General features: G+C 68.3%; 50 protein-coding genes, 3 pseudogenes and 1 riboswitch (2 of these 54 running past the window's edge). Of the genes and pseudogenes, 29 read left to right on the forward strand and 24 right to left on the reverse strand.

The genetic code is table 11. From position 1 onward, the window contains the following. The 4 genes from AC07NN_RS17390 to AC07NN_RS17405 form a co-directional block, all read left to right on the forward strand. Window positions 1–192, forward strand: partial view of a potassium transporter Kup gene (locus AC07NN_RS17390; RefSeq protein ID WP_494643578.1) — the end only. The gene continues 1794 nt to the left of window position 1, outside the view; 192 of the gene's 1986 nt are visible here — the last part of the coding sequence; its start codon lies beyond the left edge, outside the window; it ends in the stop codon at window positions 190–192. A gap of 3 nt (window positions 193–195) precedes the next feature. Further along, the gene (locus AC07NN_RS17395) at window positions 196–558 is read left to right on the forward strand and encodes a hypothetical protein (protein WP_494643583.1); all 363 of its coding nucleotides are present in this window, start codon (window positions 196–198) and stop codon (window positions 556–558) included. Window positions 559–639: 81 nt separating this feature from the next. After that, window positions 640–1866 carry an argininosuccinate synthase gene (locus tag AC07NN_RS17400; RefSeq protein ID WP_494643588.1) on the forward strand — a complete coding sequence of 409 codons (1227 nt, stop codon included), beginning with the start codon at window positions 640–642 and terminating at the stop codon, window positions 1864–1866. A 5-nt stretch (window positions 1867–1871) separates the two neighbouring features. After that, complete coding sequence (locus AC07NN_RS17405) at window positions 1872–2603, forward strand: hypothetical protein (RefSeq protein ID WP_494643593.1); 732 nt, start codon at window positions 1872–1874, stop codon at window positions 2601–2603. A gap of 47 nt (window positions 2604–2650) precedes the next feature. On the opposite strand, the gene AC07NN_RS17410 is transcribed toward AC07NN_RS17405, so the two are convergent. Together AC07NN_RS17410 and AC07NN_RS17415 are read right to left on the reverse strand one after the other, a co-directional pair. Further along, complete coding sequence (locus AC07NN_RS17410; RefSeq protein ID WP_494643598.1) at window positions 2651–3178, reverse strand: hypothetical protein; 528 nt, start codon at window positions 3176–3178, stop codon at window positions 2651–2653. Between the two features lie 74 nt (window positions 3179–3252). Next, the gene (locus tag AC07NN_RS17415; protein WP_494643601.1) at window positions 3253–3453 is read right to left on the reverse strand and encodes a KTSC domain-containing protein; all 201 of its coding nucleotides are present in this window, start codon (window positions 3451–3453) and stop codon (window positions 3253–3255) included. A 221-nt stretch (window positions 3454–3674) separates the two neighbouring features. Between AC07NN_RS17415 and AC07NN_RS17420 the strand changes: the two genes are divergently transcribed. The 3 genes from AC07NN_RS17420 (at window position 3675) to AC07NN_RS17430 (ending at window position 5506) form a co-directional block, all read left to right on the forward strand. After that, on the forward strand, window positions 3675–4082 hold the full coding sequence (locus tag AC07NN_RS17420) for an MAPEG family protein (RefSeq protein ID WP_494643603.1): 408 nt from the start codon (window positions 3675–3677) through the stop codon (window positions 4080–4082). 42 nt (window positions 4083–4124) lie between these two features. Beyond that, window positions 4125–4757, forward strand: a complete 633-nt coding sequence (locus AC07NN_RS17425; protein WP_494643607.1) for a LysE family translocator — start codon at window positions 4125–4127, stop codon at window positions 4755–4757. 158 nt (window positions 4758–4915) lie between these two features. Next, the gene (locus AC07NN_RS17430; RefSeq protein WP_494643613.1) at window positions 4916–5506 is read left to right on the forward strand and encodes a CC0125/CC1285 family lipoprotein; all 591 of its coding nucleotides are present in this window, start codon (window positions 4916–4918) and stop codon (window positions 5504–5506) included. 142 nt (window positions 5507–5648) lie between these two features. Here the strand turns inward: AC07NN_RS17430 and AC07NN_RS17435 are convergent, their stop codons facing one another. After that, a complete protein-coding gene (locus AC07NN_RS17435; RefSeq protein WP_494643616.1) occupies window positions 5649–6431 on the reverse strand; it encodes an SDR family NAD(P)-dependent oxidoreductase in 783 nt (260 codons plus the stop codon). A gap of 65 nt (window positions 6432–6496) precedes the next feature. On the opposite strand from AC07NN_RS17435, the gene AC07NN_RS17440 reads away from it, so the two are divergent. Together AC07NN_RS17440 and AC07NN_RS17445 are read left to right on the forward strand one after the other, a co-directional pair. After that, on the forward strand, window positions 6497–6907 hold the full coding sequence (locus AC07NN_RS17440; RefSeq protein WP_494643618.1) for a YkvA family protein: 411 nt from the start codon (window positions 6497–6499) through the stop codon (window positions 6905–6907). Window positions 6908–6921: 14 nt separating this feature from the next. Beyond that, window positions 6922–7380, forward strand: coding sequence for a nuclear transport factor 2 family protein (locus AC07NN_RS17445; protein WP_494643622.1), 459 nt, complete (start codon window positions 6922–6924; stop codon window positions 7378–7380). 131 nt (window positions 7381–7511) lie between these two features. On the opposite strand, the gene AC07NN_RS17450 is transcribed toward AC07NN_RS17445, so the two are convergent. Next, the gene (locus AC07NN_RS17450; RefSeq protein ID WP_494644033.1) at window positions 7512–8018 is read right to left on the reverse strand and encodes a GNAT family N-acetyltransferase; all 507 of its coding nucleotides are present in this window, start codon (window positions 8016–8018) and stop codon (window positions 7512–7514) included. A 23-nt stretch (window positions 8019–8041) separates the two neighbouring features. After that, window positions 8042–8503, reverse strand: a complete 462-nt coding sequence (locus AC07NN_RS17455) for an SAM-dependent methyltransferase (protein WP_494643626.1) — start codon at window positions 8501–8503, stop codon at window positions 8042–8044. Between the two features lie 59 nt (window positions 8504–8562). On the opposite strand from AC07NN_RS17455, the gene AC07NN_RS17460 reads away from it, so the two are divergent. Beyond that, a complete protein-coding gene (locus AC07NN_RS17460) occupies window positions 8563–9744 on the forward strand; it encodes a class I SAM-dependent methyltransferase (RefSeq protein WP_494643630.1) in 1182 nt (393 codons plus the stop codon). 275 nt (window positions 9745–10019) lie between these two features. Beyond that, complete coding sequence (locus AC07NN_RS17465; protein WP_494643632.1) at window positions 10020–11420, forward strand: amino acid permease; 1401 nt, start codon at window positions 10020–10022, stop codon at window positions 11418–11420. Here AC07NN_RS17465 and AC07NN_RS17470 read toward each other — a convergent pair. Both AC07NN_RS17470 and glmS read right to left on the reverse strand, forming a co-directional pair. After that, window positions 11395–12033 carry a class I SAM-dependent methyltransferase gene (locus AC07NN_RS17470; RefSeq protein ID WP_494643636.1) on the reverse strand — a complete coding sequence of 213 codons (639 nt, stop codon included), beginning with the start codon at window positions 12031–12033 and terminating at the stop codon, window positions 11395–11397. The genes AC07NN_RS17465 and AC07NN_RS17470 overlap by 26 nt on opposite strands. Before the next feature lie 6 nt (window positions 12034–12039). Then, a complete protein-coding gene (glmS, locus tag AC07NN_RS17475; RefSeq protein ID WP_494643640.1) occupies window positions 12040–13860 on the reverse strand; it encodes a glutamine--fructose-6-phosphate transaminase (isomerizing) in 1821 nt (606 codons plus the stop codon). 160 nt (window positions 13861–14020) lie between these two features. On the opposite strand from glmS, the gene glmM reads away from it, so the two are divergent. Then, window positions 14021–15367: a phosphoglucosamine mutase gene (gene glmM, locus AC07NN_RS17480; RefSeq protein WP_494643645.1), complete on the forward strand. Its 1347-nt coding sequence runs from the start codon at window positions 14021–14023 to the stop codon at window positions 15365–15367. On the opposite strand, the gene AC07NN_RS17485 is transcribed toward glmM, so the two are convergent. The 3 genes and pseudogenes from AC07NN_RS17485 to AC07NN_RS17495 form a co-directional block, all read right to left on the reverse strand. Further along, window positions 15364–16686 carry a hypothetical protein gene (locus AC07NN_RS17485; RefSeq protein ID WP_494643649.1) on the reverse strand — a complete coding sequence of 441 codons (1323 nt, stop codon included), beginning with the start codon at window positions 16684–16686 and terminating at the stop codon, window positions 15364–15366. The genes glmM and AC07NN_RS17485 overlap by 4 nt on opposite strands. A gap of 94 nt (window positions 16687–16780) precedes the next feature. Beyond that, window positions 16781–20110 carry an amidohydrolase family protein gene (locus tag AC07NN_RS17490; RefSeq protein WP_494643651.1) on the reverse strand — a complete coding sequence of 1110 codons (3330 nt, stop codon included), beginning with the start codon at window positions 20108–20110 and terminating at the stop codon, window positions 16781–16783. Window positions 20111–20244: 134 nt separating this feature from the next. Continuing rightward, window positions 20245–20401 (reverse strand): annotated as a pseudogene (locus AC07NN_RS17495) (hypothetical protein); the annotation flags it as partial. An 86-nt stretch (window positions 20402–20487) separates the two neighbouring features. On the opposite strand from AC07NN_RS17495, the gene AC07NN_RS17500 reads away from it, so the two are divergent. The 3 genes and pseudogenes from AC07NN_RS17500 to AC07NN_RS17510 all read left to right on the forward strand — a co-directional run. Further along, the gene (locus AC07NN_RS17500) at window positions 20488–22209 is read left to right on the forward strand and encodes a glycoside hydrolase family 43 protein (RefSeq protein ID WP_494643653.1); all 1722 of its coding nucleotides are present in this window, start codon (window positions 20488–20490) and stop codon (window positions 22207–22209) included. A gap of 16 nt (window positions 22210–22225) precedes the next feature. Beyond that, entirely contained in the window at window positions 22226–23284 is a 1059-nt protein-coding gene (gene rhaT, locus AC07NN_RS17505) for an L-rhamnose/proton symporter RhaT (RefSeq protein ID WP_494643656.1), read from the forward strand. Between the two features lie 2 nt (window positions 23285–23286). Beyond that, a pseudogene (locus AC07NN_RS17510) lies at window positions 23287–23381 on the forward strand (hypothetical protein); the annotation flags it as partial. 8 nt (window positions 23382–23389) lie between these two features. On the opposite strand, the gene AC07NN_RS17515 reads toward AC07NN_RS17510, so the two are convergent. The 3 genes from AC07NN_RS17515 to AC07NN_RS17525 all read right to left on the reverse strand — a co-directional run bounded on the left by AC07NN_RS17515 (window position 23390) and on the right by AC07NN_RS17525 (window position 25220). Then, window positions 23390–23689: a winged helix-turn-helix domain-containing protein gene (locus tag AC07NN_RS17515; protein WP_494643658.1), complete on the reverse strand. Its 300-nt coding sequence runs from the start codon at window positions 23687–23689 to the stop codon at window positions 23390–23392. Continuing rightward, the gene (locus tag AC07NN_RS17520) at window positions 23689–24252 is read right to left on the reverse strand and encodes a hypothetical protein (RefSeq protein WP_494643661.1); all 564 of its coding nucleotides are present in this window, start codon (window positions 24250–24252) and stop codon (window positions 23689–23691) included. Before AC07NN_RS17520 ends, AC07NN_RS17515 begins: the two co-directional genes overlap by 1 nt. Window positions 24253–24473: 221 nt before the next feature. Continuing rightward, the gene (locus AC07NN_RS17525) at window positions 24474–25220 is read right to left on the reverse strand and encodes a DUF6065 family protein (RefSeq protein WP_494643663.1); all 747 of its coding nucleotides are present in this window, start codon (window positions 25218–25220) and stop codon (window positions 24474–24476) included. An 82-nt stretch (window positions 25221–25302) separates the two neighbouring features. On the opposite strand from AC07NN_RS17525, the gene AC07NN_RS17530 reads away from it, so the two are divergent. The 5 genes and pseudogenes from AC07NN_RS17530 to AC07NN_RS17550 all read left to right on the forward strand — a co-directional run bounded on the left by AC07NN_RS17530 (window position 25303) and on the right by AC07NN_RS17550 (window position 27827). Continuing rightward, window positions 25303–25809: a prolyl-tRNA synthetase associated domain-containing protein gene (locus tag AC07NN_RS17530; protein WP_494643665.1), complete on the forward strand. Its 507-nt coding sequence runs from the start codon at window positions 25303–25305 to the stop codon at window positions 25807–25809. Then, window positions 25781–25903, forward strand: a pseudogene (locus AC07NN_RS17535) (hypothetical protein); the annotation flags it as partial. The gene AC07NN_RS17530 and the pseudogene AC07NN_RS17535, both read left to right, overlap by 29 nt. 105 nt (window positions 25904–26008) lie before the next feature. After that, window positions 26009–26923, forward strand: a complete 915-nt coding sequence (gene trxA, locus AC07NN_RS17540; RefSeq protein ID WP_494643670.1) for a thioredoxin — start codon at window positions 26009–26011, stop codon at window positions 26921–26923. 22 nt (window positions 26924–26945) lie between these two features. Next, window positions 26946–27620 carry an LON peptidase substrate-binding domain-containing protein gene (locus tag AC07NN_RS17545; RefSeq protein ID WP_494643676.1) on the forward strand — a complete coding sequence of 225 codons (675 nt, stop codon included), beginning with the start codon at window positions 26946–26948 and terminating at the stop codon, window positions 27618–27620. Between the two features lie 9 nt (window positions 27621–27629). Continuing rightward, complete coding sequence (locus AC07NN_RS17550; protein WP_494643680.1) at window positions 27630–27827, forward strand: Trm112 family protein; 198 nt, start codon at window positions 27630–27632, stop codon at window positions 27825–27827. 113 nt (window positions 27828–27940) lie between these two features. Here the strand turns inward: AC07NN_RS17550 and AC07NN_RS17555 are convergent, their stop codons facing one another. Next, window positions 27941–29197 (reverse strand): UbiH/UbiF/VisC/COQ6 family ubiquinone biosynthesis hydroxylase, encoded by a 1257-nt coding sequence (locus AC07NN_RS17555; protein ID WP_494643684.1) that lies wholly within the window; start codon window positions 29195–29197, stop codon window positions 27941–27943. Between the two features lie 46 nt (window positions 29198–29243). Beyond that, window positions 29244–29939: a MarC family protein gene (locus tag AC07NN_RS17560; protein WP_494643686.1), complete on the reverse strand. Its 696-nt coding sequence runs from the start codon at window positions 29937–29939 to the stop codon at window positions 29244–29246. Between the two features lie 87 nt (window positions 29940–30026). Here AC07NN_RS17560 and pyrF point away from each other — a divergent pair, with 87 nt between their 5' ends. Beyond that, on the forward strand, window positions 30027–30728 hold the full coding sequence (pyrF, locus tag AC07NN_RS17565) for an orotidine-5'-phosphate decarboxylase (RefSeq protein WP_494643688.1): 702 nt from the start codon (window positions 30027–30029) through the stop codon (window positions 30726–30728). A 4-nt stretch (window positions 30729–30732) separates the two neighbouring features. Continuing rightward, window positions 30733–31056: a low molecular weight protein tyrosine phosphatase family protein gene (locus AC07NN_RS17570; RefSeq protein WP_494643691.1), complete on the forward strand. Its 324-nt coding sequence runs from the start codon at window positions 30733–30735 to the stop codon at window positions 31054–31056. A gap of 132 nt (window positions 31057–31188) precedes the next feature. Here AC07NN_RS17570 and ggt read toward each other — a convergent pair whose 3' ends face one another. The 7 genes from ggt to AC07NN_RS17605 all read right to left on the reverse strand — a co-directional run bounded on the left by ggt (window position 31189) and on the right by AC07NN_RS17605 (window position 46421). Next, window positions 31189–32886 carry a gamma-glutamyltransferase gene (ggt, locus tag AC07NN_RS17575; RefSeq protein WP_494643693.1) on the reverse strand — a complete coding sequence of 566 codons (1698 nt, stop codon included), beginning with the start codon at window positions 32884–32886 and terminating at the stop codon, window positions 31189–31191. Window positions 32887–33001: 115 nt separating this feature from the next. Beyond that, window positions 33002–34711 (reverse strand): M56 family metallopeptidase, encoded by a 1710-nt coding sequence (locus tag AC07NN_RS17580; RefSeq protein ID WP_494643695.1) that lies wholly within the window; start codon window positions 34709–34711, stop codon window positions 33002–33004. Continuing rightward, window positions 34708–35082: a BlaI/MecI/CopY family transcriptional regulator gene (locus AC07NN_RS17585; protein ID WP_494643700.1), complete on the reverse strand. Its 375-nt coding sequence runs from the start codon at window positions 35080–35082 to the stop codon at window positions 34708–34710. Before AC07NN_RS17585 ends, AC07NN_RS17580 begins: the two co-directional genes overlap by 4 nt. Before the next feature lie 167 nt (window positions 35083–35249). Next, window positions 35250–40595, reverse strand: coding sequence for a beta strand repeat-containing protein (locus tag AC07NN_RS17590; protein ID WP_494643702.1), 5346 nt, complete (start codon window positions 40593–40595; stop codon window positions 35250–35252). 585 nt (window positions 40596–41180) lie between these two features. Further along, window positions 41181–45617, reverse strand: coding sequence for an Ig-like domain repeat protein (locus AC07NN_RS17595; protein WP_494643704.1), 4437 nt, complete (start codon window positions 45615–45617; stop codon window positions 41181–41183). Between the two features lie 92 nt (window positions 45618–45709). Further along, window positions 45710–46165, reverse strand: coding sequence for an ester cyclase (locus AC07NN_RS17600; RefSeq protein ID WP_494643706.1), 456 nt, complete (start codon window positions 46163–46165; stop codon window positions 45710–45712). Between the two features lie 49 nt (window positions 46166–46214). Beyond that, window positions 46215–46421: a DUF1674 domain-containing protein gene (locus AC07NN_RS17605; protein ID WP_494643708.1), complete on the reverse strand. Its 207-nt coding sequence runs from the start codon at window positions 46419–46421 to the stop codon at window positions 46215–46217. A 129-nt stretch (window positions 46422–46550) separates the two neighbouring features. On the opposite strand from AC07NN_RS17605, the gene AC07NN_RS17610 reads away from it, so the two are divergent. The 7 genes from AC07NN_RS17610 (at window position 46551) to AC07NN_RS17640 (ending at window position 54436) form a co-directional block, all read left to right on the forward strand. Further along, window positions 46551–46958, forward strand: a complete 408-nt coding sequence (locus AC07NN_RS17610; protein WP_494643713.1) for a hypothetical protein — start codon at window positions 46551–46553, stop codon at window positions 46956–46958. A gap of 68 nt (window positions 46959–47026) precedes the next feature. Next, window positions 47027–48313 (forward strand): RsmB/NOP family class I SAM-dependent RNA methyltransferase, encoded by a 1287-nt coding sequence (locus AC07NN_RS17615; RefSeq protein WP_494643717.1) that lies wholly within the window; start codon window positions 47027–47029, stop codon window positions 48311–48313. A 75-nt stretch (window positions 48314–48388) separates the two neighbouring features. Beyond that, a complete protein-coding gene (gene rpe / locus AC07NN_RS17620) occupies window positions 48389–49048 on the forward strand; it encodes a ribulose-phosphate 3-epimerase (protein ID WP_494643721.1) in 660 nt (219 codons plus the stop codon). 9 nt (window positions 49049–49057) lie between these two features. Further along, window positions 49058–50791 (forward strand): heparinase II/III family protein, encoded by a 1734-nt coding sequence (locus AC07NN_RS17625; RefSeq protein ID WP_494643723.1) that lies wholly within the window; start codon window positions 49058–49060, stop codon window positions 50789–50791. Between the two features lie 52 nt (window positions 50792–50843). Then, complete coding sequence (locus tag AC07NN_RS17630; protein WP_494643728.1) at window positions 50844–51080, forward strand: hypothetical protein; 237 nt, start codon at window positions 50844–50846, stop codon at window positions 51078–51080. Window positions 51081–51956: 876 nt separating this feature from the next. Further along, window positions 51957–52037: riboswitch (ZMP/ZTP riboswitch) on the forward strand. A 26-nt stretch (window positions 52038–52063) separates the two neighbouring features. After that, window positions 52064–53653, forward strand: a complete 1590-nt coding sequence (gene purH, locus AC07NN_RS17635) for a bifunctional phosphoribosylaminoimidazolecarboxamide formyltransferase/IMP cyclohydrolase (RefSeq protein WP_494643730.1) — start codon at window positions 52064–52066, stop codon at window positions 53651–53653. Window positions 53654–53671: 18 nt separating this feature from the next. Further along, window positions 53672–54436: a dienelactone hydrolase family protein gene (locus tag AC07NN_RS17640; RefSeq protein WP_494643732.1), complete on the forward strand. Its 765-nt coding sequence runs from the start codon at window positions 53672–53674 to the stop codon at window positions 54434–54436. Here AC07NN_RS17640 and AC07NN_RS17645 read toward each other — a convergent pair. After that, a complete protein-coding gene (locus AC07NN_RS17645; RefSeq protein ID WP_494643734.1) occupies window positions 54433–55641 on the reverse strand; it encodes a DUF418 domain-containing protein in 1209 nt (402 codons plus the stop codon). The two genes, AC07NN_RS17640 and AC07NN_RS17645, sit on opposite strands and share 4 nt — an antisense overlap. A 36-nt stretch (window positions 55642–55677) precedes the next feature. Next, window positions 55678–56542 carry the 3' portion of an MFS transporter gene (locus AC07NN_RS17650; RefSeq protein ID WP_494643736.1) on the reverse strand. It continues 455 nt past the right edge of the window, so only the last 865 of its 1320 coding nucleotides appear in the window; its start codon lies off the right edge, out of view; its stop codon occupies window positions 55678–55680.

A 56542-nucleotide genomic window follows, 5' to 3' on the forward strand; every position in this document is an offset into this window, starting at 1 on the left:
CTGAAGTTCGACATCATGGCCACAAGCTTCTTCCTCGGCCGCCGCTCGATCGTGCCGTCGGCCAACAGCGGCATGCCGCTGTGGCAGGACCGCCTGTTCATCTACCTGATGAAGAACGCCGCCAATCCGACGGACTTCTTCAAGATCCCGCCCGGCCGCGTGGTCGAGCTGGGCGCGCAGGTGACGGTCTAAGCCATGGAAACAACCCTGCGCGTGCTGGGCGACGGCCTCTCGATCGCCGTCCTCGCCATCATCGCCGCCACCGCCCAGGGCGCGTGGAAGCGGATCGGCAAGGACGTGAAAATCCCGATGCAATGGGGTCGCGACGGCAAGCCGACCTGGCGCGCGGGCAAGCCGCTGGGCCTGCTGTTCATCCCCGTCGCCTCGACCGTCATGCTGCTGGCGTTCACCGGCACGCAGTTGACGTTCCGGGTCACCGGCGTGGACGCGATCATCGTCTTCCTGGTCCGCGCCACGCTCGGCGCCAGCCTGGCCCTGAGCCAGCTCTTCCACCTGCGGTTCGTCATGAAGACGTTGCAGGACGAAGGTCAGCTGTAAGCGCGCCTATTAACGCTTGACCCGCGCGTTCTTTCGCCGTTGAAGGCGCGCGACTTTGTGTTTCTTCCGAAAGGATCCCTCATGGCCGACAAGTCCGTGAAGAAGGTCGTGCTCGCCTATTCGGGCGGCCTCGACACCTCGATCATCCTGAAGTGGCTGCAGACCGAATACGGCGCTGAAGTCATCACCTTCACGGCCGACCTGGGCCAGGGCGAAGAGATCGAACCGGCGCGCGCCAAGGCGCTGGCCGCCGGCGTGAAGCCCGAGAACATCTTCATCGAAGACGTTCGCGAAGAGTTCGTGCGCGACTTCGTGTTCCCGATGTTCCGCGCCAACACGGTGTACGAAGGCCAGTACCTGCTCGGCACCTCGATCGCGCGTCCGCTGATCGCCAAGAAGCAGATCGAGATCGCCCGCAAGATGGGCGCCGACGCCGTCAGCCACGGCGCGACCGGCAAGGGCAACGACCAGGTCCGCTTCGAGCTGGGCTACTATGGCCTCGAGCCCGACATCACCGTGATCGCCCCCTGGCGCGAGTGGGACTTCAAGTCCCGCGAGGCCCTGCTGGACTTCGCCGAGAAGCACCAGATCCAGATCACCAAGGACAAGCGCGGCGAAGCCCCGTTCAGCGTCGACGCCAACCTGCTGCACAGCAGCTCGGAAGGTAAGGTCCTGGAAGACCCGGCGGTCGAGGCCCCCGAGTTCGTCCACATGCGCACCATCGCGCCGGAAGACGCGCCGGACGCCCCGACCATCATCACCATCGACTTCGAGAAGGGCGACCCCGTCGCCATCGACGGCGTGGCGATGAGCCCGGCCACCCTGCTGACCAAGCTGAACGAGCTGGGCCGCGACAACGGCATCGGTCGCCTGGACCTGGTCGAGAACCGCTTCGTCGGCATGAAGTCGCGCGGCGTCTACGAGACCCCGGGCGGCACCATCCTGCTGGCCGCTCACCGTGGCATCGAGAGCATCACGCTGGATCGCGGCGCGATGCACCTGAAGGACGAGCTGATGCCGAAGTACGCCACGCTGGTGTACAATGGCTTCTGGTTCACGCCGGAGCGCGAGATGCTGCAGGCGGCCATCGACTACAGCCAGCAGAAGGTCACCGGCCAGGTCCGCGTGAAGCTCTACAAGGGCAATGTCACGGTCATCGGCCGCAGCAGCCCCTACTCGCTGTATGACCAGGACCTGGTCACCTTCGAGGAAGGCAAGGTCGCCTACGACCACCGCGACGCCGGCGGCTTCATCAAGCTGAACGCCCTGCGCCTGCGGGTGCTGGCCAAGCGCGACAAGCGCGGCTAGCGACCATGACGGCGACCCGCTTCGCCGTCTCGATACCGGCGGCCGCGATAGGGACTATCGCGGTCTGCCTGTCGATCGCCGGACACGAGGCGATCGGCCATGGCGGCGCCTGCCTGGCGGCGGGCGGCCATGTCGCCCTGCTGAACATCGTCGACTTCCATTGCAGTCTCGCCCGGCCGGGGATCGACCTGGCCGGCTCGGTCGGCAACCTGGTGCTTCTGCTCGCGGGCCTGATCCTGGCGCGGCCTGCGTCGCCCTCCGGTGCGCGCCTGCTCGGCCTGGCGCTGTTCGCCTTCAACGCCTTCTGGATCGCCGGTTACCTGATCTATTCCGGCGTGCTGAACGTCGGCGACTGGGTCTATCCCGCCGAGGTCTTCGCGCCCGGTCTGCCCTGGCGGCCTATCGCGATCATCGCTGGCGCCGGCCTATACGCCCTGACCATGAACCGCATCGCCGTCCTGACCCCGCCGGTGGCCTCGCGGCCACTCAGGACCGCCTACCTCGCCGCGACCCTGGCCATCGTGCTGGCCGGCGCTCTGTACGCCCCGGCGCGCGGCCATGTCGTCCAGGCAGCGGCGATCGAGATCGGTCTGGCGTCCCTGGGCCTGTGGTTCGCCGTCCGCCGAGCGCGAGGATTGGGCGACTGGACGCCGCCGACCTCGCCGGTCTGGACGATCCTTGCAGCTGTTCTGTGGGTCGCCATCGCGGCTGTCCTCGGCCCGGGCCTGCCGCGCTAGGCTTACCCCTGCCTTGAATGGACTCCGCCCCGAGGATTCGCCGAGACCTATTCGTCGCGCGCAGCGCGCTGGGACAGCTCGGAGCAGTACCGCCCGAAGTGCTCCGCCAGCGCCTTGCCGGGACCGGGGAATGCCCGCGCCTGGCCGGCATACTCCACCGTCACGGTCGGCGTGGTCGCCAGCGACGCCAGATAGCCGCCCGGCAGGTCGCCATGTCCCTCGACGAAGCGATGCTCGCCAAACGCCTCGATCCCACGATAGACGCGAAACACCGTATCGGCCGTGCGCACGCGCAGTTGAGCCGCATTAGGCTTGGGCTCGTAGAAGCGCGCCTGCACCCCGCCGGAGCGGAGGCCCGAGCAGCTCAACACCAAGCTCAGGTCATAGCCATCCGCCGCCTTGAGGCCATCTACCGACAAGCTGCCCGTCACGCCGTGGGCCACGCGCCAGTGATACGACACGCCGTCCTGGACGAAGTCCTTGGGCGGCGGCGCGCGATCCAGTTCAAAGGCTGTCGCACCCAGCAGCGCACCGGCGCCGCAAAGCCCCACGGCGCCCGTAAATACGCTCAGCATAAGGACTTTCAGGCGCATGGCGGCGACTCCCCGGTTCGCGGGACGCTATCGCACATCAACCTCAGGACGCAATCCTACACCCGATTGTACGGATACCGATCCCGGATCATTCGCTGGAAGAAGCGACCCTTGGACCGCGAGCGGTGGAAGGCCGCGCTGATCCGCTCGGGGACGCCGACATAGACGTACTCGTCGCCGTCGCGGAACGTGACGAACAGCTTGCCGTGTTCGGGCTTGTAGTCGATCTCGGCGATCGCCGTGGATTCCACATGCATGGCTTATCGAGCCTTTCGCGAATGGGATCGTTCAGCACTAGGAGCGAATGACGCGCGCGGCCGGTTCCAAAAGCTAAGCTCGCGCAGGGCGTTAACGCGGACTAACGATTGTTTAACGCGCAACAGCCGCGGATGCAAATTGGCGGGATGCCAAGGCCGCGCGAACCTGTTTAGCTCCGCTTCGGGCGGCCCGGAGAGGTCGTCGGGAGGAACCAACCAAAATGCATCAGTCCCACGCGCTCGTGGCCATCGTCACGCTCGTCTCGCTGCTGGTCTATGTCTGGATGATCACGCGGATCGGCGGGTCGCGCCGGAAGACCGGCATCGACGCCCCGGCCATGACCGGCCACCCCGAGCTGGAGCGCCACCTGCGCGTCCAGGCCAACACCGTCGAGTGGCTGGTCATCTATCTGCCGTCGCTGTGGCTGTTCGCCATCTACTGGTTCGACATGGCCGCCGCCGCTCTGGGTGTGGTGTGGATCTTCGGCCGGATCATCTACGCCCTGGGCTATGCCGCCGATCCGAAGAAGCGCGAGGTCGGCTTCATCATCCAGGCCCTGGCCACGGCCATCCTGCTGTTCGGCGCCCTGGGCCGGGCGATCTACGTCTACATGGTCGTCGGCGCCTAAGCTGGACTTTGAGCCCATGGCGCGGAGGCCTATATCCGCGCCATGGACCACCTGCCCGTCGATCCCGCCCGCTACGGCGCCTTCCTGGTCGCCATGTTCGTCATGGCCATCACGCCGGGGCCGGCCAACCTGTTCGCCATCGCCACCGGCATGGAGCGCGGCAAGGGCGCGGCCCTGGTCAGCGTCGTGGGCATGAACACCGCCACGCTGGTCTGGTTCAGCGGCTCGGCCCTGGGCCTGGGCGCCCTGGTCTTCGCCTTCCCCAAGGCCTTTCACCTGCTGGCCCTGGCCGGCGCGGCCTATCTGGTCTGGCTGGGCCTGAAGTCGCTGTGGGCCGGGATCAGGAACGTCGAGAGCCACGCCTCGGCCACGGTCCGCAAAAGCCGCTCGGCCTTCTTCGACGGCTTCATGGTCCAGATCGCCAATCCGAAGATCCTGCTGTTCTTCTCGGCCGTGCTGCCGCCGTTCCTCGACGTGAAGCGGCCGCTGGTCCCGCAGCTGATCATGTTCGCCTGCGCCACCATCGGCATGGACCTGATCAGCATGTCGTCCTACGGCCTGGGCGGCGCGGCGCTGTCGACGCGCATGAACGAGCCGGGCTTCCGGCGAGGATTCGCGATCTTGGTGGGCGTCCTGCTGATCACGGCGGCCGTACTGATCGTGTCGAGAGGCTGACACAGCGCGACAGCGAAAGTGGAAGCCGGTTTCGGCGTCCGTTGCGCGTCAAAAAAGAAAGGCCATTTCAGCGCCGTATCAAACGACGCCTTGGCGAAACCACAAAGCCCAGCCAGAGTTGTCTCAAGTACCCACGACTCCGCTTGAAGGAGCAAGTCATGTCCATCAAGAAGGCCGCCCTCGCCGCCGCGCTCGTCGTGGCCGCCGGCCTCGCCGCCTGCGCCACGCCCACCCCCTACCAGCCCAAGGTCACCTCGGGCGCGGTCACCGGCGGCTTCTCCGAACAGAAGCTGGAAGGCGACCGCTATCGGATCAACTTCGCCGGCAACAGCCTGACCTCGCGCGAAACGGTGGAGCGCTACCTGCTGTACCGCTCGGCCGAGGTGACCGTGCAGAACGGCTACGACTGGTTCGAGACCGCCGACCACCGCACCGACCGCACGTCGCGCAGCTATGTCGAGCCCGATCCGTTCGCCCGCCCGGGCTTCGGCTGGGGTCCGTACGGCTACTGGCGTCCGGCGTGGCGCTATTACGGCCCGGCCTATGGCTGGCGCACCTGGGACCCCTTCTGGGGCGACCCCTTCTTCGCCGACCGCGCCCAGATCCGCACCGTCGAGAAGTTCGAGGCCGGCGCCGAAATCCTGCTCCACAAGGGCAAGAAGCCGGAAGGTGACCCCCGCGCCTACGACGCCCGCGAGATCATGGCCAACCTGGCCAGCTCGATCCAGCGGCCGGTGGCTGGGAAGTAAGATGAATCTCCTCCCCCGCCTGGGGGAGGTGTCGGCAAAGCCGACGGAGGGGGCGCGGCGCACGGACCCATTGCCGGCTGAGCCCCCTCCACCGCCGTTCGGCGGTCCCCCTCCCCCATGAAGGGGGAGGAGAAGTCGTCGCCTACCGCGGCGCCATCCGGATGCCGCCGTCTAGACGCACGTCCTCGCCATTGAAGTAGCCACAGGTGATCATGGTCACCGCCAGCTGGGCGTACTCTTCCGGATTGCCCAGGCGCTTGGGGAACGGCACCGACGCGGCCAGACCCGCCTTCACCGCTTCCGGCGCGCCGTTCATCAGCGGAGTGTTGAAGATGCCCGGCAGGATGGTGTTGACGCGGATGCCCTCGCCCATCAGGTCGCGAGCGATCGGCAGGGTCATGCCCACGACGCCGCCCTTCGAAGCCGAATAGGCCGCCTGGCCCATCTGGCCGTCCTCGGCGGCGACCGAAGCGGTGTTGACGATCGCGCCGCGCTCGCCGTCTTCCAGCGGCGCCAGGTCCAGCATGCCCTTTGCCGACTTGGCGATGCAGCGGAACGTGCCGACCAGGTTGATCTGGATGATGCGGTCGAAGGCGTCGAGCGGGAAGTGCTTGGTCTCGCCGGTGGTCTTGTCGCGGCTGGCGGTCTTGGCCGCGTTGCCAGTGCCGGCGCAGTTGACCAGCACCCGCTCCTGGCCATGGGCGGCGCGGGCCTTCTCGAAGCCGGCGTCGACGTCGGCGTCGCTGGTCACATTGACCTTGCAGAACACGCCGCCGATTTCCTTGGCGACTTCCTCGCCCCGGGCCTCGTTCATGTCGAAGATGGCGACCTTGACGCCTTGGGCGGCCAGGGCGCGGGCGGTGGCTTCCCCGAGGCCCGAGGCGCCCCCGGTGACGACGGCGGCGACGGTGTTGTCGAGTTTCATGGACGTTTCCCCTTGGGTTCGCGTTTGCAGCGTTTAGGATCGGCTTTGAGCAAGGGTTTAAACCGATGAGCGGCGACGCCAAACCGTCCCCCGACGTAAACGTCAACGAGGTGCTGGATCCAGCCAAGGCGCTGGTCCCCGCCACGGTGCGCGTCAACGAGGAGCGGGTCAAAAAAGGCTTCCTGCCGAAGATCCGCAGAGTCGCCGCCAAGGTGCCCTTCGCCGCCGACGCCCTGTCGGTCTGGTGGGCCGCGCGCGATCCAGAAACCCCGATGGCGGCCAAGGGCATGATGCTGGCGGGCCTCGCCTATTTCGTCCTGCCGACCGACGCCTTGCCCGACATCCTGCCGGTGATCGGCTTCACCGACGACGCGGCGGTGATCGCGGCCCTGATGGCCATCCTCGGCAAGACCCTGAAACCCCGCCACAAGGAGGCCGCCCAGGCCTTCCTGCAGCGCCTGTCCGACGACGTCTGAGCCCGGAGCCCGCGATGCCCCTGCCCGCCCTGCTGCTCGCCGCCGTCGTCGCCACGACGCCGCCGCCGGCCGATCCGGAGGACAAGGCGGTGCTCGCCGTCGCCCAGGCCTTCTTCGACGGCATGGAGCAGGCCAGCCCCGAGGCCATGCGCGCCACCGTCCTGCCGAACGCCCAGTTCATGGGCGTGCGCGTCCAGCCCGACGGCACGACCAAGGTCAGCCGCGTCGCCTTCGAGGACAGCTTCGGCAAGCACATGGACCCGGGCGTCAAGGAATGGATGTGGTCACCGGTGATCCTCCGCCGCGGCCCCCTGGCCACGGTCACAGCGCCCTACGAGGTCTCCAAGGACGGCAAGACCCTGCACTGCGGCATCGACATCTTCACGCTGGCAAAGGCCGACGGCGCCTGGAAGATCGCCAGCATCAGCTGGACGGCGGAGCCGGGGGCGTGTCCGGAGCTGCGGAAGCTGTAGGGGCGAAAACTCGCTCGGAGTTCATCCTCGGGCGGACCTTTGGTCGGACCCGGGGGACAAGCTCAGGGTGAGGTTTCTGTGGTGAGCCAGCAATAGTCCTCACCCTGAGCCTATCGAAGGGCGAGGGCGCTTCACCCCACCCGAAACCGCAGCACCGCACCGTTCCAGAGGTCGTCGTCGTGGTCCTCCTCGACCACGTCCCGCACGCCCGGATAGCTAGCCGCCGCCTGACGCCAGAAGGCCAGCGCTCCCGCGTTCCGCCGCACCACCGCCGCCTCCCAGACACCCCAGGCCGAGCCGAACAGGGCATGCGCCGCCGCCAGGCCAACCCCGCGTCGGCGGTGCTTGCGGACGACGAAGAACTCGGCGACCGCCTGGTCGATCGGTGCGCGCGAGTGGGCGATGTCGTTGACCAGGGCGAAGCCCACCGGCAGGCCGTTCACGCGAAATAGCCAGGGCTCGCGCGTCGGGTCGGTCCAGTAGGTCTCCAGCCCCGGATAGTCGCCGTAGCGTCCGTCCGGCCGCAGTTCGCCCTCGACCTCGCGGTCGAACCACAGCTCCGAGAAGTCGTGGATGTAGAGCTGCATCAGGTTCGCGATGATCGGCGCCTCGTCGGCGCTGGCGCGGCCTACTTCCAGCTTGGGGGCGACGAGGTCGGCGCTCACCAGTACTTCTCCATGATCTCTTTCGCCCAGTCGGGCTCGCGGACGTCGCCGCGTGGGGAAAAGCCGCTCATCACCGGCTTGATGTCCAGCACCGGCGTGCCGTCGATGGCGTCCAGCCCACGCACCTCCAGCACCCTTCCGGCGACCGAGACAATCTCGCAAACCGTCACCCCGATGCGGTTGGGCCGGTTCTTGCCGCGCTGGGCGAAGATGCCGATCTTGGGCCAGTCCTTGTTGCCGCGCGGATGTCGGGCGCCGGTGACGATCTGGGCGTCGGTGACCTTGTCGAAGACATAGATCACCTCGGCGTGGCTGAAGGTCTCCAGCCCCATCAGCGCCTCGTCGTCGAAGCCTTCCGGGTCCAGCACGATCCGCGCCCGGCTGCCGCCCCAGTCGTCGTCCTCGGGGACGTCGCGACCGCCTTCCACCCGCCCGACCGGCGTCATCACGATCGACATTTCATTTCCTCCGTGTGCGACAGGTTGTCGCGGGCGAAGTTCGTCCTAAGTTGATTGTCATGATCGAAGCTCTGCTCAGCAAGATGATCAAGACCGGAGACCTCACGGCGCGTCTGCCCGGGGGGCGGGTCGTCAAGGCCGGAGACGGCACGGGGCCGCCCGTGGTCATCCGCGTCAACAGCCGGGGCCTGCGCCGCCTGGCCAATCCAAGCCTGGGCCTCGGCGAAGGCTACATGGAAGAGGACATCGTCTTCGAACGGGGGACGATCGACCAGCTCCTGGCCATCGTCGGCGAGAGCGGCGGCCGCAAGCCCAAGCAAGGCTCGGCCCTGACCCGCTTTCGCAAGGCGCTGAAGCGGCGGATCCAGCAGGTCAACGGCCGGGTCGCCGCGCGCCGCAACGTCGCCCACCACTACGACCTGTCGAACGACCTCTACCGCCGGTTCCTCGACAGCGACATGCAGTACAGCTGCGCCTATTTCGAGCGTCCGGACATGACGCTGGAAGAGGCCCAGGCCGCCAAGAAGGCCCTGATCGGCCGCAAGCTGTTGATCCAGCCAGGCATGAAGACCCTGGACATCGGCTCGGGCTGGGGCGGTCTCTCCATGACCCTGGCCCAGGACTTCGGGGCCCAGATGACAGGCGTGACCCTGTCCACCGAGCAGCTGGCCCTGGCCAAGGAGCGCGCGGCGAAGGCGGGCCTGGCCGACCGGACCGACTTCCGCCTGACCGACTATCGCGACCTCGACGAGAAATTCGACCGCATCGTCTCGGTCGGCATGCTCGAGCACGTCGGCGCACCGAACTTCCGGACCTATTTCGAGACGGTCAATCGCCTGCTGACCGACGACGGCGTCGCGGTGATCCACGCCATCGGCAAGATGCACGGGCCCGGCGCGACCAACGCCTTCACCCAGAAATACATCTTCCCGGGCGGCTATATCCCGGGCCTGTCGGAGGTGGTGACCGCCATCGAGAAGGCGGACCTGTGGATCACCGACATCGAGATCCTGCGCCTGCACTACGCCGAGACCTGCCGCATCTGGCGCGAGCGTTTCATGGCCGATCCGGACATCCCGACGATGTTCGACGGCCGGTTCCGGCGGATGTGGGAGTTCTACCTTGCGGGCGCTGAGCTGGGCTTCCGCCACGGCGGCCACATGGTCTTCCAGATCCAGCTGGCCAAGAAGCGTGATGCGGCGCCGCTGACGCGGGACTACCTGCTGCGCGCGGCTGGTTAGGTAAGGAACCCAGCACCCCACACCGCTCATCCCCGCGAAAGCGGGGACCCAAGCTGAGTTCACGGAACATTCTGTCCATGAATGCACCAATTAAGAACATATTGGGAACAATGTTGCTCGTCGCGAACACCCTTCGCAAGCTGAAAGTCAGCTTGGGTCCCCGCTTTCGCGGGGATGAGCGGTTGTTTGGTGAGCGTTGGTTGTGAGGCGCGTAGCGCATGGCTATTAGCCTCTCTCGACAGGCCGTGTTGGCGGCCGCCTAGCCGAGAGCCGACATGGCCCTGTTCCGCGCCGCCGACCTCCTGCGCCGCAAGCCCGTTGCGCAAGTCGAGGGCGAGCACCCTCCCGAGCACCTGCCGCGCACCATCGGCCTCTTCCAGCTGACCATGCTGGGCGTCGGCGCGACGATCGGCACCGGCATCTTCGTGGCCCTGACCACGGCCGTGCCCGCCGCCGGGCCGGCGGTGATCCTGTCGTTCGTGCTGGCCGGGATCACGGCCGCCCTGACGGCCCTGTGCTACGCGGAGCTCGCCTCGACCATACCAGTGTCGGGTTCGTCCTATTCCTACGCCTACGCCACCCTGGGCGAGTTCGTCGCCTTCATCGTCGGGGCCTGCCTGCTGCTGGAGTACGCGGTCTCGGCCTCGGCCATCGCCGTGGGCTGGGGGCAATATCTGAACGAGATGCTGGTCGACCTGATCGGCGTGAAGATGCCCGACGCGATCGCGAAAGCCCCTGGCGCGGGCGGCGTCTTCAACCTGCCGGCCGTGGTGCTGGTCGGGGCCTGCATGATCCTGCTGCTGCGCGGGGTGAAGGAGTCGACCACGATCAACGCCGTGCTCGTGGTCCTGAAGCTGCTCGTCCTGCTGTTCTTCGTCGTCGTGGCCTTCAGCGGCTTCCACGCCGGCAACCTGACGCCGTTCATGCCGATGGGCGTGGCGGGGGTCGGCGCGGCGGCCTCGTCGATCTTCTTCTCCTATATCGGCATCGACGCGGTCTCGACGGCCGGCGAGGAGGTCAAGGACCCGCGCCGCACCCTGCCGCTGGGCATCGTGCTGTCGCTGCTGATCGTCACCGCCGTCTATATCCTGGTCGCCCTGGCCGCCGTCGGGGCCCAGCCCTGGACCGCCTTCAAGGGCCAGGAGGCCGGCCTGGCGGTGATCCTGCGCAACCTGACCGGCGCGAGCTGGACCTCGCTGATCCTGTGCATCGGGGCGATCGTGTCGATCTTCTCGATCACCCTGGTCGTCATGTACGGCCAGACGCGGATCCTCTACGCCATGAGCCGCGACGGCCTGCTGCCCAAGGTGTTCCAGCGCCTGGACCCGAAGACCCGCAGCCCGGATCTGAATACCTACATCGTGGCCGCGTTCATCGCCGTGCTGGCCGCCTTCGTGCCGCTGGACGTGCTGGTGAACCTCACCAGCATGGGCACGCTGATCGCCTTCGCCATCGTCTCGCTGGGCGTGATCATCCTGCGCCGCACCCAGCCGGACCTGCCGCGCGGCTACAAGGTTCCGCTATATCCAGTCGTGCCGGTGCTCAGCGTGGCCTTCTGCGCCTATCTGATCGTCGGCCTGCCGCTGGACACCTGGCTGCTGTTCGCGGTCTGGGTGGCGGCGGCCTGCGCGATCTATTTCGGCTATTCGGTCAGGCACTCTCGACTGCGGGCCTGACCGACCGGCGCGCCGGCGGGATGAACCGCCCGGCGATCTCGCGCACCTCGGCTTCCGGCCGCTCGGTCTTGAACGCCACGATCCACATGTCGAAGGTCTCGGGCCGGCGGATGCCCGCGCAGGCCCCGAAGCCGGCCTCGTGGAACAGGCCGTCCAGCACGCGATAGGTGAAGCCGCACTTGTGGGCCATGAAGGTGTTGCCCGCGGCGATGAAGCCCCGGTGGCCGTACAGCACGTCCAGGGCGCTGATCGGCCCAGCCGGCGACTGATAGAGCGGCTCCAGCAGGCGATCCTCGGCCACCGCCACGCACACGCTCTGCAGGTCCGGGCAGGTCAGCACGACGAAGCCGTCGTCCTTCAGCACCCGCCGGAACTCGGCCAGCGCGCCCACCACCTCGTGCGGATAGAGGTGCTCGATATTGTGGCTGGAATAGACGGCGTCGACCGAGCCCGACTCGACGGCGGTCATGTCGGTCAGGGTGCCGACGATGTCGGGCTTGACCCGCTCGTCGATGTCGAAGCGGACCTCGGCCCAGTCGTCATCGCCGGCGAACCCGTAGATGCCCTGCTTGGTCTGGCTGCCGCAGCCGACGTGAAGAAGCTTCTTGGTCATACGCAACTATTCCACTGTCACTGATTTCGCGAGATTGCGCGGCTGGTCGACGTCCGCGCCCTTCACCACCGCCACGTGGTAGGCCAGCAGCTGGATCGGGGCAGACATCACCAGGGTCGCGACCAGAGGATCCGACGCCGGCGCCGTCACCACCACTTTCGCACCGGCCGGCGCGTGCTTCACGCCTTCGGTGTCGGTGATGAAAATCACCTGGCCGCCCCGCGCCATGACCTCGCTCATGTTCGAGGCCGACTTCTCGAAATAGCTGTCGTACGGCGCCAGGATGACGATCGGCGTCTGGTCGTCGACCAAGGCGATCGGCCCGTGCTTCAGCTCGCCGGCGGCATAGCCCTCGGCGTGGATGTAGCTGATCTCCTTGAGCTTCAGCGCGCCTTCCAGGGCCAGGGCCGACATCGGGCCACGGCCGAGATAGAGCACGTCCCGCGCCTTGGCGACGTCGGCGGCGATCTCCTTGATGGCGTCTTCCAGGCCGATGGCCTCGGCGATCAGGCGCGGGGCTTCCAGCAGCACCTTCACCAGGCGCTGCTCCTCGGCGTCGTCGATCGTTCCGCGCGCCTTGGCGGCGGCGACGGCCAGGGCGATCATCACGCTGACCTGGGCGGTGAAGGCCTTGGTCGAGGCCACCCCGATCTCGGCGCCGCAGTGGATCGGCCAGACGACGTCGACCTCGCGAGCCATGGTCGATTCCTGGGCGTTGACCACCACCGCGCTCTTCATCCCCTTGGCCTTGCAGTAGCGCAGGGCGGCCAGGGTGTCGGCGGTCTCGCCCGACTGCGACATGGCGATGACCAGCGAGCCCGGCCGCAGGGCCGGCTGGCGGTAGCGGAACTCCGAGGCGATCTCGACATCCACCGGCAGGTCGGCCAGCTGCTCGATCAGGTACTTGCCGATCACGCCGGCGATGTAGGAGGTGCCGCAGGCCACGATCTGGATCCGGTCCAGCTTGGCGAAATCGACGTCGCCCGGCACCGAGGCCTTCGAGGCCAGGGTGTCGACATAGGCCGCGATGGTGCGCTGGCAGCCCTCCGGCTGGTCATGGATCTCCTTCTCCATGAAGTGCCGGTAGTTGCCCTTCTCCAGCATCACCGCCGAGGTCGGCACCACCCGCACCGGCCGGGTCACGGCCGCGCCCGAGGCGTCGAAGATCCGGTGGCTGTCGTGGTCCAGGGCCACGTAGTCGCCCTCGTCCAGATAGATCACCCGGTTGGTGAAGGGGCCCACGGCCAGGGCGTCCGAGCCCAGGAACATCTCGCCCTGGCCTTCGCCGACGACCAGCGGGCTGCCACGACGGGCGCCGAGCACGAGATTGTCCTCGCCCTCGATCAGCACGGCCAGGGCGTAGGCGCCGGTCAGGCGGTCCAAGGTCGCCTTGAAGGCGTCCAGCGGGGCCAGGCCCGTGGCCAGCGCGGCGTCGATCAGGTGGGCGATGACCTCGGTGTCGGTGTCGCTGGAGAACACACGGCCGGCGGCGGCCAGCTCGGCCTTCAGCTCGGCGAAGTTCTCGATAATGCCGTTGTGGACCAGGGTCACGCGGCCCGCCGTGTGCGGGTGGGCGTTCTGGACGTTGGGCGCGCCGTGGGTGGCCCAGCGGGTGTGGCCGATGCCGGTGGTGGCGGTCAGCGGCTCCTCGGCGACCACGGCCTCGAGGGCCTTGATCTTGCCCTTGGCGCGACGGCGCTCGACCTTGCTCCCCACGACGCCCGCGATCCCGGCGGAGTCATAGCCCCGGTACTCCAGGCGCTTCAGGCTCTCGATCAGACGCTCGGCGACAGGTTCCTTGCCGACGATTCCGATAATGCCGCACATGAGCCATGATCCCTTGTAGAACGCGCGGGCAGGATTATGCCTACCGACGCGGGACTTTGCGTGAGGCGCCTTTAGCACTGGCTAAAGACCGCATCGCATAAATCTGCATTTCGGATCGTTTCGTGTCCGAAGCTTGGCCTTGAAGAGACGACAAGAACACATGAGCAAGCGCGCCTATTTCGGCACCGACGGCATCCGGGGCCAGGCCAACAAGCATCCGATGACGGCCGAGGTCGCCCTGCGGGTCGGCCTGGCCGCCGGCAAGCTGTTCCGCTCGCAGGACGAGCGCCGCCACTTGGTGGTGATCGCCAAGGACACGCGCCTCTCGGGCTACATGATCGAACCGGCCCTGGTCGCCGGCTTCACCAGCGTCGGCATGGACGTGCGTCTGTTCGGTCCTCTTCCCACGCCGGCCGTGGCGATGATGACCCGCTCGATGCGGGCCGACCTGGGCGTGATGATCTCGGCCAGCCACAACAATTTCGCCGACAACGGTATCAAGCTGTTCGGCCCGGACGGCTACAAGCTCTCCGACGAGCAGGAACTGAAGATCGAGGCCCTGATGGACGAGGGCCTGCAGGAAGGCCTCGCCTCGCCGCGCGAGCTGGGGCGCGTCAAGCGCATCGACGACGCCCAGGCCCGCTATGTCGAGATCGTCAAGGCGACCTTCCCGCGCCACCTGAACCTGTCGGGCCTGCGCATCGTCATCGATTGCGCCAACGGCGCGGCCTACAAGGTCGCCCCCACCGCCCTCTACGAGCTGGGCGCCGAGGTGATCTCGCTGGGCGTCAGCCCCGAGGGCACCAACATCAACGAGGAGTGCGGCTCGACCCATCCCGAGGCCATGGCCAAGATGGTCCGCGAGTACCGCGCCGACATCGGCATCGCCCTGGACGGCGACGCCGACCGCCTGGTGATCTGCGACGAGAAGGGCGTGGTCGTCGACGGCGACCAGATCATGGCCATCATCGCCGGCGCCTTCGCCAAGGCGGGCGCGCTGAAGGGCGGCGGCGTGGTCGCCACGGTGATGTCGAACCTCGGCCTCGAGCGCCAGATGAACGCCCTGGGCCTGACCCTGGAGCGCACCGCCGTGGGCGACCGTTACGTCATGCAGCGCATGCGCGAGGGCGGCTTCAACGTCGGCGGCGAGCAGTCGGGCCACCTGATCCTGTCGGACTTCTCGACCACGGGCGACGGCCTGATCGCCGCCCTGCAGGTGCTGGCGGTGATGATCGAGAGCGGCCAGCCGATGAGCGCCCTGGGCCGCCAGTTCGAGCCCGTGCCGCAGCTGCTGGAAAACGTCCGCTTCGCCGGCGGCAAGCCGCTGGAAGACAAGACCGTCAAGGAGGCCATCGCCGACGGCGAGGCCCAGCTGAACGGCGCCGGCCGCATCGTCGTCCGCGCCTCGGGCACCGAGCCGCTGATCCGCATCATGGCCGAGGGCGACGACCCCGCCCTGGTCAAGAGGGTGGTGAAGTCGATCGTCGGCGCGGTGAAGGCCGTCTAGGTCAGGACGTAGGCCGACTTGCCGTAGACCGCGATCAGGTCGATGGCGAAGTTGGCCCCGTCCGCCAGGTCGACCAGGAAGTCGTGGTTGGACTTGGCGTACATGCCGACATCGGCCTTCTCCGCCTCGGCCAGCAGCCAGCCCACCATGGCCGCCTTGGTCCCCTGACCGTTCGCCCCGTCGCCGCCGTAGTAGGCGAAGTACTGCGCTCGGCTCATGGTGACGCCGTTGATCACGAAGGTCGGGTCCAGCAGCGCGTGCACCTTGGCGTCGGTCGGGGTGGCGCCGAAGATCGTCGCATAGGCCTTCTTGGTCGCCGCGAAGAGGTCCAACGCGCCATAGGCCTGGGCGAAAGCGTCCTTGCCCTCGCCGACCTTGCCCAGGTTGACCGCGAAATTGATGTAGCGGTTCTCCAGCCCGAAGCTCTGATAGTAGGCCGAGTTGATGTTGTTGGGATTGGGCCCCAGCGGGTTCACCAGATAGTCGAAGCCGGCCTTGGACGGGACCTTCCCGGTGAAGAACTGGTAGCCCAGGCTGGCTACCGAGGTCGTGGCGTCGGCCGTTTTCACGATCTTCTCGATCGCCTCGCTCTTGGTGAGCTGCCCAACGCCAATCGCCGCCATCATCTCCTGCACGGCCGCCGCGCCATGATAGAACAGGATGCTGTCACCCGCCGCGTTGACGATCTTCAGCTGATCCCCGACGTCGGTGTTGTTGTAGATCAGCGGGTAGTCCTGGACGTAGTTGGTCCCGTAGGCCAGCTTCCGGGGATCGTCCGCCGGGGTCCAGTTCTCGGTGCTGAGCACCAAGAAGCGGCCGTTGAGCGGCCACTGGAAATTGCTGCCCAGCACGCTGACGCTGACGAAGTACCTGGATCCGGCCTCGAAGATCCCAGGCTTCGAAAGGTCGAGATAGGCGATCTCCCCCATGGAGCCGCCGCCGCCCACATACAGCGGGTTGAGGCCGGGATAGTCCTTGAGGGCGGGGTCCGGTATCTCGTCCGAAACCTCCTTGATGACGTATTCCAGGCTGCCGTCGGGCTTCTTCACCTGCTTGTACAGGATGACGTTGCCGATCTGCGCCTCGGGGATGATCGAGACGTTGCCCAGGCCCATGTCGATCCGCGCGAGGTCGGGTAGCACCCAGATGGCCTTGGGGTACCCCTTCAGCACGCTGGGGGTCACCTCATACCAGAAGTACTGCCACTGGAACGGATCGGCGCTCGATATCCCCTTGTTGTAGAGGACATCGGAGGCGCCATTGACCACGCCGGTGGCCAACGGCTCCACGCGCAGCGTATCCGGTGCGTACTCCCCCACATCCCTCTCCGATCAAACGGTTTCCCGACCATTTGGCGCGGCGGAGGCGAGCGGCGTCAACTCACCCGGATGGCCTACAGGACGGCGAGCGCCCTTAGCCTACGTCCTCCGCATGCGCCTCGGCGGGTCGCCCGCCGCTGAAGGCCTCGCCCGAACGCTCCCACCAGTAGGGCTGGCGTTCGCGCTTGCCGGTCACCGTCTCGTTCAGGGTCGCCGGGTCGTAGAGCCGTCCGCCCAGCATCACGCGGAAGAGCTTGTCGCTGTTGCGGATGTCGACGGTGGGATCGGCGTCCAGCACCAGCAGGTCGGCCAGCTTGCCGGCCTCCAGCGAGCCGACGTCCTTGGCGTAGCCAAGGCTGCGCGCCGCGTTGATGGTGCCGGCCGCCAGGGCCTCGACGGGGCTCCAGCCGCCGCGCACGAACGACCACATCTCCCAGTGCGGACCCAGGCCCGCCTGCTGGCCGTGGGCGCCGATGGCGACCTGCACGCCGCGATCGGCCAGCTTCTTGGCCTCGCGCGCCGTGGCGGCGTCGACATAGTCCTCCTCGGGCGCCGAGGCCCGACGGACATTGCGCGCGGCCAGCAGGGCCGGCGGCGCGTGCTTGGACAGCAGCGGATGCTTCCAGACGTCCATGTGCTGGCGCCAGTACGGATCGGCGGCCAGGCCGCCATAGGCCACCACCAGGGTCGGCGTGTAGTTGGTCTTGGACTGCGACCAGAAGCTGACGATGTCGTCGTAGAAGCGGTCGACCGGCAGGTTGTGCTCGACGGTCGAATTGCCGTCCTGCACCAGGGTGACGTCCATGCTGTAGAGCGACCCGCCTTCCGGCACGACCTCCATGCCCTCGCGCTGGGCGGCGATCACCACCATCTGCCGCTGCTCGCGGCGCGGCTGGTTGTAGTTCTTGACGCTGTGGGCGCCCTGCGACTTCAGCCGGCGGACATGGGCCAGTGCGTCATCGAGTGTGTTGATCTCGGCATAGGCGTCCGGCGACTTGGCCCCATAGATGATCTCGCCGGTCGAGAAGGTGCGCGGGGCCAGGATCTTGCCGGCCCGCTGCAGCTCGGCGGCGACGAAGATCTCCGACGAGCGGGCCGACGGGTCGTGGATCGTCGTCGCGCCCATGGCCAGGTTGACCATCGACGACCAGTTCTGCTGCGGCACGAGGTCGTCCTCGCCCTGCGGCCCGTGGGCGTGGGCGTCGACCAGGCCCGGGACGATGGTCTTGCCCGCCAGGTCGACCAGCTTGGCGTTGGCGGGGATGACCGCGCTGGCCTTGGGGCCGACCGAGACGATGCGGTCGCCCTTGATGACGATCACGCCGTCGTCGATGACGCCGCCGTCCTTGCCGGCCATGGTGACGATCCGCGCGCCGGTCAGGGCCAGCACGCCGGTCGGCTTGTCGGCGGCGACCTCCATCGACAGCGACAGGCCCGTGGCGACCGGCTTGAACTTCGCCGGGTCCTTAGGGGCGTCCTTGCCCGCCTCGGCGGCCGGGGCGTTGGCGTACAGCGCCTCGGTCTGGGCCGTGAACAGGGTCGGGCCCATGCTCCAGTGGATCTGCGCCCCGTCGTTCGACCAGTTGATGAAGTCCGCGCCCTCGGCGCTGACCCGCGTCACCGGCAGGGGTCCGCCCTTCTGGTCGACCGACACCTCCTGCGCGCCGGGCAGCAGCGGCATGACGAAGGCTTCGTAGTTCTGGCGGAAGGCGACGTTCCGGCCGTCCGGCGCGACCTGGTAGTCGTTGACCATGTCGCCGCTGGCGTGGACGCGCTTGGCCTGGCCGGAGAGGTCGGTGCTGACCAGCTGGCGCTTGTCCTTCTCGGACATCAGCATGAACAGACGGTCGTTGGCGGCGCCGAACTGCGGCTCCGAACCGTTGCGCGAAATTCTCACCGGCGCCCCGCCGCTGGCGGCGACGCGGTAGACGCCCGGGTCCTGCGACCAGCGCGGCGAGGTCAGCCCGCCGCCGCGGCGCAGCTCGAACACGATCGTCTTGCCGTCGGGCGAGAACTGCGGGAACGCGAAGTGGCCCGGCTGGGCCATCACGTCCTTGGCCGCGCCGCCGGTCGCCGCCACGGTGCGGATGTGGCCCAGCCCGGCATCTGTCCAGCCGACGAAGACGATGGTCTTGCCGTCGCGCGACCAGGCCGGGAACAGCTGGAACTCGGCCTCGTCGCCGGACGTCAGGCGGCGCGCCTCGCCACCCGCCGTCGGCTTGACCCACAGCTTGCCCAGGGTCTCGAACACCACCGCCTTGCCGTCCGGCGAGACGCTGGCCCAACGCGGCATCTTGGTCGTGAAGCGGTCGGGCGCGACCTCGACCTGCGGGTGGGTGGCGTCGATCACCACGCGAGTGTCGGCGACCTTGAACGGGATCACGCTGGCCGCGCCGTCGGCGACGTTCACCCGCCGGATCTTGCCGCCCGCCCAGAACACCACGCCGGCGCCGTCCGGCGTCCAGGCCATGTTCGGATAGACGCCGGTGACCGCCCAGGTCTCCTGCACGTCCTGGTCCAGGGCGTCATAGAGCTTGCGCTCCTCGCCCGAGGCCAGATCGCGCACATAGAGCTTGGACTTGGCCCGCTCGCGGCGGACGAAGGCGATCTTCTTGCCATCCGGCGACGGCGTCGGACGGACCGAACCGCCCACGCCCGAGGCGGCCGTGGTCACCTCGCCGGTCTCAAGGTCGTAGCGCTCGATCTGGAAGAGGTCGGTATTGGAATCCTGGGCGTATTCGAAGATCGGGCCCGGCGTGACGTTGCGGGTGTAGAACACGCTCTTGCCGTCGGCGGCGTAGATCGGCTCGCCCAGCTCCTTCTGCAGCTGCTCGCTGGCGCGCTTGACCAGCGGCACGCCGCCGCCGCCCGAGACGTGGTAGATCCACACCTCGCCGGTGCCCAGCGAACGGGCCGTCGTGAAGTGCTTCTTGGCGACGATGAAGCGGCCGTCCGGGCTCCAGCTGGGCTGGTTTAGCAGGCGGAAGTCCTCCTTGGTCAGCTGCCGCTTGTCGGAACCGTCCAGGTTCATGATCCAGATATTGTCGCCGCCGCCGCGGTCCGACGTGAAGGCGATGCGCTTGCCGTCCGGCGAGAAGCGTGGCTGCTGGTCATAGGCCAGGCCCTCGGCGATCCGGGTCGGCGTCCCGCCGGCGATCGGCATGGTGTAGATGTCGCCCAGCAGGTCGAAGGCGACCAGCTTGCCGTCGCGCGAGACGTCGACGTTCATCCAGGTGCCGTTGTCGACCGCGATCGGGATCTGGCGGGTCGTGACGCCGGGCGGCGCGTTGACGTTCCACTTCTCGGGCTTGTCGGCCTTGGCGGCGTCGGCGCTCGGGGAGGGACTGGCGGGCGGCGCGGTCTGCGCCAAGGCCGATCCCGACATCAACAACAAGGCGGCCAGCGCCGTCAGCCGACGATCCATTCGTTCCCCTCCCAATGCCTACTCGCCCATGAGCGCGCGGGGGAGCCTATGGGCGAAGACGCGCAGTGTCACGGCCACGCTTGGAAAGTTTTGGCGGGATCGCTTTCACCGTCGCAACTTCTCTCCCGTTTCTCTCCCGTCATTCCCGCCCTTGTGGCGGGAACCCCTGGTTCAGCTGGCGCGTGAGACGCAAGCGACGTGCTCAGCAAGTCGCCCGTACCGCACCTGCGGCGGACAAAGGGGTTCCCGCCACAAGGGCGGGAATGACGATGGTTTGTTGGGACGCAGGATCGATCGGCTCTAGCCTGATCGCTGGAAAGGTGCCCATTATATAGATATATCTCTCATATAATGAGATAAACGAGTTGGAGGGGACGATGCGGGCATGGGCGCTGCTGGCGGCGACGCTGTGGATCGGCGCGTCCGCATCCGCTCAAGTCCCGCAAGGCGCGGCGACCGCCCCCTGGGTCCCTGATCAGGGTGATGGGACCTACAAGAACCCCGTCCTGGCCGCCGACTATTCCGATCCGGACGTCACGCGGGTCGGCGACACCTTCTACCTGACCTCGTCCTCGTTCACGAACATTCCCGGCCTGCCGGTCCTGGCGTCCAAGGACCTGGTCAACTGGACCATCGTCGGCCACGCCCTGACCGCCAATGTCCCCGAGGCCCACCACCGCACGCCCCGGCGCGGCGGCGGGGTCTGGGCGCCGGCGATCCGGCATCACGCGGGCCTGTTCCAGATCTATTACCCCGACCCCGACTTCGGGATCTTCCGCGTCACGGCCAAGGACCCGAAAGGCCCCTGGAGCGCGCCGCAGCTGGTCGACGCCAGCAAGGGCGCCATCGATCCCGCGCCCTTCTGGGACGACGACGGCAAGGGCTGGCTGGTGATGGGTTGGGCCAAGAGCCGGGCCGGGATCAACAACCGCATCACCCTGAAACCCCTCAACGCCGACGGCTCCAAAACGGTTGGCGAAGGCGTGGTGATCATCGACGCCGACAAGCTGCCGCCCGCCGCCACCAGCCGAGGCCCCATGGCCTGGGAAACCCTGGAAGGTCCCAAGCTCTACAAGCGTGACGGCTGGTACTACGTCTTCGCCCCCGCCGGCGGCGTGAAGCCCGGCTGGCAGGGCGTGTTCCGGTCGCGGAAGATCGATGGCCCCTACGAGGCCCGGAACGTCCTCGACCAGGGCGCCAGCGCCACCAACGGCCCCCACCAGGGCGCCTGGGTGACCACGGCCAGCGGCGAGGACTGGTTCCTGCACTTCCAGGACGCCGACGCCTATGGCCGCCGCGTCCACCTGCAGCCGATGACCTGGAAGAACGGCTGGCCGGTGATCGGCGTCGATCCCGACGGGAACGGCATCGGCGAGCCGGTGGCCAGCTTCAAGAAGCCCAAGACCACCAAGCCCGCGCCCGTCGCCTGGCCCCAGACCGACGACGGCTTCGACGGCAAGCTGTCCCTGGCCTGGCAGTGGAACGCCAATCCGGCCGCCGACTGGCTGGACCTCAAGGCCCGCCCGGGCTTCCTGCGGCTGAAGTCCGTCTCCGGCTCGGCCAATCTCTATGAGACGGGCGCCCTGCTGTCGCAGAAGCTTCCGGCCGACCGCTTCACCGTCACCACCAAGCTGGAGCTGAAAGCCCTGCGGGTCGGCGAGCAGGCCGGTCTCGCGATCTTCGGCTACGATTACGGCTGGATCGGCCTGCGCAAGACGGCCGACGGTGTGAAGCTGGTTCGCGTCGACCGCCCCAAGGCCTCCGACGGCGCGGCCGAGAAGGTCGCCGCCACGACGGACGCCCCCGCCGGCCCGGTCTGGCTGCGGATGAGCGTCGAGCCGGTCGAGATCCCGATCGACAATCCGCCCGAGCAGCGCCAGTGGCCGTCGATGCGCCGCGCCCAGCTGGCCCGCGCCACCTTCGCCTACAGCCTGGACGGCCGGAGCTTCACGCCGCTCGGCGACGCCATGACCGCGCGCCAGGGCCGCTGGGTCGGCGCCCAGTTCGGCCTGTTCGCCCAGGCCCCGGACGGCACGCCGTCCAGCATCGCCACCACCGTCGGCCACGCCGACTTCGATTTCGTCAGCGTCACCCGCTAGGCCCAAGGACCTTAAGATGAACCCGTTGCTAGGCGTCTTCTTCCACTGGCTGGGCGGCCTCTCGTCCGCCAGCTTCTATGTCCCCTATCGCGGCGTGAAGCGCTGGTCGTGGGAGATCTACTGGCTGACCGGCGGGGTCTTCTCATGGCTGCTGGCTCCGTGGTTCTTCGCCTCGCTGCAGACGCCGAACCTGATGGGCGTGATGAGCCAGGTGCCAACCAACGTCGTGGGCCTGTGCGTGTTCTTCGGGGTCCTGTGGGGTTTCGGCGGCCTGACCTACGGCCTGACCATGCGTTATCTCGGCCTCTCGCTCGGCATGGCCGTGGTGCTGGGCCTGTGCACCGTGTTCGGCACCCTGATCCCGCCGATCGTGCGCGGGACTTTCGCCGACACCCTGCTGGGCTCGACCTCGGGCAAGATCATCCTGGGCGGCCTCTTGATGACCCTGGCCGGCATCGTCGTGGTCGCCTGGGCCGGGGCCAAGAAGGACGCCGACCTGTCGCCCGACCAGAAGGCCGCCGCCGTCGCCGAGTTCGACTTCAAGAAGGGCATCGCGGTCGCGATCTTCTCGGGCGTCATGTCGGCCTGCTTCGCCTTTGGTCTCGCGGCCGGCGAGCCGATCAAGGCCCTGGCCGCCGCGGCCGGCGCGGGTCCGCTGTGGACCGGCCTGCCGACCCTGTGCCTCGTCATGTTCGGCGGGCTGATCACCAATGGCGTCTGGTGCGCCATCCTGATCGCCAGGAACAAGTCGGCCGGCCAGTGGCTGGGGAAGGTGGCCGAGGGTGAGGAAAAGCCGCCCCTGCTGGCCAACTGGCTGCTCAGCGCCCTGGCCGGGACGGCCTGGTACTTCCAGTTCTTCTTCTACACCATGGGCGAGAGCCAGATGGGCAAGTTCGGCTTCTCCAGCTGGACCCTGCACATGGCGTCGATCATCATCTTCGGCACCCTGTGGGGCTTCGCCTTTAAGGAGTGGAAGGACGCCCGCCCCGCCGTGCGCAACATGGTCTGGCTGGGCGTGGCCCTTCTGGTCGGCGCGACCGTGGTGATCGGTTACGGCAACAAGATCGGGGGGTAAAGCTGCGGCCCGTCCTCGTCCTTCGACAAGCTCAGGATGAGGACTAGCGCCGTCGCCACAGTAGAAACCTCACCCTGAGCCTGTCGAAGGGCGAGGTTTCGGCGCTTAAGCCTCCTCCGCCGCCTCCACCACCGCGCGCAGATACTCGACATGGCTCCGGAACGCCTTGCGGCCTTCCGGGGTCAGCCGGGCCTGGGTGCGGGGGCGCTTGCCGACGAAGTCCTTTTCGATCGCGACATAGCCGGCCTTCTCCAGGGTCGCCAGGTGGCTGCCCAGGTTGCCGTCGGTGGCCTCCGTGATCGTCTTCAGGCGTGGAAAGTCCAGCGGCTGGCCCTTCTCGGCGGCCAGGGCTGCCATGATCTTCAGGCGCAGCGGCTGATGAATAAGATCGTCGAGCTGCGCCATCACGCGCTCCCCAGCCACAGGCCGCTGATCACCAGGCCGCAGCCGCCGACCACGGCCATCCACTCGGCCAGGTGGGCCGGCCAGCCGAAGAAGCCCACCAGGGTGGCGACGAACATCCCCGCGCCGATCCAGATGTAGCGGGGGGCCATCAGCGCCCCCAGGATCATGTAGATGAACCCGACAAACAGCCCCGGCAGCGCCAGATAGGGCAGCACGTCGTTCTTGGGGAAGATCGCCACGACGGCCAGGACGAAGGCCACGCCCGCCGCCATCGCCATGCCCATCCGCCAGCGCTCCATCGGCGCGCGCCCGCCCGCGCCGTCGGCCCTGGGCGTGAGGAGCAGGGTGCCCGTGAAGCCGATCATGTCGAGGCCCAGCCACATCCAGCCCCAGTAGTTCGGCGCCAGCTTGGCCATGCCCACATAGCCGAACGCCCAGATTACGCCCCACAGCATCAGGATCGGCCCGGCGTGGCGATAGCCCTTCAGGGTCATGCCTCGCCGCGTCACCGCGTCGATTTCCGACAAGGCGGCCTGCGCCTCGGTCTTGGATACGCTCGTCATCGCGGGCTCCATTGCCAGAGAACTCTGTAATGCAGAGCTATGGGATGCGAGATACTCTGTCAAGCAGAGTACTCTGGAATATCCAAATTCGTGTCATCCCGGAAGCCTCGCAGAGGCTGTCCGGGACCCAGGGGCGGCGCGCTCAGCGTTTCGTCCCCCCCTGGGTCCCGGCTCCGCCCCCGGCTTTCGCCGGGGTTCGGCCGGGATGACAGTTTAGCGGACTACAGCCCCACCTTCGGCGCCTTCATCCGACGCTTGTTGACGTGGTGGCTGGGCGCCTCGGCCTGGATCTCCTCGGGGTATTCGCCCTTGAAGTAGAAGCGCTGCCACGCCTCCTTCGTCGCCTCGGGGTCGCGCTTGAAGATCAGGGCGTTGAACTCGCTGCGCTTCTCGGCCCAGACGTCGTACTGGCGGCGCAGGTCGGCGTTGGAGTTCATCGAGCGGATCACCGGCTGGAAGGCCTCCATCGGCTTGTCCTGGATCGGCATGATGAAGCAGAAGGTCTCGCCCTTCTCGAACCGCACCGTGCCGGGCCGCGTGAAGATCCAGTTCATCGTGAAGGGGAACGGCAGCCAGTCCGTCTCGATCACGCCCGCCAGCGGCTGGATGCCGTCCTTGACGTGGTTCGGCGGCCCCATGGCCATCAGCGACCAACCCGGCGGCGTGCGGAAAAGATAGCCGGTATGGAAGGTCACCACCCCCCGGGTAAAGTGCGACTTCACGAAGTCGGTGAAACCCGGATACGGATGGTCGGGCTGGAACTTGATGCATTCCTGGTGCGCCCCGCCGTCCCAGGTCATCGAGAAGCCAACCGGGCAGATGATGTCCCAGCCGGTGGTGTTGGCCATGGTCAGCGGCAGGCAGCGATAGGGATGGCGCTCGGCGAAATGATCCATCCAGGCCCGCTGCGGGCGACCCGGCACGATATCCGGCGGACGGTTCTCGGTGGGATAGCACTCCAGTTCCATGCCGGCCTTTATCCTTGTTGTTATCCGTTCCCTTGGAACCAAGCTCTAGCGCCCGTGAGGCGAGGCCGTCTAGAGAAAGCCCATGAAGACCAGAGCCGACCTGTTCGCCTTTTTCGAGGCCCACGGAATCTCGCAGACCACCCTGGACCACCCGCCGGTGTTCCGCGTCGAGGAAGGGCTGGAGATCAAGAAGGCCCTGCCCGGCGGCCACACCAAGAACCTTTTCCTCAAGGACGCCAAGGGCCAGCTGTGGCTGATCTCGGCCCTGGGCGAGACGACCATCGACCTGAAGAAGCTGCACCACGTGATCGGCTCGGGCCGGCTGTCGTTCGGCCCGCAGGAGATGATGGTCGAGACCCTGGGCGTGACACCGGGCTCGGTCACCGCCTTCGGCCTGATCAACGATACGGAGCGACGCCTGCGCTTCGTGCTCGACAAGGCCCTGGCCGAGAGCGACCCGGTCAACTTTCACCCGATGGCCAACGACGCCACCACGGCCGTGTCCCAGGCCGATTTCCGCAAGTTCCTGGCCGTGCTCGGCATCGAGCCGATGATCGTGGATTTCGCCGCGATGGAAGTGGTGGGCTAGCGTCAACCTCGCCCTTCGACAGGCTCAGGGTGAGGTTTCCTACCGATGCGCCGAAAGTCGTCCTCACCCTGAGCTTGTCGAAGGGCGAGGACGGAGCTCCGACCTCGCCCCACGCGCGAACGGAACATTGCGCGCGGCCGCACGAAGGACCATCTTGCCGGTTCGAGCGTTCCCCCACCTTGAGTACACGAGAGACCCGATGTCCCTGATCGGCGAAAAGCCTGCGCCCCTTACGCCCGGCAACGCGGCCAAAAGCGACCACATCAAGGACGGCACGGACGCCAGCTTCATGGCCGACGTCATCGAGGCCTCGAAGACCCAGCCCGTCATCGTCGACTTCTGGGCCACCTGGTGCGGCCCGTGTCGCCAGCTCACGCCCACGATCGAGAAGGTCGTCAACGCCGCCAACGGCGCGGTAAAGCTCGTGAAGATCGATGTCGACGCCAATCCGGGCTTCGCCGGCCAGCTGCGCGTGCAGTCGATCCCGACGGTCTACGCCTTCGTCGACGGTCGCCCGGTCGACGCCTTCCAGGGCGCCCTGCCCGAGAGCCAGGTGAAGGCCTTCGTCGAGAAGCTGACCGGTCCGGCCGGCCCCAGCGCCATCGACGACCTGATCGCCATGGGCAAGGAGTCGCTGGACATCGGCGACATCGGCGGCGCGGCCCAGGCCTTCGCCCAGGCGCTGAACACCGATCCGACCAATGTGAAGGCGCTCGGCGGCATGGCCCGCGCCTATCTCGCCGGCGGCGACTTCGAGGGCGCCGCCGAGGTGGTCGCCATGGCTCCGGCCGACGCCAAGGACCCCGATCTCGACGCCGCCCGCGCCGCCCTGGCGCTCGCCGAGGACGCCCCGTCCGAGACCGCCGCCTTCGAAAAGCGCCTGGCCGCCGATCCCGACGATCACGAGGCCCGGCTGGAGCTGGCCAAGGCCCTGGCGGGCGCCGGGCGCCTGCAGGATGCGGCCGACCATCTTCTGACCATCATCGAACGCGATCGTGCCTGGAACGACGACGCCGCGCGCAAGCAACTGATGACGGTGTTCGAGGCCGCCGGACCGACGTCCGAGGTGGCCAAGCGCGGTCGGCGGAAACTGTCGTCGATCCTGTTCAGCTAGGGACCCAGAGAGGGAGAGCCGAATGGCGGCGGCCTACCGAAAGCTTGGCGACCTTCCCCTGGTGATCCCGGTGTTCCCGCTGGACGGCGTCCTGCTGCTGCCCGGCGGACAGCTGCCGCTCAACATCTTCGAGCCGCGCTATCTCAACATGCTGGACGACGCCATGTCGGGCGAGCGGATCATCGGCATGATCCAGACCCGTCCGCACCACGGCGCCGACGCGGATCGCCCGTCGCTGGCCCCCGTCGGCTGCGCCGGTCGGGTGACCAGCTTCGCCGAGACCAGCGACGGTCGCTACCTGATCACCCTGACCGGCGTCTGCCGCTTCCGGACCGGCGACGAGCTGCCGGTCCGCACGCCCTACCGCCAGGTCCGCGCCGACTTCAGCCCCTATGAGCCCGACCTGCGCGAGGACGCCGCCGTCGGCGAGCGGACCGCGCCCGATATCGACCGCCTGCTCTCGGCCCTGCGCCGCTATCTCGACCACCGAGGCCTGGCCATCGACTGGGGCGACGCCGAGAGCGCCCCCTCCGACGCCCTGATCAACAGCCTGGCCATGGCCCTGCCCTTCGACCCGATGGAAAAGCAGGCCCTGCTCGAGGCCGAGACCATCTTCGAACGCAAGGCGACCCTGACGGCCCTGCTGGAGATCGACGCGGCCGCGAGCGACGATGACGAACCACAATCGATCCAGTAGAGACGGCGTATGAACGAAGCCCCCGCTCCCACCATCGACGTCGATCCGCGCCTGCTGGAAGTGCTGGTGTGCCCCGTGACCCGCGGCGCGCTGGAATACGACCGCGCCAAGGGCGAGCTGATCAGCCGCTCGGCCAAGCTGGCCTATCCGATCCGGGACGGCGTCCCGATCATGCTGCCGGAAGAGGCGCGGGAGCTGTCTGAATAATCTGCTCCCCCCTCTGGGGGAGCTGTCGCGGAGCGACTGAGTGGGCATCACCGGCCTATGCCGAGCTGCCCATTCCGGCCCTCTGGGCCACCTCCCCCTGAGGGGGAGGAGAGTTACAGCGCCACACCCCGCAACAGCTTCGGCAGATCCCCCACCCCGCCACCGGCTTCGTGCATGAAGAACCGCCGCGCCGGCGCGATCTGGTTGACCACCGCCAGCCCCGCCGACCGCACCGCTCGCAGCAGCGGATTGTCGTTCGAGAACACCCGCACGAAGGCGTCGAAGGCCAGGGCGTTGCTGACCGTGTCGAACCGCCGCCAGCGCGCGAAACGCTCCAGCACCGCTTCGCTACCGATGTCCTCGCCGCAGCGGATCGCCTCGACCAGAACCTCGGCGAGCGCCGCCGCGTCCTTGAGCCCCAGGTTCAACCCTTGCCCCGCGATCGGGTGCACCCCGTGGGCCGCGTCGCCGATCAAGGCCAGGCGCGGGGCGACCATGCGCTCGGCCAGCGACAGCGACAGCGGATAGACGAAGGTCGGCCCCTCGATGCTCACCGCGCCCAGGAACTCGCCGAACCGGCGCATCAGGTGGGCGTGGAACGCCTCGGGCGAGGCCTTGCGCAGCGCCTCGCCGCGCGCGGTGCTCTCGGTCCAGACCAGGCTTGCGCGATTGTCGGTCAGCGGCAGGATGGCGAACGGGCCGCTGGGCAGGAAATATTCGTAGGCCACGCCCTCGTGCGGCTTCTCCATCCGCACCGTGGCGACGACGCCGGACTGGCCATAGCCCCAGCCGATCTCGCCGATGCCGGCCGCCCGGCGCAGCACCGAGCCCCGCCCCTCGGCGCTGACCGCCAGGGGCGCCGACAGCACCCGGCCGTCGGCCAGGGTCAGCCTCGCGCCGGCAGGGTCGACCGCCAGGGCCTTGGCCGCCATCGGGGCGATGACCGGGATTTGCTTCTCGGTCACCGCCTGGGCCAGGGCCTGGCGGATGCGGCGGTTCTCGATCAGGTAGCCCAGCGGCTCCCCCTCGATCCGGCCCGAGATCTCGCTCGAATCGAAGCGCAGGAAGGCCGGCGAGGCCTTGCGGGCCGCCGCGCCGGGCGTGCGGCCATCGGTGACCAGGATCTGCTCGATCCGCTGGGCATGAGGGGCCAGGGCCTCGCCCGCGCCGATCGTGCGCCACTGGCGGAACGAGGAATAGGCGATGGCCGAGGACCGCCCATCGAAGGTCGGGGCCAGCTGGGCCTCGAACGGCTGGGGGTCGACCAGCAGCGGCCGGAGGCCACCTGAGGCCAAGGCCAGCGCCAGGGTCGAGCCGGCCATGCCGGCGCCGGCGATGATCACATCAGCGTCGTGAGCGGAAGCGCGCATGGCCGGGATATGGGCTCCTGCGGCCAAGGCTGTCCAGACCGCGCGGCTACTTATCGGCGGCGTAGGGCGCCTTGGCGTCCTGGCGGACTAGGCCGCGCGTGGCGTCGCCGACGCCGATGATCACGAACTGCACCGCCAGGGCGCAGAGGATCAAACCCAGGACCCGCACCACGATGCTCATGCCGATCCGGCCCAGCACCTTGCTGATCAGGGGCGCGGCCCAGAACACCGCCACCATCACCAGCGACACTGCCGAGATCACCGCCACGCCCAGGCCCAGGCCCGCCCAGCCGAACGGCTTGGCCTCGGCGGCGTAGATGATCACGGTCGAGATCGCGCCCGGGCCAATCAGCAGCGGCATGGCGAACGGCACGATCAGGCGCTCGAAACGCTTCTGGGCGTAGACCCGCGCCGACTGGCCCTCGATGCCCTCGGCCGCGTCGGCGAACATGGTGGTGAAGTCGTCGCGCAGCATGTCCAGACCGAGGATGAACAGGATGACGCCGCCGGCGATGCGGAAGGCCGGCATCGAAATGCCGAAGAAGGCCAAGAGGCCGACGCCCGTGAAATAGAAGAAGATCAGGAAGGCCGCGACGAACAGGCCGATATAGACGGCCACCATTCGCCGCCCCGCCGCGGCCGCGCCCAGGGTGGCGGCGGCGAACAGCGGCACGTTCCCGATCGGGTCGATCAAGGCGAACAGCGCGACGAAGAAGTTGACGGCCAGCTTCGCCTCGGTCATTCGACGTCCTTACCTTTTAAATCGCCCGAACCTTCGCCCTCTCTCCTAGGGCGGACGGTCTCGCGCGCCAACCCCTGGGGTAAGACCATGACCGCCGATCCGCGCCTGATCGTTCCGCTGGACCTGCCCACCACCGACGACGCGCGAGCGATGGTCGAGCAACTCGGCGACGCCGTCTCGTTCTACAAGATCGGCCTGGAACTGCTGGCCAGCGACGGCATGGCTCTGGCCCACGAACTCAAGGCCAGCGGCAAGCAGATCTTCCTCGACTGGAAACTGCACGACATCGGCGCGACCGTCGAACGCTCGGCCCGCGTCCTGGCGACCAGCGGCTGCGACCTGCTGACCGTTCACGCCGAACCGCAGGTGATGAAGGCGGCCGTGAAGGCGCGGGGCGAGTCCTCGCTGAAGATCCTGGCGGTGACGGTGCTGACCAGCCTGACCGATGCCGACCTCGTCGAGATGGGCTACAACTTCAACGCCCGCGACCTGGTCGAGCGGCGCGTGCGCCAGGCCATCGACTGCGGCGTCGACGGCATCGTCTCCAGCCCGCACGAAGCCGCCCTGGCCCGCGAGATCGCCAACGGCGCCGCGCGCCCGGACTTCCTGATCGTCACCCCCGGCGTGCGCCCCGACTGGTCGGCCAAGAACGACCAGGCCCGCGCCGCCACCCCCGCCGACGCCATCCGCGCCGGCGCCAGCCACCTGGTCTGCGGCCGCCCGATCACGGCGGCGAACGATCCCCGCGAGGCGGCGCTGAAGGTCGCAGCGGAGATCGCGGGGCTCTGATCGCTTGAACGTCCTCTTCGTCTGCAGCCAGAACAAGCTGCGCAGCCCCACGGCCGAGCAAGTGTTCGCCAGCTGGCCGGGGATCGAGGTCAGCTCCGCCGGCCTCGACGACGGCTGCGGCAACCCGGTGACGCCCGAGGAACTGGAGTGGGCCGACCTGGTGCTGGTCATGGAGCAGGCGCACCGCAATAAGCTCTCGCGCCGCTTCAAGCCGCACCTGAAGAACGCCCGCGTGATCGTGCTGGGCATTCCGGACGACTACGAATTCATGGACCCGCAGCTGGTGAAGATCCTCCAGGCCAAGGTCCCACCATTCCTGAGACGGTAGATCCCTCTCCCCTTGCGGGAGAGGGTGGCCCGAAGGGTCGGGTGAGGGGTCGTGCTCCGCTATCCGGACAGGCCTATCAACCCCTCATCCGTCTGGCTTCGCCAGCCACCTTCTCCCGCAAGGGGAGAAGGACTACTTCACCACCATCGCCACCCCGCGCGCCCGGGGGTCAGCCTCCGGCACGGGCCTCCGCCCCACCACCTGGATGGCCTCCATGTCGCCGCTGAAGTCCTCGGCCCACCGGTAGCCCCGCGCCTCCAGCGCCGCCTTCAACGCCGCCGACGGCGGGGCCGAGGGCTCGTAGAAGATCACGTTCTCGGGCAGCAGCTGGTGGTGGAAGCGCGGCGCCTTCTGGGCCGCCTTCAGCGTCAGGCCGTGGTCGTAGACATTGGCCAGCACCTGGAACACCCACGTGAAGATCCGCGAGCCACCCGGCGTGCCGATCACCATGGCCGGCCGACCGCCCTTGACCAGGATCGTCGGCGTCATCGACGACAGCGGCCGCTTGCCCGGCGCGATGGCGTTGGCCGCGCCGCCGACCACGCCGTAGACGTTGGGCGCGCCTGGCTTGGCCGAGAAGTCGTCCATCTCGTCGTTGAGGATGAAGCCCGCCCCCTCGACCACCACGCCCGAGCCGAACCAGCCGTTCAGGGTGTAGGTGTTGGAGACCGCGTTGCCCCACTTGTCGACGACCGAAAAGTGCGTGGTCTGCGGCTTCTCCAGGCCCGGCGCGACGGCCTTGGTCGGCGAAGGCTTGTCGGGATTCACCTCCCGCGCCCTTCGCGCCAGATAGGCCGGGTCGATCAGGTTCGAGACCGGGACCTTCACGAAGTCCGGATCGCCCAGATATTCGGCGCGGTCGGCATAGACGCGCTTTTCGATCTCCGCCAGCAGGTGGATGTACTGCGGATCGTTCAAGGGCACGCCTTTGAACCTCGGCGCCAGGTCCTGCTTCATCAGCAGCATCTGCATCAGCGCGATCCCGCCCGAGCTGGGCGGCGGGGCGGTGATCACGTCATAGCCGCGCCACTTGGCCTTGAGCGGTTCGCGCCACGCGGCCTTGTAGTTGGCCAGGTCCGCCTTGGTGATCAGGCCCTTCACCGGCCCGCGCTGCATCTGGGCGACGATCAGGTCGGCGGTCTTGCCCTCGTAGAACGCCTTGTCGCCGCCCTTGGCGATCCGCTCCAGGGTGGCGGCCAGTTCCGGCTGCTTGAACATCGTCCCGGCCTTTCGGGGCGCGAAGTAGGCGCGGAAGTTGGTCTTCTCGACCGGCGGCGGGACCTCCTTGATCAGCATGCCCTCGAACTGGGCGTTCACCAGGAAGCCCTCGCGGGCGTAGCGGATCGCCGGAGCCAGCACCCGCGCCCAGGAAAGCTTGCCGAAGCGCTGGTGGGCCATGGCCAGGCCGCGCACCGTGCCGGGCGTGCCGGCCGCCAGATTGCCAAACAGCGAGAGGTCCGAGATCGGCTCGCCGTCCTTGCCCAGATACATGTCCGCCGAGGCCGCCGCCGGCGCCGTCTCGCGGTAGTCGAGGAAATAGGGCTTGCCGTTGACGTAGAGGGTCATGAACCCGCCGCCGCCCAGATTGCCGGCCTCGGGATAGGTGACGGCGAGGGCGAAGCCCGTAGCCACCGCCGCGTCGACCGCGTTGCCGCCGGCCTTCAGGATCTCCTGCGCCGCCAGGGCGCCGTAGCGGTCAGGTGAAGCCACCGCCCCGGCGTCCAGGGCGCGAGCGGCGGCGGCCGAGGGCTTGGGCGCCGCGACGACCGGCGAAGCGGTCAGCAGCAGGACGGCGGAAACGGCCGCGACGATCCGGGACAGAAGGCGCAAGACGAGGCTCCAGGCAGTGAAGCCTCAGGTTAGGCAGGCCTGCCCGCCTTCGGGAAGTCCGGACATGCGAACGCCCCGGACCTAAGTCCAGGGCGCCGCATCGGTGCTCGTCCGATCAGGAGTCCTGGCGCGCCGCGCGCTCGGCCAGCTTGTCGGCGCTGCGGTCCAGCTTGTCGGCGCTCTTGGGCAGGCTCTCCGAAAGGGCCTTCAGCGCCTCGTCGGTCACCACATTGCCCCGCGCGCGGTTCTCGGCGATCTGCTTGGCGCGGTAGGCGGGGTCGCGCAGGCGCACGGCCTCCTCGCGCATCTGCTTGGCGCCCTGGCGCATCTGCACCGCGCCCTCCGCCATCTGGGCGCGGGCCTCGACCATGTGGTGGGCTGCCTCGACGCGGGCGCGTTCACCGGCCTCCCGCGCGCGCTCGCCGGCTTCCCTGGCGCGCGCGCCCGCCTCGCGAGCCCGTTCGCCGGCCTCGCGGGCCCGCTCCCCGGCTTCCCGCGACCAGTCCCGCTGGGCGAAAGCCTGGCGCCGGGCGTCCTCGGCCATCTCGCGGGCCGCTTCGATCTCGCCGCGATGGGCCTCGACGACCCGGCGGGCCTCCTCGCCGGCGCGACGCGCTTCCTCCCCGGCGCGGCGCGCTTCCTCGGCGATCCCACGGGCGGCTTCGGCGTGAGCGCGGGCCTCGTCGGCCGCCGCCATCTCCTCGGGGGTGGCCTCGCGGTACGAGGTGTAGACGTGGCCGTCCTTGCGGATCTCGGTCACATGGACCGAGGCCTTCCGCGCGGTGGGCTGAGCCGGTTGCGCCGGTTGGGCGGGCTGGCTGGCGGCAGCGGGCGTCGGCGGCACGGCGGGCGCGGCCGGGGCGGCCTGCCGCGTCAGGGCCAGGGCGGCCAGCGGCGTGGCCACGGCGGCCAGGGCGGCCACGGTCAGGCCCAGGGTCAGCGGACGGCGGCGGTCGGACGTGTCGGTCATGATGCAGGCGATCCTTGTCTTGAGCGTACGGGCGTCGGCGGCCATGGCGGTCGCCAGATGCGGAACGGCAGGGCGTGGAAGGGGATGGGAGGCCAGGCGCACCAGGGTGCGGGCGTAGACGGCGCGGTCGACGAACCGCAGCGCCGCGGCGTCGGCGGCCTCTTCGGACCGCTCGGCCAGGACGGTGTGCAGGCGCCAGACCAGCGGATTGAACCAGAACATCGCCAGGGCCACGCGCGACAGCACCAGGAACAACCAGTCGTGGCGGCGCAGGTGGGCCAGCTCGTGGGCCATGATGGCGGAGGCGGCGTTGCGGTCGGCCAGGGTCGCCGGATCGACCAGGATCGAGCCCGGCGCGACGCCCCAGCTCAGCGGCCCCTCGACCCGATCGCTGGCCACCAGCTTGGGCCGGTCGACTGGCGGCAGGTCCGCTATCGGGGCCAGCCAGGCCGGGCAGGTCACCGGCTCGCCCTGGCGGGTCCAGCGGGTCAGGGTGCGCAGGCCCAGCATCAGCCGGCCAGCGACCAGGATCATGCCGAACAGCCAGACCGCCCCGATGGTCTCGCCCGAGGGCGGCCAGGACCAGGCGGTGTGGACGGCGGGATCGATGGGAACCGGCCCGTCCATGACCGGCAGCGGCATGGCGGCCATTGTCGGCAGCGGCGGCAGCAGCGCCAGGTCGATGCTGGGCACGAGCGCCGTGATCACCGGCAGGGCCAGCAAGAGGCACACCGTGGCCCGCAGGACGTCGACGCGCTCGACGGAGCGCCAGGCCAGGAATCGCGAGCAGGCCAAGCCGGCCCCTGCCACGACGCCGGACTTGATCAGCAGCGAGATCAGCAGGGCCCAGCTCATGGCTTGCGCTCAGTGGCCGCGTCGATCATCCGCTCCAGGGCGGTCGCCTCGTCCTGCGTCAGGCGCTGGCCCATGCCCAGCAGGGCCGAGGCCGCGCTGGCCGCCGAGCCGGCGAAGAAGGTGTCGATCACCCGCCGCAGCGCTCCGGCCGCGACGGCGTCGGTCTCCTGGACGGGGCGATAGAGGAAGCCCTCCGGACCCGAGGTCCGTTCGACCAGGCCCTTGGCCTCCAGCCGCGAAAGCATGGTGCGGATGGCGCTGTCGGACACCGGGTCCGACAGGGCGTCGCGGACGCCCGCGGCCGTGCTGGCCTCCAGCCGGCACAGGGTCTCGAAGACCTCGCGTTCGCGTCGGGGCAAGGCGTCGATCATGGCGGACTCCGCAGCAGATGGCGCGCTACGTATGTAGCGCTACACCTGTAGCGTCAAGCCGAGGCCGTGGGCAGTGAATTCGGTGTAATGGTCGGCGCGGCTTTCGCCGAACGCGAACGGGCAGCCTCCGTTTCCGAAGGCTGCCCGGCCGCGATGGGATGCGACGTCTAGAGGATGAAGTCCGACGCGCTCAGCGTGGTCAGGCCGGTCAGGGTGACGCTGAAGTCGGCCACGCCATCGCCGGTCTGGTCGGCCTGGAAGACCACGCCCCCCGAGGTGACGGTGTAGCGCAGCTGGCCCTGGACGCCCGTGAAGCCGCCCGTGCCGATGAAGGTGAAGGCCTCGTTGCCGCCGCCGCCGCCGATCGGCACGGCGTCGATCGTGGAGAGGTCGATCTTGTCCACGCCGCTGACGAAGTCGGTGATCACGTCCCCGTTGCCTTCGCTCACCGTGTTGTAGTCGAAGACGTCGGCCCCAGCGCCGCCGGTCATCGTATCCGCGCCGGTGTTGCCGATGATGCGGTCCGCCCCGGTCGTGCCGACGAAGACGTCGTTGCCGCCCTTCAGGTCGATATAGGCGATGCCCGTGACGGCGTAGCTCGTGAGGTCGAAACTGTCGGCGCCGTCCGTGAAGGCCAGGCCGACATTGGAATACCCCTCGCCGGAGATGGCCTCGACATTGCTCCAGGCGCTGAAGCTGATGATCACGCCGCTGTTCCAGGCGATCAGGGTGTCATAGCCGTCGCCGCCGTCGATCACGTCGGTGTCGCCATAGGCGGTGAACCAGATCTTGTCGTTGCCAGCGCCGCCGTAGATCGTGTCGAAGCCACGGTCGCCCATGATGAAGTCGTCGCCGGCCGAGCCGTAGATCACGTCATCGCCGTAGTCGCCCCAGATGTACTGGATGTTCTTCAGGACGAGGCCGCGCATGTCGATGACGTCGTTGCCGGTCGTCCCCGCGATCTTGGTGCCGCCGGCGGTGCTGCCCTCGATCTCCTCGATCCCCTGGAACATGTTGTGGATGATGTTGACGTTCACGCCGGTGATCACGGTCAGCTTGTCGTAGCCCCCGCCGCCGTTGACGGTGTCCACGCCCGGCGTGGCGTCCAGCTGGATGATGTCGTTGCCGTCGCCGGTGTCGATGAAGTCGTTGCCAGAGCCGCCGGCGATGATGTCCGCCCCCGCCGTTCCGTAGAAGGTGTCGTTGCCGCCGCCCAGGTCGATGCCGGTGAACGTCCCGGTCATGACGACGTTGCGAAGGTCGAGGGTGTCGGCCGCGGCGTAGCCGGCGATCCGGATCCCGGAGAACCCGCCCGTCGAGATCTCCTCGACGCTGGTCATCGTGGACACCTGGATGGTGGAGTTCGCGGCCAGGGCGATCAGCTTGTCCCAACCTGTCCCGCCGTCGATGACGTCGGAATACTCGTTGGTGGACACGTTGCCGCTGTAGGCGAAGACGTCGTCGCCCGCCCCGCCCTTCAGCGTGTCGTAGCCCGCGCCGCCGTAGATCGTGTCGTTGTTGCCGCTGCCGATGATGACGTCCGACTGGACGCCGCCGACGATCATCGCGATCCCGGACATCTGGATGTTGGTGAAGTCCCAGTTGAGGAACGTGCCTAGGGACTGGACCTGGATCTGGACGTTGGTGAAGCCGCCGCCGCTGATCTTCTCGATGCTGGTCAGGTTCGAGAACCAGAGGGTCGCGCTGTTCATGTTGGCCCGGACTTCGTCGAAGCCCGCGCCGCCGTCATAATTGTCGGTGCCGGTGGCCTGGCCGAACAGCAGGACGTCGTCGCCATTGCCGCCATAGAGGCTGTCGTTGTCGGCGCCCCCGTCCAGGGTGTCGTTGCCGTCGCCGCCATAGATGGCGTCCAGGCCGGCGTCGCCCTTGATGTAGTCGGCGAAGCTGGTGCCGGTGATGCTGTCGCCGCCCGCGCCGCCCGCGATGGTGATCGCGCCGGTATTGGTCATGCCGGCGAAGTTCAGGGTGTCGGCGTTGGCGGTGCCGACGACGCTCACATTGGCGAAGCCGCCCGAGGAGAAGCCTTCGATGCCGCTCATGCCGGCGACCATGATGGCGACATTGGCCGCGTTCGCCTGGACGATGTCGGTCCCCGCGCCGCCGTCGAAGTGGTCGCCGTAGGTGTTGCCGTCCACGCCCACCAGGAAGGTGTCGTTGCCGGCGCCGCCGTACATGGTGTCCACGCCTTGGCCGCCGTCCAGCGTGTCGTTGCCGTCCATGCCGTAGAGCAGGTCGTCCTGGGTGTCGCCCTTCAGGATGTCGGCGCCGCTCGAGCCGGTCAGTGTGTCGTTGCCCGAACCGCCGCCGAAGGTGATCGTGCCCGTGATCGTCATGCCGTTGAGGTTGATGTTGTCGGCGCCGGTCGTCCCGGCGACGGTCACATTGGCGAAGCCGCCGCTGGAGAAGGCCTCGATCCCCGCGATAGCCCCGAGGTTGACGGTGGCGCCATCGGCGTTCGCCTTGATGGTGTCGTAGCCGGAGCCGCCGTCGAAGGAATCCACGCCATCGGCGACGCCGAACAGGAAGGTGTCGTTGCCCGCCCCGCCGGACAGGACATCAGCGCTGGTGCCGCCGATGATGATGTCGTCGCCGACGCCGCCCGTCAGGGTGTCCTGACCGCCAAGCCCGTCGAGCTGCCAGTCCTGGACGTCCGGGACGGTGAACGTGTTGTTGCCGATCGTGCCGGTCCAGTAGCTGTCGATCTTGTCGATCAGGTTGATGACGAAGTTGCCGCTGCTGGTCAGCACGCCGTCGGACGCCTGCACGGTGATCGTGTGGCTGGACAGGATGTCGTGGTCCAGCAGAGCGCCGTTCGCCACCGTGACCACGCCCGTCGTGGCGTTGATCGCGAAGCGGCCGCCGGCGTTGTTGGTCAGGCTGTAGGTCACCGTCCCGCCATGCGGGTCCGGAGCGGTGATCGTCAGGCCGCCGACCACGGTCCCGTTCGCGGCGGCTTCGGCCACCTGGTTGGCCGCGCCGTTGCTGTCGGTCGGCGTCGCCGGCGCGGCATTGGTCACCGCGATCGTGACGTTGGTCGAAGCCGTCGAGGCCCCGTCGCTGACCTGCACCGTGATCTGGTGCGAGGTCGCGGCTTCGAAGTTCAGCAGGTTGGCGTTGGCCACCGTGACGACGCCCGTGCTGGCGTCGATGGTGAAGCGGCCGCCCGCATCGTTCGTGAGGCTGTAGGTCAGCGGGCCGCCGTTGACGTCGCTGGCGCTCAGGGACAGGCCGGCCACGGCGTCGCCGTTCACCGCCCCTTCGGAGATGGTGTTGGCCGTGGCGTCGCCATCGACCGGCGCCGTGGCGGCGACGTTGGTCACCGCGATGGTGAAGGTCTGGCTGCTGAACGCGCCTTGGCCGTCGGTCGCCTGCACCGTGATCTGGTGCGAGGTCGCGGTCTCGAAGTTCAGCTTGGTCGCGTCGGCCACCGTGACCACGCCCGTGGTCGCGTCGATGGCGAAGCGGCCGCCCGCGTCGTCGGACAGGCTGTAGCTCACCGTCCCCGTCTTGGCCTCGGTCGCCGAGGCCGTGACCCCGGCCAGAGCGCCATTGGCGGCGCCTTCCGAGACGGCGTTGGCCGCCGCGTCGGCGTCCGTCGGAACGGTCGGCGGGGCGTTGGTCACGTCGATGCTGAAGGTCGTGTCGGTCGGCGCGGTCGCCGTCCCGTCGCTGGCCCGCACCGTGATCTGGTGCGAGGTGGCGACGTCGAAGTCCAGCAGGCTGGCGTCGGCCACCGTGACCACGCCGGTCGTCGCATTGATCGCGAAACGGCCGCCCGCGTCGTCGACGAGGCTGTAGGTCACGCCGCCGTTCGGATCGGCAGCGGTGATCGCCAGCCCGGCCACGACCGCGCCGTTGGCGACGTTCTCGGCGATCGTGTTGGCCGCGCCGTTGGCGTCCGCCGGCGCGCCGGGCGTCACGTTGGTCACCGCGATGGTGAAGTTGGCCGACGAGGTCGTCGTTCCGTCGCTGACCTGGACCGTGATCTGGTGCGAGGTCGCGGCTTCGAAGTTCAGCTTGGACGCATCGGCGACCGTGACGACGCCGGTCGAGGCGTCGATGGCGAAGCAGCCGCCGGCGCTGTCCAGCAGGCTGTAGGTCAGCGGACCGCCGTTGACGTCGGTGGCGCCGACGGTCAGGCCGACCACGTCACCGTTCGCCGCGCCTTCCGAAACGGTGTCGGCGGCGGTGTCGCTGTCGACGGGCGTCGTCGGCGCGACATTGCTCACCGCGATGGTGAAGACCTGGCTGCTGAACGCGCCCTGGGCGTCCGTGGCGCGCACGGTGATCTGGTGCGAGGCCGCGGTCTCGGTGTTCAGCTTGGTGGCGTCGGCCACGGTCACCACGCCGGTGCTGGCGTCGATGACGAACCGGCCGCCCGCGTCGTCGGACAGGCTGTAGCTCACGGTCCCGGTCTTGACCTCGGTCGCCGAGGCCGTGACGCCCACGAGGTCGCCGTTGGCCGCGCCTTCCGAGACCGCGTCGGCGGCCGCATCGGCATCGGTGGGAACGGTCGGCGCGGCGTTCGTCACCGCGATGGTGAAGGTCGTGTCCGTCGCCGCGTTCGCGGTCCCGTCGCTGGCCCGCACCGTGATCTGGTGCGAGGTGGCGACGTCGTGGTCGAGCAGGCTGGCGTCGGCCACCGTCACCACGCCGGTCGTCGCATTGATCGCGAAGCGGCCGCCCGCGTCGTCGACCAGGCTGTAGGTCACGCCGCCGTTCGAATCGGTCGCGCCGATCGTCAGGCCGGCCACGACCGCGCCATTGGCGGCGGCTTCGGACACCGTGTTGGCGGTCGCGTCGGAGTCCGCCGGCGCGCTCGGCGCGGCGTTCTCCACCTGGATCGTGAAGCTGGCCGAAGAGGTGGCGGTCCCGTCGCTGACCTGGACGGTGATCTGGTGCGAGGTCGCCGTCTCGAAGTTCAGCTTGGAGGCGTCGGCCACCGTCACCACGCCGGTCGCGGCGTTGATGGCGAACCGGCCGCCCGCGTCGTCCAGCAGCGACCAGGTCAGGGTCTGGCCGGCGTCGGGATCGACGGCGCCCAGCATCAGGCCCGTCACGGCGACGCCGTTGGCCGCGCCCTCGACGATGGTGTTGTCCGCGCTGTCGGCGTCCGTCGGCGCGCCCGGCGCCACATTGCGCGCGGGCAGGTCGATGATGGTCGAGCCGAACTGCAGGTGCTCGACATGGCTCAAGGTGTCGGTTCCGTCGGGACCGGTGATGGTCGCCGAGACATTGTCGCCGCTCCAGGAATAGTCGCCGGCCGCGCCGGAGAAGACGGCCGTGTCGTCGCCCGCGCCACCGTCCAGGATATCGTCGCCGGCCCCGCCATTGAGCAGGTCGTCGCCGTCCTCGCCGTTCAGCGTGTCGTTGTCCAGGCCGCCGGAAATGTCGTCGGCGCCCGCGCCGCCATTGACCAGATCGACGTTGTCGGGAGCGCCTTCGTCCCCGGCATAGACGTCGTTACCGGCGGTGAGGTTCTTCACGTACATGAGCAGCTTCCCTTATGAGGCGTGACGCCACGGCTTCCTGGATTTGAGCAAGATCTTCGGCCGGCGCCGGTCACGTCCTGGACCCTGCATCGGCTGGAAAGGTGTTCGCCGACGGCCTCCATCGGCCGCCTCGGCGCGCGTCTAGGCGCGACGGGTCATCCGGCGACGCATGCCCCGTCGCGGGGAAGGGCCGGATTGGGCGATGAGGTAAACAGAGACCATTTCGACACCATCTCCAGGCGCAAGCCGTACTCAGATGAGTGTCATATTCAGTATAGATCGATATTGAGGAAAATTGTTATTTCTATAGTTTATCCACAATTATGCACTTTAGTTCGATGAGCAACGTTCCGTGATCGTCGTAATCTTGTTTGGTGGGAAGTATACAATAAAGACCGCATAAGAATCTCGACGTAGATTCCAGATCTGCTTCAGTATGTCGGAAACACGGCAGAGCAAACCCAACCCTGAGTCGTGACTTTCCCCGCAAAGCAACCCACGGAACGCAAGCGATCGACGCCCGGTCCGCCAGGATGACGGCCGCGAAATACGTCCACACTCAACTTGAAGTCGCCGCCGCGCGCTCTAGAACGCCCCGTCCACATAGGTGCCTTGGCCGTAGGTCCCGATCAGGTCGACGTTGTGCTGGGCCGACCCATCGGCGAGATCGAGGTAGAAGTTCTCGATCGCTCGGGCATAGACGCCGACATTGGCCTTGATGGCCTCCTGCAGAAGGTAGCCGATCGCGGCGGTCTTGGTCGCCAGATCCTGGTTGACGTCGGACATGCGCTCGCGGGCGATCTGCTGGAAATAGACCAGGGAGCTCTCGATACTGGCGATGGCGTCGGCCCGCACGACCCCGATGATCTCCTGGTAGGCCAGGACCAGGGCGTCGTGGAAACTGAGCGCCCCATACTTCTCGGCGAAGGCCTGCTTGCCCTCGCCGTGCAGGCCCAGGTTCGAGGCGAAGTTGATGAAGCGGTTCTCGCTGTTGAAGTTCGTGTAGTAGGCCGAGTTCAGGCTGTTGGCGTTGTTGGCCGGGTTGATCAGGTAGTCTAGCCCGCCCGCCGAGGGCGTCTTGCCCGTGAAGAACTGATAGGCGCTCACGGCCACCGAGGTGGTGTTGCTAACGAAGGTCGCGAGCGCCTGGGCGTCGGCGCGGGCCGAGTGCGCGCCCAGGAACTTCTGGTCGAACTCCAGGCCGAGCGGCGCGGCGACGCGGGCGATGTTGCGATAGGCGCCGCCGATATCTCCCGTGTCGATCGTGAAGGCGGCGACGTCGTCGTTGACGATGACGGCGGTGTAGACGCTGCTGGACGGGTCGAGCGCGCCGCCGTCGAGCCGCGAGAGCACGATCTTCAGGGCCCCGTCGCCCAGCGCCGCGTCCTGCGGCAGGTCCAGGTCGATGGCGTAGGTCTTGCCCGACGTCGAGAACGTCACCGTCCGCTGCTGCTGCAGGACGACGCCGCTAGGCAGGGTGGCGCTGATGTCCAGGCGGATGGAGTAGCCCCCCGCCGCCGGCACGGACAGGGTCACACTGATGACATCGCCCTCGTTCACGCGCACCGGATTGTCGGCGGCGAAACCCAGGGCCGGCGCGGGAACGGTGAACGAGGTCGGCAAGCCCAGCGCGCCCACCTCGGCCGCGCCATAGGTCGAGACGTTGCCCACCTTGTCGTAAACGACCACGGTCTTGATGTTGTAGACGCCGCTCGACGTTCCGCTCTTGAACAGCGTCGCCACGCTCGACGCGCCGTCGGCGAAGGTGTCGCTCACCCCGTCCAGATAGATCCAGCTGGTCGCGCCCGACGCGCCTTGATAGGTCCGATCAAGTTCGATGGCGACCCGATCGACGCCCGCGCCGATGTCCGTCGCCGAGACCGAGAAGGTCGCGCTGACATCGCCATTCGCGGCGCTGATCGTGCTCGGGAAGCTCAGCCCCTTGAGCACCGGCTTGCTGTTGTCCGAATTGACGACGTTGAAGCTGGTCGGGAAGCCGAAGAGCGACAGCACGCTGGGACTGTAGGTCGAGAGATTGCCGGCCTTGTCGTAGACCAGCACCGACTTGACGTTATAGATCCCCGACGCCGTGCCGGGCTTGAACCGCACCGTCGCCGACGAGACGCCGTCGTCGAAACTGTCGATCCCGTCGAAGAAATAGATCCAGTCGGTGGGTCCTGCGCCGCCCTGATATGCCCGGTCCAACTGGATCGCGATCCGGTCTGGGCCCGTGCCGCTGTCGGTCGCTCTGGCCGAGAAGGTTGTGATGACGTCGGACGCGCCGATGCTGATCGTGGAGGGAAAGGTGAGGCCCGTCAGCATCGGGCCCGCCGTGTCCGCGGGCGCGGTATTGGTGACCTTGAAGCTGGTCGTCATGCCCAGGGCGGCAAGCTGGCCCGGAGTGTAGCTCGCGACGTTGCCGGCCTTGTCGTAGACCAGCACCTGCCTGATCCCGTAGGTCCCCGCCTGCGTGCTGGGCTTGAAGACGGACGCCTGGCTCGACGCGCCATCCGCGAAGGTGTCGGTCGTTCCGTCGAGATAGATCCAGTCGGTGTATCCCGTGGCGCTCTGATAGGCCGTGTCCAGCTGGATCAGGACCCGGTCGACGCCCGAGCCCGTATCCGTCGCCGTGGCCGAGAACGTCGCGCTGACGTCGGCGCCGGAGATGTTGATCGTGCTGGGAAGGGTCACCCCCGTCAGCTGCGGCTTGGTGGCGTCGGTAGCGCCGGTCGAGACGGTGAAGCTGGTGGCGATGCCCAGACCCCACAACTGATTGGTGTTGTAGGTCATGACGTTGCCGGCCTTGTCATAGACCTCGACCGACTTGACCCCGTAGCTCCCGGCCGCCGTGGTGCTCTTGAACACGAACGACTGGCTCGACGCGCCATCAGCGAACGTGTCGGTCGCGCCGTTGAGATAGATCCAGTCCGTCGCGCCGGAAGCGCTCTGATAGGTCTTGTCCAGCTGGATCGCGATCCGGTCCACGCCCGTGCCGATGTCCGTCGCCGTGGCCCCGAACGTCGCGCTGGCGTCGGCGCCGGCGAGGGTGATCGAACCGGGCAGGGTCAAGCCGGTCAGCTGCGGCTTGGTGGTGTCGGTGGCGACCGGGGCGGAGGCGACGGTGAAGCTGGTGGCGACGCCCAGGGCCGACAGTTGGCTTGTGCTGTAGGTCGTGAGGTTGCCGGCCTTGTCGTAGACCTCCACCGACTTGATCCCGTAGGTCCCCGCCGCCGTGGAGCTCTTGAACACGAACGACTGGCTCGACGTCCCGTCGGCGAAGGTGTCGGTGGTCCCGTTGAGATAGATCCAGTCCGTCGCGCCGGAAGCGCTCTGATAGGTCTTGTCCAGCTGGATCGCGATCCGGTCCACGCCCGAGCCGGTGTCCGTCGCCGAAGCCGTGAACGTCGCGCTGACATCGGCGCTGGAGAGGGTGATCGCACCCGGCAGGGCCAGCCCGGTGAGCTGAGGTTTGCTCGTGTCGGCAGGCGCGGTGGTGGTGATCGTGAAGCTGGTGGCGGCGCTCCCCAGCGCCGTGAGTTGCTGGGTGTCATAGGTCCTGACATTGCCGGCCTTGTCATAGACCGACACCGACTTGACGGTGTACGTCCCCGCTGCGGTGCCAGGCTTGAACACGTGGTTCAGGATCGAAATGCCATCGGCGAAACTGTCCGTCGCGCCGTTGACGTAGATCCAGTCTGTGGCGCCCGAGGCGCCCTGGAAGGTCTTGTCCAGCTGGATGGCCACGCGATCCACGCCCGAACCCCAGTCCGTCGCCGAAGCCAGGAACGTCGCGGTGACGTCGAGGGCGCCGATGTTGAGGGTGCTCGGGAAGACCAGCCCGGTGAGCTGCGGCGCCGTCGTGTCGGCCGAGCTCGCGCCCACGACCGTGAAGCTCGTCGCGATGCCCAGGGCCGCGAGTTGCTGCGTAGTGTAGTAGGCGTAATTGCCGGCCTTGTCGTAGACCGCGACGCCCTCGATCGTGTAGGCGCCGGTCTCGGTCGTGGCCTTGAACAGGGTGGCCTGGCCGGCGGAGCCGTCGGCGAAGGTGTCGATCACGCCATTGATGTTGACGACCGTGGTCGGCGCGTCCGCGCCCTTGTACGCGCGGTTCAGGACGATGGACACTTTGTCCACGCCCGACCCGGCGTCCGTCGCCGAGGCGGTGAAGGTCACGCTCCGGTCGCCCGCCGCGATATCGATCGTGCTCGGGAAGGACAGCGAGGTCAGCACCGGCTTGGTCGTGTCGCCCGCGGTGTTGCTCACCACCGAGAAGCTGGTCGAGACGCCAAGGGCCTTGAGCTGCTGGGCGTCGTAATAGTTCGAGTTGCCCGCCTTGTCGTAGACTAGCAGCCCCTGGACGTTGTAGTCGCCGGCGGGCGTATTGGCCTTGAACAGGATCGACTGGGTGGACGAGCCGTCCGCGAAGCTGTCGACCGTCCCGCTGAGCAGGATCCCTGAAGCCGAGCCGGACTGGCCTTGGAAGGCGCGATCCAGAACGAGCGAAATCCGGTCGACGCCCGAGCCGCCGATGTCGGTCGCCGAAGCGCTGAACGAGACGTTGGTGTCGCCCGCCCCGACATTGATCGTGCCAGGGAACGAAAGCCCCGTCAGCACCGGTTTGGTTATGTCGGTCGCGGTGTTGCTCACCACCGAAAAGCTGACCGGCAGCCCCATCCCCTGGAGTTGCTGCGGCGTATAGAGGGTGTAGTTGCCCGCCTTGTCGTAAACGATGACGTTTTCGATGTTGTAGACGCCCGCCGACGTCGTCGACTGGAAGAGGAACTGCTGGCTCGAGGCGCCGTCGGCGAAGGTGTCGATATCCCCGCTGATATGGATGGTCGAGCTCAGGCCCAGCGGGCCCTGATAGTAACGATCCAGGCTGATCGACACCCTGGCCACGCCGCTCCCCACGTCGGTGGCTCCCGCCGAGAACGTCGCCGCGCCCGCGCCGCCGGAGAGATCGATTACGCCTGGCAGGCCGAGGCTGGTGAGGAGAGGCTTTACAAGATCGCCGTCGGCCATTGTCGCGACTCAAAGTTGATGCACTGAGGCATCGCTACCATGTGTTCCGGAGGCGCCAAAGCGCTCCGCGACCCATCCGGGGGCGCCTCCGCCTATCCCAGCTCCAGCGCCCGCAGCACCGCGGACTGGTCGTAATAGGGCCGCTCGCAGACGATCCGGTCGCCGCCGGGCGGGAACTCGAAGGTGGCGGCCATGCGGACGCGGAACGGCTTGCCGGTCGGCTCGACCGTGCGGCCGGGCAGCTTCAGGGGGCCCAGGTGCGTGCCGGTCAGCCAGAACTCGACCAGCACGGTGTCGCCGCCGTGGGCGATGGCGATGATCTCGTTGCCCTGGTCCGGAAACGGCGTGCGCGAGGCGGCGAAATAGCCACGCACGGCCGTCTCGCCGTCGAACACGGCGCCCGAGCCGTACATCTCGTAGCGGGGGTGCTCGAAGGTGGCGATCACCGCGTCCCAGTCGTGGACGCACTCCAGGGCCATGTGGTCGCGCACCACCTGGATGCGCCTTTCCGCGAGATTGGCGGCCAGATCGTCCCCGGAACTCGGCATGCCGCCCTCCTCCCTCTTGCTCTTGGGAGGCAGCCTGGCCCGACCGGCGTCAGAAGTCGACGGCCACGCCCTTCTTCTCCCAGTCGCCGAAGCGGGTCGGCTCGGGACCTTCGCGCCCCCCCTTCTCGAGCGGCAGGGCCAGCGCCTCGTCAGCAGCGCGGCGAGCGGCGGCCTCTTCCAGGGCGCGGCGGGCGGCGGGGCTCAGGTCCTTGCCGGGGGCGGCGCCGGGCGGGAGGGAGTCGGAAGCGTCGGACATGACCAAAGTTTAACATCAACCAGCCCGACATGACCAAGGTTTAACCCCAGACCCCTTGAACGCGAGCGCTCGACAGTGTTCAACCGCCGCCCTAAAGATATCGACGTTACGGGACGGGGGAATTTTCAGATGAAGACCAGTCGTTGGCCTTACGCCTTCTTCGCCATGGCCGCGCTCTACGGGATGATCGGCGTCTCGTGGGGCCTGGCCATGAGCATCACCAAGGATCACTCGACCTATTCTGCTCACGCCCACCTCAATTTGCTGGGCTGGATCACCATGGCCCTGATGGGGACCTTCTACGCGGTGCTTGGCCAGCGCGCGCCCAACTGGGTGAAGCTGACCAATTTCGTGCTCTCGAACGTGGGCGTGACCTGCATGATCAGCGGCCTCTTCATGTACCTGGGACAGAAGGGCAGCCCGGCGGTCTTCGGCCCGCTGCTTGCCGTCGGCGGGCTGAGCGTGGTGAGCGGTTTCCTGCTGTTCGGCGTCACCGTGATCGTCACCGGGATCAAGGGTCCGCCGGCCGCCGCCTGACCCTTCGCCGAAAGACCTTTCGCCCGAATTCGCTTGCGCTCGCCGTCGCCTCTTGGCACGGCGAGGCGGTGACTCAAGAACTGAACGACGGCCTCCCCGCCCGGGAAGCCGCCCTGACCCTGATCGAAGCGGCCCTCTCGCGCCGCGGCGGCATCGACGAAGCCGCTTCCGCCAACGGCTTCCGCTTCCTGGAACCGCGTGAGCGCGCCTTCGCGCGCGCCCTGGCCATGGCCGTGCTGCGCCATCTCGGCCCCATCGACCGCGCCCTGGCCGCCAAGCTGCAGAAGGCGCCGCCCGATCGGGTGATGCACCTGCTGCGCCTCGGCGCGGCCCAGGCCTTCTATCTCGAGGTCCCGGCCTTCGCCGCCGTGGCGACCTCGGTCGAGCTGGCCGGCGCCAACAAGGCCAGCCGCCCGTTCAAGGGCCTGGTCAACGCCGTGCTGCGCGGCCTGCTGCGCGAGCCGCCGACCACAGACGATCCGACCCTGCTGGCCCCGCCGTGGCTCTACGCCCGTTGGGTCGCCGCGTTCGGCGAGGCCACGGCCCGCGAGGTCGCCGCCCAGATCGCTCTGGAGCCGGCCACCGACCTGTCGCTGAAGCCCGCCGCCGACGTGGCCGCCCTGGTCGAGGCCCTGGAGGCCGAGCCCCTCGACGGCGGCACCCTGCGCGTGCGCCGCAAGGGCGATGTCGCCGCCTGGCCCGCCTTCGAGGACGGGACCTGGTGGGTGCAGGACGCCGCCGCCGCCGTCCCCGCGCGCCTGCTTTCCATCAAGCCCGGCGACAAGGTGCTGGACCTCTGCGCCGCGCCCGGCGGCAAGACCCTGCAGCTGGCCGCCGCCGGCGCGGACGTCGTGGCCCTGGACCGCTCGACCGCCCGCCTCAAGCGCGTCGCCGAGAACCTCGAGCGGATGAACCTTTCCGCCGAGATCGTCGCCGCCGACGCGGCCGTCTGGGAGGACGCCCGCACCTTCGACGCCATCCTGCTGGACGCCCCGTGCAGCGCCACCGGCACCTTCCGCCGCCATCCAGACGTGCTGTGGGCCGCGCGGCCGAGCGACGTCGCCAGCCTGGCGGCCGTCCAGTCGCGCATCCTCGACAGCGCCGCCGACCGCCTCAAACCCGGCGGCCAGCTGGTCTACTGCGTCTGCTCGCTGGAGCCCGAAGAGGGCGAGGCCCAGGTCGAGGCCTTCCTGGCCCGCCGCAAGGACATCGCCCTGGAGCCCATCCAGCCCGGCGAAGGCGGGTCTCCGGAGGCCAGCCTGACCGCTCGCGGGACCCTCCGCCTGCTGCCCCACCAGCGCGACGGCGGCCAGGACGGCTTCTTCGCGGCAAGGTTCAGGAAGGTGACGGCGTAAGCTGTCATCCCAGCGAAGGCCGGGACCCAGCCAAGTAGAGATGACAGATTCAGCTGGGGCGGCTATCCCAGGACCATGACCGCGCCGATCATCGCTCCGTCCATCCTCGCCTCCGACTTCGCCAAGCTGGGCGAGGAAGTCGCCGCCATCGAGGCGGCCGGCGCCGACTGGGTCCATGTCGACGTGATGGATGGCCATTTCGTGCCCAACATCACGCTCGGCCCCGACATCGTCAAAGCCATCCGGCCGCACGCCAAGATCCCGTTCGACGTGCACCTGATGATCAGTCCGGCCGATCCGTACCTGGAGGCCTTCCGCGCCGCCGGGGCCGATATCATCAGCATCCACCCCGAAGCCGGCCCGCACCTGCACCGCTCCCTCAAGCGCATCCGCGAGCTGGGCGCCAAAGCCGGCGTGGTCTTCAACCCCTCCACGGGGATCGACCACGTCGAGTGGATCCTGGAGGACGTCGACCTTCTCCTCGTCATGTCGGTCAATCCCGGCTTCGGCGGCCAGAGCTTCATTCCCGGCCAGCTGCGCAAGGTCGAGGCCCTGCGCAAGATGGTCGACAAGGCCGGCCTCCCCATCATCATCGAGGTCGACGGCGGCGTGACGCCAGCGACCGCCCCGCAGTGCGTCGCGGCCGGCGCCACGGCCCTGGTCGCCGGCTCGGCGGTGTTCAAGGGCGGCCCGGCCGCCTATGCCGACAACATCCGCGCCCTGAAGGGCGGCTGATTCCGCGCGATGGCCGTCAAGCGTTCCGCCAACGGCTTCAAGCTTCCCGCCCCCCGCTCGGGCGGCAATCTTCTATGGCGGGCCGTCGGGGCCGAGATCGCCTCCCACGGCGAACGTGAGTGGTTCGGCTCCGGCCCGCATCGCCTGCAGCTGGCCCTGCCCCGCCCCGAGGGCCTGGCCGCCCGCCCGCGCGATCCGCGCCCGCACGACGCCGCCCACGGGCTGAAGATGATGACGGGCAACCTCGCCCTCGACGGCGGCGCCCTGCGCCTGGGTCCCGACGGCGATCCGTTCGACACCGCCAGCCCCTCGCGCCGCTTCGCCGTCAGCCTGCACCGCTTCGACTGGCTGCCCGACCTGGTCGCCGCCGGCTCGGACGGCGCCCGCCGCTCCTTGCGCCTGCTCGACGACTGGCGCCGGGTGTTCGGCAAGTGGAACGCCTTCTCCTGGGGTCCCGACTGCATCGAGCGCCGGGTCTTCCACCTGGCCTGCGCCGCCAAGTCCCTGGCCATCGAGGGCAGCGACGCCGAGATCGCCGACCTCTGCCAGGACCTGGCCCGCCAGGGCCGCCACCTGGTCGAGATCAAACGCGCGCCCGAACGCACCCTGGAGCGCGCCGTCGTCGCCGCCATCGCCGGCTGCGTCCTGTCGGGCAAGCCGGGCGAGCAGCTGATCGACAAGGCCATGAAGGCCGTCACCCGCCATCTCGACCGGATGGTGCTGGCCGACGGCGGCCACGCCACCCGCTCGCCCGAAGCCGGCGTCGAGCTGCTGTTCGATCTCCTGACCCTGGACGACGCCCTGGGCCAGCGCGGCCGCCCCTCGCCCGAAGCCCTCTCGCGCGCCATCGACCGCCTCTCCACCGCCGCGCGGTTCTTCACCCTGGGCGACGGGCACCTGGCGGCCTTCCACGGCGGCGAGGCCATCGCCCCGCAGCGCATCGCCGCCGCCCTGGCCCACGACGACGCCGGCCCGCGCCCGCTGAACGCCGCCCCGCACAGCGGCTATCACCGCATGGCCGGCGGCAGCATCGAGGTCATCGCCGACTGCGGCCCGCCGCCCGCCGGCCCGCTCTCGGTCGCCGCCTGCGCCCAACCGGCCGCGCTGGAGATCGTCTGCGCCAAGGACCGGCTGATCACCAGCTGCGGCTGGAGCCCCGAGGCCGGCGGCGCCCACGCCTTCCGCCTCTCGGACGCGGCCTCCACCGTCTCGGTCGGCGACGGCTCGGCCGGCCGCCCGCTCTCCGGCTTCCCGGCCAAGGCCCTGGGCGCCTGGCTGGTTGATGGCGCCAAGTCCGTCGACGCCAAGCGCCACGACGACGTTGGCGGCGTCTGGCTGGACATCGTCCACGACGGCTGGGCGCATCTGGGCCTCACCCACGCCCGCCGCCTGTTCCTCGACGCCGTCGCCGACGAGCTGCGCGGCGAGGACAGCCTCTCCCCCATCGCCGCCGCCCCCGGCGCGGCGGATGGCCCGAGGCGCTACCTGCCCTTCGCCGTGCGCTTCCACCTGCACCCCGAGGCCCGCGCCTCGATCGCCCGCGACGGCAAGAGTGTCCTGATCCGCGGCCCCAACAACATCGGCTGGTGGCTGCGCAACGACGCCGTCGATGTCGAGATCGCCCCCTCAGCGCACTTCGACCACGGCCTGGCCCGCAAGGCCGGCCAGATCGTGCTCAAGAGCCAGGTCCGCCCCGAAGTCGGCGCCAAGATCCGCTGGAAACTCACCCGAGCCGAGGGCTAGCCCCATGGGCTTCGACCGCCGCCCGCCCCTGGACCCCGGCCGGTCACGGCATGTGCCGGAGTTCACCGAGGACGAGATCACCGAAGTCATCGCCGCCCTGCGCGCCGAAGCGCCGAACCTGCTGGCCGTGCTGGAACGCGAGGCGCGAGCACCGGGCAGCGTGCCGATGGCGGATTATGACGACACCTATGACCAGATGCTGACCTGGCTGTTCGAGCGGCAGTACGTCTACACGCACGTGGAGATGGCGCTGTTGTTCAAGGCGGTGCGGGAGCGGGTCGGGGGGTAGTCGATTACCCCTCTCCCCTTGCGGGAGAGGGTGGCCCGCGAAGCGGGTCGGGTGAGGGGTTGAAGGACGGCGCCGCCGCGACGGCGGTCGATGCCGGGCGCCAAGCCGACGGGGCCATCGACCCCTCATCCGTCGGCTGCGCCGACACCTTCTCCCGCAAGAGGAGAAGGGGATTGAGCGCGGTGTATCCTCGGAATTCACGAGATAGAACCTAGCGAAATCAACCACTTCTCACTTTTACGCTCTCGCCAATCCTCCGCGTCCAAACCCACTGCACAATCATAGCCATCCCCGTCGCGGGGGAGGGCGTTTGGATCCGGCCCAAAACGGCGGCGGGGGTAGGTTGAGCGGGGGCGCTGGCGGCTCCCGGAGGCTCGAAGGTCGTCGCACCTGTACTCTTTAGGCAGGTCGGCAGGCGAACGGGCAGCTTCCGGGATCAAGCCGACAGCGGAGCGACAGGGCGGTGATCGTATAAGCCGCCTATCGTGGATCGTCGGGCTGGAGACGGATGTAGCCGATCGACTTGGTCCGCGCCCGTCCGGGGGCTAGTGGGGTCCCGAACTGAAATACGCTAACGCTCCCCATCCTCACGGGCAAGAACAGCCTGGCGGAGCGGTCTGCGAGCCGAAACACAACAAACCATCACGGTCTCCGGGTTCGCCCGGCCGCTCCGTCGCCTCCCCACCCACTCGCGGCCCTTCGGGCGCGAGAGCGATGTCACTTGCCCCCACCTGACCGCTTCGCGGTCGTCCGCCCCCATAGGGGGCAGAAGGTCCGCGCATACTCTTCTTCCCCCTCCGGGGGAGGAGCGCGACAGCGCGGAGGGGGCAAGTATCCGCCGCACATTGACTCCCCCGCCCGCCCCCGTATTTTCCGCCGCGTTCGAGTGACTGGCGTTGAAGGTGGGAAACCACCGGGGAGCCCGAACCTCATAAGCCGCGCGCCTGGGCTCCATTTTCTGAACCACACCAGAGGAGTCCGCCGTGCCCGCAGCGCCCGATTATCCGTCCGCCCCCGATCTCGTCGCCCCCAAGCGCGCCCTGCTGTCGGTCTCCGACAAGACCGGCCTGGTCGAAGCCGCCCAGGTGCTGCACGCCGCCGGCGTCGAGCTGGTCTCGACCGGCGGCACCAAGGCCGCGATCGCCGCCGCCGGGATCCCCGTCAAGGACGTCTCGGACCTGACCGGCTTCCCCGAGATGATGGACGGCCGCGTGAAGACCCTGCACCCGGTGGTGCACGGCGGCCTGCTGGGCGTCCGCGACGCCCCCGAGCACGCGCAGGCCATGGCCGACCACGGCATCGGCGGCATCGATATCCTGTATGTGAACCTCTATCCGTTCGAGGCGACCGTCGCGAAGGGCGGCAGCTACGCCGAATGCGTCGAGAACATCGACATCGGCGGCCCGGCCATGATCCGCTCGGCGGCCAAGAACCACGGCTATGTCGCCGTCTGCACCGATCCTTCGGACCTCACTGAGGTGCTGGAAGCCCTGAAGGTCGGCGGGACGACCCTGGCCCTGCGCCAGGCCCTGGCGGCCCGCGCCTATGCCCGCACGGCGGCCTATGACGCGGCGATCTCGGCCTGGTTCGCCCAGGCGCTGGAGCAGGACTTCCCGGCCCGCAAGAGCATCGCCGGCGAGCTGCGCCAGACCATGCGCTACGGCGAGAACCCGCACCAGAAGGCGGCCTTCTACACCTTCCCGAACCCGCGCACCGGGGTGGCCACGGCGACCCAGCTGCAGGGCAAGGAATTGAGCTACAACAACATCAACGACACCGACGCGGCCTTCGAGCTGATCGCCGAATTCGACCCGGCGACCGGCCCGGCCGTGGCGATCATCAAGCACGCCAATCCGTGCGGCGTGGCGGTCGGCGGCAGCCAGCGCGAGGCCTATGAGCGGGCCCTGGCCTGCGACCCGACCTCGGCCTTCGGCGGCATCGTGGCGGTGAACTCGCGCCTGACCCGCGAGGCGGCCGAGGCCATGGTCGAGATCTTCACCGAGGTGGTCATCGCCCCCGAGGCCGACGACGACGCCATCGCGGTGTTCGCGGCCAAGAAGAACCTGCGCCTGCTGGTGACCGGCGGCCTGCCCGACCCGCTGTCGACCGGCGACACCTTCAAGAGCGTGGCCGGCGGCTTCCTGGTCCAGTCGCGGGATGACGCGCGGATCAAGGCCAGCGACCTGAAGATCGTCACCCAGCGCCAGCCGACCGAGGAAGAGATCCGCGACATGCTGTTCGCCTTCACGGTGGGCAAGCACGTCAAGAGCAACGCCATCGTCTATGCCCGCGCCGGCCAGACCCTGGGCGTCGGCGCCGGCCAGATGAACCGCAAGGACTCGGCCCGCATCGCGGCGCTGCGCGCCGCCGACTTCGGCCTCGACCTGAAGGGCTGCGCCTGCGCCTCGGAAGCCTTCTTCCCGTTCGCGGACGGCCTGATCCAGGCCGCCGAGGCCGGCGCCACGGCAATCATCCAGCCGGGCGGCTCGATGCGCGATCCGGAGGTCATCGAGGCCGCCGACAAGCTTGGCCTTACTATGGCCTTCACCGGGGTGCGAGTGTTCCGCCACTAAAGCCTACGCGAGAAGCACATGGACAGCGCCGCCTGGGGCGAACAGGTCGCCCGACACTCCCGGGTCTTCAAACCCGCGGGCCTGGGCCCCTTCCCGGTGGCGCTGATCCTGCATGGCTGCGGCGGCAAGACGCCGTTCCTCGAGGAATACGCCCGGACGGCCGTCGCGGCCGGCTGGGCGGCCGTGGTGGTCGATTCGCTGAAGCCCCGCGGCATGTCGACCCTGGACGCCAAGCTCTTCGTCTGCACCGGCGTGGCGCTGCAGGGCCTGAAGCGCTCCGCCGACATCTTCGCGATGCTCACCTGGCTGGAGGGTCAGCCCTGGGCCGACCAGAACCGCGTCTTCCTGGCCGGCTGGAGCCACGGGGCCTGGTCGATCATGGACGGCTATGCGGTCGGCGTGAACGCGGCCCGGGCCACCGGGGTCAAGGACGCCGACCCGGTGAAGCTGCGCCAGCGGGTCAAGGGCGCGCTGCTGGTCTATCCCTATTCGGGCTATCCCTCCCTGACGTCCGCGCGCGGCTGGCAGACCTCGGGCTGGCCGTCGAGCGGTCCGCGCGTCTGGTCGGTGCTGGGCGGCAAGGACCAGGTGGTCGGCCACAAGCTGCCGGAGAAGGCGCTGGACCGCCTGAGCCGCGACGGCCTGTCGGTGGACCGGGTCTTCTACGCCGACGCCACCCACGCCTTCGACGACAACAAGGCCAACGACCCACGCGCCCGCTATCGGCCGGACCTGTTCCAGGAAGTGCGCGGCTATTTCGGGAGGGCGCTCACAAGCTGCTAGACGACCAGCACCGAACCCGGTTGCGGCCGGCGCAGTGGGGTCGGACCGCGATAGAGGCGGCGCCAGACCCACTCCAGCGGCCCCATCTCGAACCGGTCCATCCACCAGCGCGACCACAGGATCTGCACGATCCAGACGCCGACGGTGATGGCGGCCAGGCCCGGACGGTCGATCTCGCCGTGCAGGTTGAGCCCCCGCCCGCCGTAGAAGATCACGGTCATGATCAGCGACTGGGCCAGATAGTTCGTGAAGGCCATCTGCCCGACCGGGGCTAGCACCTTCGGAATGGCGCTCCAGAAGCCCTTCGACCTTGCCGCGAAGACCATCAGGGCCACATAGGCCAGGGTCGTCAGCGGGGCCAGCATCCACTGCAGGCCCATGCTGATCATGCCCAGGCCGCGCGGCAGGCCCAACAGGGCCTGGGCGACGAACAGGCCCCCGATCAGGGCCGAGGCCAGCAGACCGACGACCAGCAGACGGCGATAGGTCCTGTCCGAGCCTTCGCCGGTGAAGATGCCTAGCTTGAAGCAGCCCAGGCCGATCATCATCAGGCTGGAGGTCATGACGAAAATGATCGGCTCGCCCGGCAGGAACATCAGCCGGTCCTTGGCGTTGCGGACCAGCGAATCGACGAAGCCGCCGCTGTACTGCGCCTCGGCGATCTTGCCCTTGGCGACCTCCTTGGCCAGCTCCAGGGCGATCTGGGCGTTATCACGGGACATGAAGGCGGCGATGGTCATGCCGACCAGCATCAGCAGGGTGAAGAGCGTCCAGATGATCGTCCCGGTGCGGATCAGCTTCTTGGGCTCCCAGGACCGGCACAGCAGCACCGCGAACCCGGCCAGGGCGTAGCTCAGGAGAACGTCGCCGAACCAGACCGCGAAGCCGTGCAGCAGGCCGAACACGACCATCCAGGCCAGGCGCTTGCGCAGGATCGCGCCGCGCTCCTTGTCCGACCGCTCGCCGCCGACCAGGAAGATCGAGACGCCGAACAGCATGGCGAACAGGGTCACGAACTTGCGCTGGAACAGCCACTGGGTGACGACCCAGACGCCCAGGGTCGCCGGACCGGTCCCATGCGGCCAGTTCGTCGCCGACTCCGACAGCGGCGGGGCCACGGCGAAGTCCGGCGCGTTGCACAGCAAGATCCCCAGGACCCCGAGGCCCCGCAGCGAATCCAGCAGAACGATGCGATCCTTGGTCATGAGCTCCCCCTCGCGGAGAACCTGCACCGTTCCGGCTCAGGCGACAACCGGGGCCTTGCGAGGGGCCGAGGCCAGGACGATGGCCCCCAGCGCCATGAACAGGGCCGAGACCACCACGGCGATCCGCTGGTCGCCGATCAGCCGCGTACCGACGGCGATGACCAGCGGCGCCATGAAGGCCGTGGCCTTGCCGGACAGGGCATAGAGCCCGAACCACCGCCCAGTCTCGCCCGCCGGCGCCAGCTCGGCCATCCAGGCCCGCAGGGACGACTGGGCCGGGCCGAAGGTCAGGCCGACGAACAGGCTGAAGAACAGGAACATCCGCTCGGGCGTGCTGGAGAACAGCGCCCCGCCGATCTTCGCCGGCTCGACCGGGATCAGGAAGAAGATCGTATCCCTGCCGACCAGCCCCACCCCGACCGCGCCGAACAGGATCACGCCGGTGGCGACCAGCACGGTCAGCTTCGAGCCGATCTTCTGGTCGACCCGCCCGCCGATGAAGGTCCCGATGCCGGCGGCCACGGACAGCAGGATCGCGTAGAGTCCCAGCTGCGTCGTCGTCCAGCCGAACAGGCCGGCGGCCAGCACCCCGCCGAACGCGATGAAGCTGGAAATGCCGTCGCCCAGCAGCATCCGGCCGATCAGGAAGCGCAGCATGTGCGGCTTGGACGGCAGGCTGCGGATCGTCTCCCACAGCTCGGCCAGCGGCTTGGTCGCGCCCGTCGCCGGCGGTTGCGGCGCGATCAGCATCAGCGGCCAGGCGAACAACATGAACCACAGGGCCACCATCGGCCCGACCATCCGATCGGGCTCGTGCAACGCCTTGGACAGGCCCAGCAGCGGAACCTCGCGCATCGAGAAGCCCAGCAGCACGATGAAGAGGGAGATCAGCGCCCCGACA

The sequence above is a fragment of the Caulobacter sp. GW821-FHT09H08 genome (assembly GCF_059415885.1).

Bases quoted from the DNA above. Each gene is read 5' to 3' on its own strand.
- AC07NN_RS17580 (WP_494643695.1), bottom strand. From the start codon at position 34,711: ATGAGCTGGGCCCTGCTGATCTCGCTGCTGATCAAGTCCGGCGTCGTG.
- AC07NN_RS17445 (WP_494643622.1), top strand. From the start codon at position 6,922: ATGCCCCTGCCCGCCCTGCTGCTCGCCGCCGTCGTCGCCACGACGCCG.
- AC07NN_RS17550 (WP_494643680.1), top strand. From the start codon at position 27,630: ATGAACGAAGCCCCCGCTCCCACCATCGACGTCGATCCGCGCCTGCTG.
- trxA (WP_494643670.1), top strand. From the start codon at position 26,009: ATGTCCCTGATCGGCGAAAAGCCTGCGCCCCTTACGCCCGGCAACGCG.
- AC07NN_RS17525 (WP_494643663.1), bottom strand. From the start codon at position 25,220: ATGGAACTGGAGTGCTATCCCACCGAGAACCGTCCGCCGGATATCGTG.
- AC07NN_RS17435 (WP_494643616.1), bottom strand. From the start codon at position 6,431: ATGAAACTCGACAACACCGTCGCCGCCGTCGTCACCGGGGGCGCCTCG.
- AC07NN_RS17405 (WP_494643593.1), top strand. From the start codon at position 1,872: ATGACGGCGACCCGCTTCGCCGTCTCGATACCGGCGGCCGCGATAGGG.
- AC07NN_RS17395 (WP_494643583.1), top strand. From the start codon at position 196: ATGGAAACAACCCTGCGCGTGCTGGGCGACGGCCTCTCGATCGCCGTC.
- AC07NN_RS17610 (WP_494643713.1), top strand. From the start codon at position 46,551: ATGAAGACCAGTCGTTGGCCTTACGCCTTCTTCGCCATGGCCGCGCTC.
- rhaT (WP_494643656.1), top strand. From the start codon at position 22,226: ATGAACCCGTTGCTAGGCGTCTTCTTCCACTGGCTGGGCGGCCTCTCG.
- AC07NN_RS17415 (WP_494643601.1), bottom strand. From the start codon at position 3,453: ATGCATGTGGAATCCACGGCGATCGCCGAGATCGACTACAAGCCCGAA.
- rpe (WP_494643721.1), top strand. From the start codon at position 48,389: ATGACCGCGCCGATCATCGCTCCGTCCATCCTCGCCTCCGACTTCGCC.
- AC07NN_RS17645 (WP_494643734.1), bottom strand. From the start codon at position 55,641: ATGACCAAGGATCGCATCGTTCTGCTGGATTCGCTGCGGGGCCTCGGG.
- AC07NN_RS17555 (WP_494643684.1), bottom strand. From the start codon at position 29,197: ATGCGCGCTTCCGCTCACGACGCTGATGTGATCATCGCCGGCGCCGGC.
- AC07NN_RS17460 (WP_494643630.1), top strand. From the start codon at position 8,563: ATGATCGAAGCTCTGCTCAGCAAGATGATCAAGACCGGAGACCTCACG.
- AC07NN_RS17420 (WP_494643603.1), top strand. From the start codon at position 3,675: ATGCATCAGTCCCACGCGCTCGTGGCCATCGTCACGCTCGTCTCGCTG.
- AC07NN_RS17410 (WP_494643598.1), bottom strand. From the start codon at position 3,178: ATGCTGAGCGTATTTACGGGCGCCGTGGGGCTTTGCGGCGCCGGTGCG.
- AC07NN_RS17585 (WP_494643700.1), bottom strand. From the start codon at position 35,082: ATGATCGACGCCTTGCCCCGACGCGAACGCGAGGTCTTCGAGACCCTG.
- AC07NN_RS17440 (WP_494643618.1), top strand. From the start codon at position 6,497: ATGAGCGGCGACGCCAAACCGTCCCCCGACGTAAACGTCAACGAGGTG.
- glmM (WP_494643645.1), top strand. From the start codon at position 14,021: ATGAGCAAGCGCGCCTATTTCGGCACCGACGGCATCCGGGGCCAGGCC.
- AC07NN_RS17625 (WP_494643723.1), top strand. From the start codon at position 49,058: ATGGCCGTCAAGCGTTCCGCCAACGGCTTCAAGCTTCCCGCCCCCCGC.
- AC07NN_RS17560 (WP_494643686.1), bottom strand. From the start codon at position 29,939: ATGACCGAGGCGAAGCTGGCCGTCAACTTCTTCGTCGCGCTGTTCGCC.
- AC07NN_RS17455 (WP_494643626.1), bottom strand. From the start codon at position 8,503: ATGTCGATCGTGATGACGCCGGTCGGGCGGGTGGAAGGCGGTCGCGAC.
- AC07NN_RS17640 (WP_494643732.1), top strand. From the start codon at position 53,672: ATGGACAGCGCCGCCTGGGGCGAACAGGTCGCCCGACACTCCCGGGTC.
- AC07NN_RS17595 (WP_494643704.1), bottom strand. From the start codon at position 45,617: ATGGCCGACGGCGATCTTGTAAAGCCTCTCCTCACCAGCCTCGGCCTG.
- AC07NN_RS17470 (WP_494643636.1), bottom strand. From the start codon at position 12,033: ATGACCAAGAAGCTTCTTCACGTCGGCTGCGGCAGCCAGACCAAGCAG.
- AC07NN_RS17430 (WP_494643613.1), top strand. From the start codon at position 4,916: ATGTCCATCAAGAAGGCCGCCCTCGCCGCCGCGCTCGTCGTGGCCGCC.
- AC07NN_RS17400 (WP_494643588.1), top strand. From the start codon at position 640: ATGGCCGACAAGTCCGTGAAGAAGGTCGTGCTCGCCTATTCGGGCGGC.
- AC07NN_RS17515 (WP_494643658.1), bottom strand. From the start codon at position 23,689: ATGGCGCAGCTCGACGATCTTATTCATCAGCCGCTGCGCCTGAAGATC.
- AC07NN_RS17520 (WP_494643661.1), bottom strand. From the start codon at position 24,252: ATGACGAGCGTATCCAAGACCGAGGCGCAGGCCGCCTTGTCGGAAATC.
- AC07NN_RS17545 (WP_494643676.1), top strand. From the start codon at position 26,946: ATGGCGGCGGCCTACCGAAAGCTTGGCGACCTTCCCCTGGTGATCCCG.
- AC07NN_RS17465 (WP_494643632.1), top strand. From the start codon at position 10,020: ATGGCCCTGTTCCGCGCCGCCGACCTCCTGCGCCGCAAGCCCGTTGCG.
- AC07NN_RS17425 (WP_494643607.1), top strand. From the start codon at position 4,125: ATGGACCACCTGCCCGTCGATCCCGCCCGCTACGGCGCCTTCCTGGTC.
- AC07NN_RS17490 (WP_494643651.1), bottom strand. From the start codon at position 20,110: ATGGATCGTCGGCTGACGGCGCTGGCCGCCTTGTTGTTGATGTCGGGA.
- pyrF (WP_494643688.1), top strand. From the start codon at position 30,027: ATGACCGCCGATCCGCGCCTGATCGTTCCGCTGGACCTGCCCACCACC.
- AC07NN_RS17530 (WP_494643665.1), top strand. From the start codon at position 25,303: ATGAAGACCAGAGCCGACCTGTTCGCCTTTTTCGAGGCCCACGGAATC.
- AC07NN_RS17590 (WP_494643702.1), bottom strand. From the start codon at position 40,595: ATGTACGTGAAGAACCTCACCGCCGGTAACGACGTCTATGCCGGGGAC.
- AC07NN_RS17600 (WP_494643706.1), bottom strand. From the start codon at position 46,165: ATGCCGAGTTCCGGGGACGATCTGGCCGCCAATCTCGCGGAAAGGCGC.
- glmS (WP_494643640.1), bottom strand. From the start codon at position 13,860: ATGTGCGGCATTATCGGAATCGTCGGCAAGGAACCTGTCGCCGAGCGT.
- AC07NN_RS17605 (WP_494643708.1), bottom strand. From the start codon at position 46,421: ATGTCCGACGCTTCCGACTCCCTCCCGCCCGGCGCCGCCCCCGGCAAG.
- AC07NN_RS17500 (WP_494643653.1), top strand. From the start codon at position 20,488: ATGCGGGCATGGGCGCTGCTGGCGGCGACGCTGTGGATCGGCGCGTCC.